The sequence below is a fragment of the Shimia sp. R10_1 genome (assembly GCF_017744095.1).
In the GTDB taxonomy this organism is placed as follows: Bacteria; Pseudomonadota; Alphaproteobacteria; order Rhodobacterales; family Rhodobacteraceae; genus Shimia.
On the sequence record NZ_JAGHQX010000014.1, the window covers coordinates 1 to 56,394 of the forward strand.

Annotated in this window: 57 protein-coding genes; 33 read left to right on the plus strand and 24 right to left on the minus strand. The window is 55.7% G+C overall.

Annotated features, from left to right (window positions below; translation table 11 throughout):
• Positions 1-203 (plus strand): 4Fe-4S dicluster domain-containing protein (locus J7413_RS18770; protein WP_209100810.1); only part of this gene is annotated, 203 nt, incomplete at its 5' end.
• Between the two features lie 206 nt (positions 204-409).
• The gene (locus J7413_RS18775) at positions 410-2,116 is read left to right on the plus strand and encodes a tetratricopeptide repeat protein (protein ID WP_348538781.1); all 1,707 of its coding nucleotides are present in this window, start codon (positions 410-412) and stop codon (positions 2,114-2,116) included.
• Between the two features lie 65 nt (positions 2,117-2,181).
• Here J7413_RS18775 and J7413_RS18780 read toward each other — a convergent pair whose 3' ends face one another.
• Positions 2,182-3,183, minus strand: a complete 1,002-nt coding sequence (locus J7413_RS18780) for a polyprenyl synthetase family protein (RefSeq protein WP_209101049.1) — start codon at positions 3,181-3,183, stop codon at positions 2,182-2,184.
• Between the two features lie 59 nt (positions 3,184-3,242).
• Here J7413_RS18780 and J7413_RS18785 point away from each other — a divergent pair, with 59 nt between their 5' ends.
• From J7413_RS18785 to J7413_RS18795, 3 genes are all read left to right on the plus strand, one after another.
• Complete coding sequence (locus tag J7413_RS18785; RefSeq protein WP_209101051.1) at positions 3,243-3,461, plus strand: DUF2007 domain-containing protein; 219 nt, start codon at positions 3,243-3,245, stop codon at positions 3,459-3,461.
• Entirely contained in the window at positions 3,461-4,213 is a 753-nt protein-coding gene (locus tag J7413_RS18790; RefSeq protein WP_209101160.1) for a methyltransferase, read from the plus strand. Before J7413_RS18785 ends, J7413_RS18790 begins: the two co-directional genes overlap by 1 nt.
• A gap of 197 nt (positions 4,214-4,410) precedes the next feature.
• Positions 4,411-4,575, plus strand: a complete 165-nt coding sequence (locus J7413_RS18795; RefSeq protein ID WP_209101053.1) for a DUF465 domain-containing protein — start codon at positions 4,411-4,413, stop codon at positions 4,573-4,575.
• Here the strand turns inward: J7413_RS18795 and J7413_RS18800 are convergent.
• From J7413_RS18800 to J7413_RS18830, 7 genes are all read right to left on the minus strand, one after another.
• The gene (locus tag J7413_RS18800) at positions 4,572-5,444 is read right to left on the minus strand and encodes an EamA family transporter (RefSeq protein ID WP_209101055.1); all 873 of its coding nucleotides are present in this window, start codon (positions 5,442-5,444) and stop codon (positions 4,572-4,574) included. The two genes, J7413_RS18795 and J7413_RS18800, sit on opposite strands and share 4 nt — an antisense overlap.
• Positions 5,431-6,390 carry a transcriptional regulator GcvA gene (gene gcvA / locus J7413_RS18805; RefSeq protein ID WP_209101056.1) on the minus strand — a complete coding sequence of 320 codons (960 nt, stop codon included), beginning with the start codon at positions 6,388-6,390 and terminating at the stop codon, positions 5,431-5,433. The genes J7413_RS18800 and gcvA overlap by 14 nt, the downstream gene beginning before the upstream one ends.
• 358 nt (positions 6,391-6,748) lie before the next feature.
• The gene (gene phbB / locus J7413_RS18810; protein ID WP_209101057.1) at positions 6,749-7,471 is read right to left on the minus strand and encodes an acetoacetyl-CoA reductase; all 723 of its coding nucleotides are present in this window, start codon (positions 7,469-7,471) and stop codon (positions 6,749-6,751) included.
• Positions 7,472-7,666: 195 nt separating this feature from the next.
• Positions 7,667-8,842: an acetyl-CoA C-acetyltransferase gene (locus J7413_RS18815; protein WP_209101058.1), complete on the minus strand. Its 1,176-nt coding sequence runs from the start codon at positions 8,840-8,842 to the stop codon at positions 7,667-7,669.
• A gap of 195 nt (positions 8,843-9,037) precedes the next feature.
• Positions 9,038-9,880: an EAL domain-containing protein gene (locus tag J7413_RS18820; protein WP_209101059.1), complete on the minus strand. Its 843-nt coding sequence runs from the start codon at positions 9,878-9,880 to the stop codon at positions 9,038-9,040.
• Between the two features lie 197 nt (positions 9,881-10,077).
• Positions 10,078-10,704: a hypothetical protein gene (locus tag J7413_RS18825; RefSeq protein ID WP_209101060.1), complete on the minus strand. Its 627-nt coding sequence runs from the start codon at positions 10,702-10,704 to the stop codon at positions 10,078-10,080.
• 55 nt (positions 10,705-10,759) lie between these two features.
• Entirely contained in the window at positions 10,760-11,359 is a 600-nt protein-coding gene (locus J7413_RS18830; protein WP_209101061.1) for a TlpA family protein disulfide reductase, read from the minus strand.
• 22 nt (positions 11,360-11,381) lie between these two features.
• On the opposite strand from J7413_RS18830, the gene argH reads away from it, so the two are divergent.
• The 4 genes from argH to J7413_RS18850 all read left to right on the plus strand — a co-directional run bounded on the left by argH (position 11,382) and on the right by J7413_RS18850 (position 17,508).
• Entirely contained in the window at positions 11,382-12,773 is a 1,392-nt protein-coding gene (gene argH / locus J7413_RS18835) for an argininosuccinate lyase (RefSeq protein ID WP_209101063.1), read from the plus strand.
• 447 nt (positions 12,774-13,220) lie between these two features.
• Complete coding sequence (locus J7413_RS18840) at positions 13,221-13,538, plus strand: DUF2834 domain-containing protein (protein ID WP_209101065.1); 318 nt, start codon at positions 13,221-13,223, stop codon at positions 13,536-13,538.
• Between the two features lie 100 nt (positions 13,539-13,638).
• Complete coding sequence (gene lysA, locus J7413_RS18845; protein WP_209101067.1) at positions 13,639-14,904, plus strand: diaminopimelate decarboxylase; 1,266 nt, start codon at positions 13,639-13,641, stop codon at positions 14,902-14,904.
• A gap of 84 nt (positions 14,905-14,988) precedes the next feature.
• Positions 14,989-17,508 (plus strand): TIGR02302 family protein, encoded by a 2,520-nt coding sequence (locus J7413_RS18850; RefSeq protein WP_348538782.1) that lies wholly within the window; start codon positions 14,989-14,991, stop codon positions 17,506-17,508.
• A 41-nt stretch (positions 17,509-17,549) separates the two neighbouring features.
• Here J7413_RS18850 and J7413_RS20605 read toward each other — a convergent pair whose 3' ends face one another.
• Positions 17,550-18,614, minus strand: a complete 1,065-nt coding sequence (locus J7413_RS20605; RefSeq protein ID WP_247743632.1) for a zinc-ribbon domain-containing protein — start codon at positions 18,612-18,614, stop codon at positions 17,550-17,552.
• A 144-nt stretch (positions 18,615-18,758) separates the two neighbouring features.
• Here J7413_RS20605 and J7413_RS18860 point away from each other — a divergent pair, with 144 nt between their 5' ends.
• Genes J7413_RS18860 through J7413_RS18870 form a run of 3 tightly spaced genes read left to right on the plus strand, consistent with a single transcriptional unit; the run spans position 18,759 to position 21,078 of the window.
• The gene (locus tag J7413_RS18860) at positions 18,759-19,436 is read left to right on the plus strand and encodes an ATP-binding cassette domain-containing protein (protein WP_209101069.1); all 678 of its coding nucleotides are present in this window, start codon (positions 18,759-18,761) and stop codon (positions 19,434-19,436) included.
• Positions 19,433-20,335: an FtsX-like permease family protein gene (locus tag J7413_RS18865; RefSeq protein ID WP_209101071.1), complete on the plus strand. Its 903-nt coding sequence runs from the start codon at positions 19,433-19,435 to the stop codon at positions 20,333-20,335. The genes J7413_RS18860 and J7413_RS18865 overlap by 4 nt, the downstream gene beginning before the upstream one ends.
• The gene (locus J7413_RS18870) at positions 20,335-21,078 is read left to right on the plus strand and encodes a lysophospholipid acyltransferase family protein (RefSeq protein ID WP_209101073.1); all 744 of its coding nucleotides are present in this window, start codon (positions 20,335-20,337) and stop codon (positions 21,076-21,078) included. The genes J7413_RS18865 and J7413_RS18870 overlap by 1 nt, the downstream gene beginning before the upstream one ends.
• A 165-nt stretch (positions 21,079-21,243) precedes the next feature.
• Here J7413_RS18870 and lpdA read toward each other — a convergent pair whose 3' ends face one another.
• The 8 genes from lpdA to mdh all read right to left on the minus strand — a co-directional run bounded on the left by lpdA (position 21,244) and on the right by mdh (position 32,047).
• Entirely contained in the window at positions 21,244-22,641 is a 1,398-nt protein-coding gene (lpdA, locus tag J7413_RS18875; protein ID WP_209101076.1) for a dihydrolipoyl dehydrogenase, read from the minus strand.
• 78 nt (positions 22,642-22,719) lie between these two features.
• A complete protein-coding gene (locus tag J7413_RS18880) occupies positions 22,720-23,109 on the minus strand; it encodes an MAPEG family protein (protein ID WP_209101078.1) in 390 nt (129 codons plus the stop codon).
• Positions 23,110-23,441: 332 nt separating this feature from the next.
• Positions 23,442-24,932 carry a 2-oxoglutarate dehydrogenase complex dihydrolipoyllysine-residue succinyltransferase gene (odhB, locus tag J7413_RS18885; protein WP_209101079.1) on the minus strand — a complete coding sequence of 497 codons (1,491 nt, stop codon included), beginning with the start codon at positions 24,930-24,932 and terminating at the stop codon, positions 23,442-23,444.
• A 3-nt stretch (positions 24,933-24,935) separates the two neighbouring features.
• A complete protein-coding gene (locus tag J7413_RS18890) occupies positions 24,936-27,896 on the minus strand; it encodes a 2-oxoglutarate dehydrogenase E1 component (RefSeq protein ID WP_209101080.1) in 2,961 nt (986 codons plus the stop codon).
• 227 nt (positions 27,897-28,123) lie between these two features.
• Complete coding sequence (gene sucD / locus J7413_RS18895; protein ID WP_209061484.1) at positions 28,124-29,011, minus strand: succinate--CoA ligase subunit alpha; 888 nt, start codon at positions 29,009-29,011, stop codon at positions 28,124-28,126.
• Positions 29,012-29,016: 5 nt separating this feature from the next.
• Positions 29,017-30,210: an ADP-forming succinate--CoA ligase subunit beta gene (gene sucC, locus J7413_RS18900; RefSeq protein WP_209061479.1), complete on the minus strand. Its 1,194-nt coding sequence runs from the start codon at positions 30,208-30,210 to the stop codon at positions 29,017-29,019.
• Positions 30,211-30,489: 279 nt separating this feature from the next.
• Entirely contained in the window at positions 30,490-30,918 is a 429-nt protein-coding gene (locus tag J7413_RS18905; protein WP_209101081.1) for a hypothetical protein, read from the minus strand.
• 166 nt (positions 30,919-31,084) lie between these two features.
• Positions 31,085-32,047, minus strand: a complete 963-nt coding sequence (gene mdh, locus J7413_RS18910) for a malate dehydrogenase (RefSeq protein ID WP_209101082.1) — start codon at positions 32,045-32,047, stop codon at positions 31,085-31,087.
• A 234-nt stretch (positions 32,048-32,281) separates the two neighbouring features.
• On the opposite strand from mdh, the gene J7413_RS18915 reads away from it, so the two are divergent.
• On the plus strand, positions 32,282-32,488 hold the full coding sequence (locus J7413_RS18915) for an SHOCT domain-containing protein (protein ID WP_209101083.1): 207 nt from the start codon (positions 32,282-32,284) through the stop codon (positions 32,486-32,488).
• 117 nt (positions 32,489-32,605) lie between these two features.
• The gene (locus tag J7413_RS18920) at positions 32,606-33,301 is read left to right on the plus strand and encodes a sulfite exporter TauE/SafE family protein (RefSeq protein ID WP_209101166.1); all 696 of its coding nucleotides are present in this window, start codon (positions 32,606-32,608) and stop codon (positions 33,299-33,301) included.
• A 10-nt stretch (positions 33,302-33,311) separates the two neighbouring features.
• Here the strand turns inward: J7413_RS18920 and J7413_RS18925 are convergent, their stop codons facing one another.
• Positions 33,312-33,629 (minus strand): hypothetical protein, encoded by a 318-nt coding sequence (locus tag J7413_RS18925; protein WP_209101084.1) that lies wholly within the window; start codon positions 33,627-33,629, stop codon positions 33,312-33,314.
• Between the two features lie 323 nt (positions 33,630-33,952).
• On the opposite strand from J7413_RS18925, the gene J7413_RS18930 reads away from it, so the two are divergent.
• The 19 genes from J7413_RS18930 (at position 33,953) to sigJ (ending at position 48,928) form a co-directional block, all read left to right on the plus strand.
• On the plus strand, positions 33,953-34,807 hold the full coding sequence (locus J7413_RS18930) for a CoA ester lyase (protein ID WP_209101085.1): 855 nt from the start codon (positions 33,953-33,955) through the stop codon (positions 34,805-34,807).
• Between the two features lie 38 nt (positions 34,808-34,845).
• Positions 34,846-35,397, plus strand: a complete 552-nt coding sequence (locus tag J7413_RS18935; RefSeq protein ID WP_209101087.1) for an NnrU family protein — start codon at positions 34,846-34,848, stop codon at positions 35,395-35,397.
• A gap of 4 nt (positions 35,398-35,401) precedes the next feature.
• Entirely contained in the window at positions 35,402-35,605 is a 204-nt protein-coding gene (locus J7413_RS18940) for a DUF1737 domain-containing protein (RefSeq protein WP_209061465.1), read from the plus strand.
• The gene (locus tag J7413_RS18945) at positions 35,606-36,637 is read left to right on the plus strand and encodes a MaoC family dehydratase (RefSeq protein ID WP_209101089.1); all 1,032 of its coding nucleotides are present in this window, start codon (positions 35,606-35,608) and stop codon (positions 36,635-36,637) included. It abuts the gene before it with no gap.
• 9 nt (positions 36,638-36,646) lie between these two features.
• Complete coding sequence (locus J7413_RS18950) at positions 36,647-37,228, plus strand: histidine phosphatase family protein (RefSeq protein ID WP_209101091.1); 582 nt, start codon at positions 36,647-36,649, stop codon at positions 37,226-37,228.
• Between the two features lie 26 nt (positions 37,229-37,254).
• Complete coding sequence (locus J7413_RS18955) at positions 37,255-38,007, plus strand: DUF4344 domain-containing metallopeptidase (protein ID WP_209101093.1); 753 nt, start codon at positions 37,255-37,257, stop codon at positions 38,005-38,007.
• A 52-nt stretch (positions 38,008-38,059) separates the two neighbouring features.
• Positions 38,060-38,755 carry a DUF1194 domain-containing protein gene (locus J7413_RS18960; RefSeq protein WP_209101095.1) on the plus strand — a complete coding sequence of 232 codons (696 nt, stop codon included), beginning with the start codon at positions 38,060-38,062 and terminating at the stop codon, positions 38,753-38,755.
• A gap of 232 nt (positions 38,756-38,987) precedes the next feature.
• The gene (gene sdhC, locus J7413_RS18965; RefSeq protein WP_209101097.1) at positions 38,988-39,371 is read left to right on the plus strand and encodes a succinate dehydrogenase, cytochrome b556 subunit; all 384 of its coding nucleotides are present in this window, start codon (positions 38,988-38,990) and stop codon (positions 39,369-39,371) included.
• A gap of 12 nt (positions 39,372-39,383) precedes the next feature.
• Entirely contained in the window at positions 39,384-39,755 is a 372-nt protein-coding gene (gene sdhD / locus J7413_RS18970) for a succinate dehydrogenase, hydrophobic membrane anchor protein (RefSeq protein ID WP_209101099.1), read from the plus strand.
• Positions 39,756-39,839: 84 nt separating this feature from the next.
• The gene (gene sdhA / locus J7413_RS18975; RefSeq protein WP_209101102.1) at positions 39,840-41,654 is read left to right on the plus strand and encodes a succinate dehydrogenase flavoprotein subunit; all 1,815 of its coding nucleotides are present in this window, start codon (positions 39,840-39,842) and stop codon (positions 41,652-41,654) included.
• Positions 41,654-42,211: a hypothetical protein gene (locus J7413_RS18980; protein ID WP_209101104.1), complete on the plus strand. Its 558-nt coding sequence runs from the start codon at positions 41,654-41,656 to the stop codon at positions 42,209-42,211. Before sdhA ends, J7413_RS18980 begins: the two co-directional genes overlap by 1 nt.
• A gap of 141 nt (positions 42,212-42,352) precedes the next feature.
• Positions 42,353-43,132, plus strand: coding sequence for a succinate dehydrogenase iron-sulfur subunit (locus J7413_RS18985; protein ID WP_209101106.1), 780 nt, complete (start codon positions 42,353-42,355; stop codon positions 43,130-43,132).
• A gap of 166 nt (positions 43,133-43,298) precedes the next feature.
• The gene (locus J7413_RS18990; protein ID WP_209101121.1) at positions 43,299-43,457 is read left to right on the plus strand and encodes a hypothetical protein; all 159 of its coding nucleotides are present in this window, start codon (positions 43,299-43,301) and stop codon (positions 43,455-43,457) included.
• A gap of 147 nt (positions 43,458-43,604) precedes the next feature.
• Positions 43,605-45,245: an FAD-binding dehydrogenase gene (locus J7413_RS18995; RefSeq protein ID WP_209101122.1), complete on the plus strand. Its 1,641-nt coding sequence runs from the start codon at positions 43,605-43,607 to the stop codon at positions 45,243-45,245.
• Positions 45,246-45,311: 66 nt separating this feature from the next.
• Positions 45,312-45,746, plus strand: coding sequence for a DUF4399 domain-containing protein (locus tag J7413_RS19000; protein ID WP_209101123.1), 435 nt, complete (start codon positions 45,312-45,314; stop codon positions 45,744-45,746).
• Between the two features lie 61 nt (positions 45,747-45,807).
• Positions 45,808-46,668 (plus strand): DUF1989 domain-containing protein, encoded by an 861-nt coding sequence (locus J7413_RS19005; RefSeq protein ID WP_209101124.1) that lies wholly within the window; start codon positions 45,808-45,810, stop codon positions 46,666-46,668.
• A gap of 462 nt (positions 46,669-47,130) precedes the next feature.
• On the plus strand, positions 47,131-47,517 hold the full coding sequence (locus J7413_RS19010) for a hypothetical protein (RefSeq protein WP_209101125.1): 387 nt from the start codon (positions 47,131-47,133) through the stop codon (positions 47,515-47,517).
• On the plus strand, positions 47,514-48,056 hold the full coding sequence (locus tag J7413_RS19015; protein ID WP_247743634.1) for a hypothetical protein: 543 nt from the start codon (positions 47,514-47,516) through the stop codon (positions 48,054-48,056). The genes J7413_RS19010 and J7413_RS19015 overlap by 4 nt, the downstream gene beginning before the upstream one ends.
• On the plus strand, positions 48,053-48,928 hold the full coding sequence (sigJ, locus tag J7413_RS19020) for an RNA polymerase sigma factor SigJ (protein WP_209101126.1): 876 nt from the start codon (positions 48,053-48,055) through the stop codon (positions 48,926-48,928). Before J7413_RS19015 ends, sigJ begins: the two co-directional genes overlap by 4 nt.
• 352 nt (positions 48,929-49,280) lie before the next feature.
• Here the strand turns inward: sigJ and J7413_RS19025 are convergent, their stop codons facing one another.
• The 6 genes from J7413_RS19025 to J7413_RS19050 form a co-directional block, all read right to left on the minus strand.
• A complete protein-coding gene (locus J7413_RS19025; RefSeq protein WP_209101127.1) occupies positions 49,281-49,865 on the minus strand; it encodes an HNH endonuclease in 585 nt (194 codons plus the stop codon).
• A gap of 241 nt (positions 49,866-50,106) precedes the next feature.
• The gene (locus J7413_RS19030; protein WP_209101129.1) at positions 50,107-51,762 is read right to left on the minus strand and encodes a DUF1302 family protein; all 1,656 of its coding nucleotides are present in this window, start codon (positions 51,760-51,762) and stop codon (positions 50,107-50,109) included.
• Positions 51,763-52,080: 318 nt separating this feature from the next.
• The gene (locus J7413_RS19035; RefSeq protein ID WP_209101131.1) at positions 52,081-52,746 is read right to left on the minus strand and encodes an alpha/beta fold hydrolase; all 666 of its coding nucleotides are present in this window, start codon (positions 52,744-52,746) and stop codon (positions 52,081-52,083) included.
• A 105-nt stretch (positions 52,747-52,851) separates the two neighbouring features.
• Entirely contained in the window at positions 52,852-53,559 is a 708-nt protein-coding gene (gene deoD / locus J7413_RS19040) for a purine-nucleoside phosphorylase (RefSeq protein WP_209101134.1), read from the minus strand.
• A gap of 231 nt (positions 53,560-53,790) precedes the next feature.
• Positions 53,791-54,105: an H-NS histone family protein gene (locus J7413_RS19045; protein WP_209101137.1), complete on the minus strand. Its 315-nt coding sequence runs from the start codon at positions 54,103-54,105 to the stop codon at positions 53,791-53,793.
• Positions 54,106-54,280: 175 nt separating this feature from the next.
• On the minus strand, positions 54,281-56,257 hold the full coding sequence (locus J7413_RS19050) for a protein meaA (protein ID WP_209101139.1): 1,977 nt from the start codon (positions 56,255-56,257) through the stop codon (positions 54,281-54,283).
• Positions 56,258-56,394 lie beyond the last annotated feature (137 nt).

Consider the following 56,394-nt stretch of genomic DNA (forward strand, 5'->3'; position numbering starts at 1 on the left):
TGCCGAAGTTCGCAGAACCCGCACAGCGCTACTGCCCGGCCGGGGTTTATGAGGTGGTGGAAGAAGAGGGCAAAGACGCCCGCTTTGTGGTCAACTTCCAGAACTGTGTGCACTGCAAAACCTGCGACATCAAAGACCCAAGCCAGAACATCACATGGGTCACCCCGCAAGGCGGCGACGGACCAAACTACCCGAACATGTGATTTTCCTTTTGGTGCAACATGGCATCAGCCAATCCCCGGTCTGCGCAAACAGGCCGGGGTTTTGCGTTTGGCTGGCTGATTTTTCCGGAACACGGGGCTTCCCTCCAAAACTTGAACGGAATTGGGCGCATTATTGCCTGCCCGCCATTGCGTGTCCCAATGGGCACGACTACGTTCAAGGGACAGCCTATGCATGGGAGTTTCACGTGGCCAAAAAGCTTTTCAGATCAGTTGCCTTGTCAGCGGTTTTGGCCGCGCTGTCGATTCCAGCGTATGCAGACGGTCTTGCAGGGTCATACCTCGCTGCACGCCAAGCCACTTATGAAGCGGACTACAGTGAAGCTGCGCGTTACTTCACGCAGGCGCTCACACGGGACCCTGGCAATCCACTGCTGCAAGAAAATGCGGTTCTCGCCTTTCTCGCCCTTGGTCAAATTGATCGTGCCATGCCGATTGCCCGTCAAATGGTCGCGGATGGCAATGGCAGTCAACTTGCCGAGATGGCCCTGACGACTGGACTGGTTGAAGACGGGAATTTTACGGAACTTCTTGAACGTTTGGCTGACGGCGGTGTCGGGCCTCTCGTTGATGGCCTGCTGAAGGCTTGGGCTGAAATTGGTCGCGGAGAAATGTCTAAGGGTTTAGAGGCATTCAACGAGGTTTCCAAAGAACCTGGGCTTGGTGGGTTTGCCGCATACCACAAAGCGATGGCTTTGGCGTCCGTGGGCGATTTTGAGGGCGCGCTGAGCGTCTATGAGGCCGATGCGATGGATGGGCTACAGCTGACGCGCCGAGGCGTGATGAGTGAAGTTGAGGTTCTGTCGCAGCTTGAGCGCAATGAAGACGCTATCGCACGCATTGATTCTGCGTTCGGCAGTGATTTGGATCCCGCTCTGCGCGAGGTGCGCGATCGCTTGGTGGCTGGGGAAACTTTGCCCTTCACGCATGTAACCAGTGCCGCAGATGGCATTGCTGAGGTGTATCATTCGATCGCAAGCGCGTTGCGCAATGAAGCAAATGCCGACTACACGCTATTGTATGCGCGTGTGGCAGAATACCTGCGCCCAACCCACACAGAAGCGTTGTTGATGACAGCTGAGTTGCTCGAAACGCTTGGTCGGTATGAATTGGCCTCTCAGACATACCAAAAGGTCCCAGCTGAGGACCCCTCGTTTCATGCTGCTGAGCTCGGGAGAGCGGAGGCCTTGCGCGAGACTGGCAAAACGGAGGCCGCGCTTGAAGTTCTTGAGCAGCTGACACGCAGCCATGGTGATGTGCCTTACGTCTTTACAGCGTTGGGCGATCTGCGCCGCCAGGAGCGTGATTTTGCAGGTGCGATAGAGGCTTACGATGCGGCGATAGGGCTGTATGACACGCTTGAGCGCCGTCAGTGGTTCCTCTTGTATGCGCGTGGAATCAGCCACGAAAGGCTTGGTCAGTGGGAACAGGCTGAAGCAGATTTTCGCAAAGCACTGGAGCTTAATCCCGAGCAGCCACAAGTGCTGAACTATCTTGGCTATTCACTTGTTGAAAAGCAGATCAAGCTTGATGAAGCGCTTGATATGATTGAGCGCGCTGTCGCGGTGCGCCCTGACAGCGGCTATATCGTGGACAGTCTTGGCTGGGTTCTTTTCCGTCTTGGACGGTATGAGGAAGCTGTTGAGCACATGGAGCGGGCCGTTGAATTGATGCCGGTTGACCCGGTTGTGACCGACCACTTGGGTGACGTTTACTGGGCCGTAGGGCGCAAGCTTGAAGCACAGTTTCAATGGCGTCGCGCATTGAGTTTTGTGGACGGTGACACGGTCGAGGAAGCCAACCCTGATCGTATTCGCCGCAAATTGGAAGATGGCCTCGATGTGGTCTTGGAAGAAGAGGGCGCTGCGCCGTTGACCGCAGAGAATCAGAACTGAGTTTTAAGCAGTTTTCGCTGTCTTAAGGCGCGCTTTGGTACGATCCGAGCGCACCTTTTGTCTGTTCAGTTCAGGCGTTCAACCACGTAATCCGCGATGCCAGTGAGCAAGTCTCGGATTTCATGCTCTGGCAGTTTCGCCATCGCGGCCTTGGCTTTTGCTGTCCAGGCATAGGCATCATCACGTGTGGCTGAGAGTGTGCCGTATTTGTCCATCAATTCAAGCGCATGCTCAAGATCACCGTCCTCTTGGCGCCCTTTTTCTATGGTGCGTACCCAAAATTGGCGCTCTTCTTGTGTCGCCTGCGCAATGGCTTTGATGACCGGAAGTGTGAGTTTGCGTTCGCGGAAGTCGTCCCCGATGTTTTTGCCAGTTTGCGATGTTTCGCCCTGATAGTCCAAAAGATCGTCGGCAATTTGGAAGGCGATGCCAAGTGCATCTCCATAGTCAAAAAGAGCCTTCACGATTTCTGGATCTGCATCAGCAATCACACCGCCAACCTCGGTGGCGGCAGAAAAGAGCGCTGCGGTTTTGCCACGCACAACCTGCAGATAGATGTTCTCATCGGTACGCAGGTCGGTCGCCGCTGTGAGTTGGAGAACCTCGCCTTCGGCGATGGTGGCGGATGCGTTTGAGAGGATCCGTAGCACATCGAGTGACCCCGTTTCCGTCATCAGCTGAAAACTGCGAGAAAAGAGGTAGTCGCCAACCAGAACCGAGCTTTTGTTGTCCCACAGCAGGTTTGCAGTGGGGCGCCCGCGGCGCTGCGCGCTTTCGTCAACGACATCATCATGCAAAAGAGTGGCAGTGTGAATGAATTCGACGGTCGCAGCGAGGTGCACATGGTGTGGGCCATTGTATCCACACAGGCGCGCGGCAGCGAGTGTTAGCATGGGGCGCAAGCGTTTGCCCCCGGCGCCAACCAAATGGGCAGTGACTTCTGGTATGCGCGGCGCATGTTCTGATGCCATGCGCGCTTCGATAAGGCTGTTTACCGCCTCCATGTCGTCGCGCAACAGAGTGGCGAGGGCTTCATGTGGTTTGCTGGCAGCGTGATCGAGGCTCATCTTAGACTTCCTGACGTGAGGGCTCGACAATCGTCGATCCCTGACTTTACATCCCCATTATGAAAGAGCTTTTGCGTAGCACCGATCCAACCATCATCGCCTTTGCCACAGCCCTGCTTCAAGGGGAGGGTATAGACTGCTTTGAAATGGACGTAAATATGAGCATCTTAGAAGGAGGCATCGGAATTTTTCCACGTCGCCTTATGGTGCGGAGTGAAGACTTGCAGCGCGCTGAGCGCGTTATGCGTGACAATGAGATTGCGATGGGGCGTCCGTGATGGAGCTTGAGGCGTCTCTAAACGAATTTTTGAACGGTCGTGTGCAACTTTGGCAGCCCACCAAAGGCTATCGTGCGGGGGTCGATCCAGTCATTCTGGCGGCGTCTGTTCCAGCCAAGACAGGCGATCAGGTGTTGGAGTTGGGGTGCGGCGTTGGTGCGGCCTTTCTGTGCTTGCACGCAAGAGTCGCAGGCGTGTGTTTTGACGCTGTGGAGATCCAGGCGGATTATGCAGCTTTGGCGCGAAAGAACGTCACAGAAAACGAGGCTGACGCTCGTATTTGGGACGCTGATTTAACAGCGCTTCCTAAGGCGCTGAAGCAGCGACAGTTTGATCACGTTTTGGCCAATCCCCCCTATTTTGATCGGTCTGCCAGCACGCGCGCAGAGGACATCGGGCGTGATGTTGCGATGGGAGAGATCTCTCCGCTTGCTGAGTGGGTGGCAGTGGCTGCAAAGCGGCTGAAGCCAAAGGGGACAGCGACGTTCATTCACCGCGCTGAAAAACTGCCTGAATTGCTGGAGGAGATGTCCGGAGTTTTGGGTGCGCTACAAGTGTTGCCTTTACAGGCCCGTGTCGGGCGAGATGCTGGTTTGGTTTTGGTGCGTGCCCAGAAAGGCGCGCGTGCGGCCTTTCGTTTGCATGCGCCAGTGGTGATGCACGAAGGCGCTGTGCATACACACGATGGTGAAAGTTATACGCAGCGAATGCGCGATGTTTTGCGCAACGGCGCTGCGCTGACATTCCCGTAGGCGTCGTATCAGTCGGGTAGTCAGTGGAGGGCTGATTCGCCGCCCGTTTCAATGGTCACATGTCGCGCATATGACAGCGGAGCGTGGATGTGGCGGAAATTCTCTTGTGTTTCGAATGTGACACAGTCGGTGCGTGACAGACGCTGGATTATGTGCTGCACTGTATGGGCTAAAGATCGTTTGGATAGGAGACCAAGATGAGCGTAAGCGCACACCTGCAAGAGCTGAAACGCAAACATGAAGCCCTCTCTGATCAAGTCGAACAGGAACAACGTTCGCCAGGCAGCAGTGACCTCGCCATCGCCGACTTAAAGAAACAAAAGCTCCGACTTAAAGAAGAGATCAATAGGCTCTCGATTTAGACCTGAGCTGTTTTAAGGCTGGCGCGCGCAGCCAAAATTGCGCCGCCAGTGACAAGGAGTGTTGCAGCGCCCAAGTGTAGGCTGGGCTCCGCAAATCCGAATACGACCAGCGTCAATGTTGATAGAAGTGGCGCTGCGTATGAAGCGGTTCCAAGCAGTTGAATGTCACCGCGTTTGACACCGATATCCCAAACATAAAATGCCAGCCCGACAGGCCCCACTCCGAGCGCGAGAATGGCGCCCCATGCCACCGTCGTGTTTGGCCAGATGCTTTCTTCTAGCAGCAAGTGAAACCCTGCTGACAAAACGGCCGTTGCCAGGCAAAACACCACAACTGAAACGGTAGGCACATCTCCCATGCGACGGGAGAGCACCGAATAGCTTGACCAGGTAAAGGCGCAGGCCAGCGCCAGTGCATAGCCCGGCAAATGTGCAGGATTAAATCCAACGTCACCACCGCCAATGATAAGTGCAGCCCCAGCAAAGCCCAGGAGCGCGCCAAGCAGGTGGCCGCCTTGCAGTCTTTCGCCGGGCAGAAGCCCTGAGAGCAATACGATCAGCAGAGGCCAAAGATAGGCGATCAAGCCAGCCTCTGCTGCGGGTGCGAGCCTAAGGGCGCTGAAATAAAGCGCGTGGTAGCCAAACAAACCAAGTGTTCCGAACAGATATACCTTAAACGGCACTTTGGAGAGCGCACGCCACTCGCCCGTCATGAGAGCCCAAATCACACCGATCATGCCCCCAACTGTAAAACACAGAGCGTTCAGCAGCAGCGGTGGAGTAGGGGCGCTGCCCACGGTGAAAAGCGCCAGCAGGGCCCAGAGCAAAACAGCTATGAACCCGACGGCTGTGGACTTAGTGCGCGTCATGTGGGGGAATCTCCTCGACCGGGGTGAGAGACAACGCTTGGGTCACAGCGGCAGTTTTTTCAATCTCTTTCATCATCCAGCTGTGCAAGGCGGCAATGTGGGGGCGGGTTTGCGTGCCCTCGCGGCATAAGAACCTGAAGCGTGCTTTGAGAGTGATGGCGTGCCCATAGGGCGCAACGAGGCGTCCTTCATAGATGTCTTTCACCACCAGCGCTCGCCGACCCAAAGCGATCCCTGCGCCGGCGAGCGCCGCGTCGATGCTGTGGTCTGCGCCTGAAAACCGCGGGCCGTGATTTGTATCCACGTCAAGTTTCATCAACCGACACCAGGCCGCCCAGTCAGCGCGTGGACGCAGGAAATCAATTGACTCGTCGTGTATCAATGTTGCTTTTGACAGGCTCTCTGGCGTTGGGAAACGTTCTGCCATTTCCGGTACCATAACAGGGGTGACCCACTCTTGAGCCATGGGAAAAGACCACAAACCCGGCTCTTTGTGGTCTTCACCAAACCGAATTGCGACATCCACTTCATCCCGATTGAAATCCAAATTTCGCAAAGTTGCAGAAAATCGAAGATCGATGTCCGGGTGGGCGCGTGCAAATTCATAAAACCGGGGCGCCAGCCATTTCGCGGTGAATGCTGGACCGGCCGTGACCATCAGTGTTGCGTCATCCGTCTGGCGCTGCGCTGATCGCCACGCAGCGGTTAGTGTCTGAAATCCCTCCTGAACGCCGGGTGCCAGACTGTTTCCAATCTCAGTTAAAGCAACGGCGCGATTGAGGCGGTGAAACAGCGGTGCGCCCAAATGCTCTTCGAGAGATTTTATCTGATACGACAAAGCCGCCGGTGTCACAAAAAGTTCCTCGGCCGCTTTTGCGAAAGACATGTGTCTTGCAGCAGCTTCAAAGGCGCGCAGAGCAGTTAGTGGAGGCAGGCGGTCAGGCATATTCACTTAAGTACAGCTTAACTGAAAGTATGAAAAGTCTCGTTTGTCAGGGGATATAGTTAAATCCATATTGGGTGCAGTTATTCAATACATTCAACTGCGAGTGAGAGAGCCATGATTGAGACCGCGCACAACGCCCGTACCCGCCAAGCCTTTGAAGCAGCGCACGCAGAGCGTAGTCGAGTCTTTGTTGGCATCTTTCGAGCTTTGCTTGGCATTAAAAAGGTTCCGCTGCGCCAAATGGCACTTACGGAACCGTCCCGCTGCGCGTGAAAGCAGAACTTTCAAAGCACTTACGGGACAAACAGAGAGGGCCGGTTCATAATGACCGGCCCTCTACAGTTGGTGTTCTTACAGATTAGACGAAGAATTGGCCGCCATTCGCGGAGATTGTCGAACCATTGATAAAACCTGCATCTTCCGAGGCGAGGAAAGTCACGCAGCGTGCAATTTCTTCCGGTTCGCCCAGGCGTCCCGTTGGGATTTGGCCAATAATGGACTCACGCACTTTTTCAGGCACTGCCATGACCATTTCAGTCGCGATATACCCCGGGCAAATGGCGTTTGCTGTGATGCCAGCCCGTGCGCCTTCCTGCGCGAGGGATTTCACGATGCCCAGGTCGCCTGCCTTTGTGGCAGCGTAGTTGACCTGTGCAAATTGGCCTTTCTGGCCATTAATTGAGCTGATTACGATGATGCGGCCAAATTTACGCTCACGCATTCCTGGCCAGACTGGGTGAACGGTGTTGAACACACCTGTGAGGTTTGTATCAACAACCTCGTTCCACTGTTCAGGGGTCATTTTGTGGAAGGGCGCGTCGCGGGTGATGCCCGCGTTTGCCACGACGATGTCAATCGGGCCAAGATCTGCTTCAACCTGTGCGATACCCGCGGCGGAGGCTTCGTAGTCTGCCACATTCCACTTATAGGTCTTGATGCCGGTGGCTTCGGTGAAGGCTGCTGCCTTTTCATCGTTGCCAGCATATGTGGCGGCGACGTCATACCCTTCCGCCTTAAGTGCTTTAGAAATGGCTTCACCGATGCCTCTGCTACCGCCGGTGACGAGTGCTACTTTTGCCATGTTGGTCCTCCAGTTCCAAATTCCCTTAGTAACTCTGTTACTTTTATTAAATTATTTGCGCAAGAAAATTGCGCAATGAAATGCCGCGATGCAGATATTTTTTCTGCTTGTGCGAAGATTGTCCTCCCTTGGGTGCAGAAAAAGAGGCGCCACATGGGCGCCCCTTTGCTTTCTCAAACGAATTGGGGCGCAGATTTAGGGACGCTCAAGGCACATAGCCACGCCCATGCCGCCGCCGATGCACAGCGTGGCGAGACCTTTTTTGGCGTCGCGACGTTTCATTTCAAACAGCAGTGTGTTGAGAATGCGTGCGCCAGATGCGCCAATCGGGTGCCCAATGGCGATGGCCCCGCCGTTCACGTTTACAATATCTGGGTTCCAGCCCATGTCTTTGTTCACGGCGCATGCTTGTGCTGCGAAGGCTTCGTTGGCTTCTACAAGATCAAGATCTTCCGCAGACCAGCCAGCTTTGTCCAATGCTTTGCGAGACGCATAGATCGGCCCAACACCCATGATGGATGGGTCAAGGCCAGCCGTGGCGTATGAGGCGATACGCGCGAGAGGCTCAATTCCGCGTTTTTCCGCTTCGTCTGCGCTCATCACGAGGGCGCCAGCAGCGCCGTCGTTCAGGCCAGAGGCGTTGGCGGCTGTGACTGTGCCATCTTTGGTGAACGCAGGGCGCATTTTGGCCATGGCTTCGAGTGTGGCCCCGTGACGGATGTACTCGTCCTTGTCCACAACGATGTCGCCCTTGCGGGTCTTTACGGTAAAGGGAACGATCTCATCGTCAAACTTACCGGCCTTCTGAGCGGCCTCAGCTTTGTTTTGCGACGCCAGTGCGAAGGCATCCTGCGCATCACGGCTGATTTGCCATTTTTCCGCGACGTTTTCAGCAGTTTGCCCCATATGATAGCCGTTGAAGGCATCCCACAGTCCATCGCGGATCATGCTGTCAATGTACTTCACGTCGCCCATTTTCGTTCCGGCACGCAAATGTGCAACATGCGGGCTGAGCGTCATGTTTTCCTGTCCACCTGCGGCAACAATGTTCGCGTCGCCCAGTTGAATGTGTTGTGCCGCAAGCGCCACCGCGCGCAAGCCAGACCCACAAACTTGGTTGATGCCCCAAGCGGCGCTTTCAATAGGAAGGCCCGCATTGACATGGGCTTGACGCGCAGGGTTTTGACCTTGTCCACCTGTCAGGACTTGACCCAGAATGGTTTCCGAAACGTCTGCTTTATCGATCCCCGCTCGGGCTACCAGCGCCTCAAGGACGGCTGCGCCAAGATCGTGTGCTGGGGTATTGGCGAATGATCCGCTGAAGCTTCCAACTGCGGTCCGGGCCGCGGAGGCGATCACTACGTTTGTCATGAAAAATTTCCTCTACCAAATTCCGGGTGGAACTTGGTTTTGGTCCTCCTCGACCACGCCTCCAAGCTCCCTCTCTGAGATGGATAGCGCATTTGCCGCAGTGCGGCAACGGGCAGGGTGTCACACGGATCTGGATGTTGCTTCGCGCGCGGATCGGCGCCGATTTGATAGGCGCGTCAGCGTGTCTGTTTGCTTTTAGGCTGCGCTGGATCGCGCCTTGCGCGATTTCCATGGGGGCGAAATCGTCGGCGCGCCAAACGCAAAGCCCTGCAAGCAATCAAATCCAAGGTCTGTCATCATCTGCGCGTCGGCTGGGCTTTCAATCCGGCTTGCGACTGAATGCATATCAAACCGCTCGCAGATTGCGGCTACGGCGCTTGCGAGCACCTGATTGGCGGCATCGTTTGCAATGTTTCTGCTGAATGAGCCGTCGAGTTTGATAATGTCGAAGTCGAAGTCGCGAAACACTGTCAGAGTGGTCAGTCCACTGGCATAGTCATCTAGGGCGAAAGACATGCCCTTAAGCTGCAGTTCTTCCATGAAACCCTTCACGATTTCAGGAACTTGGACAACAGACTTCTCCGAAATCTCGAAAATGAGCCGTTCTGGAATGGTTGCAGTACGTGACAAGCCGCGCTGCAAGCACTCCATCCATGGGGCATAGCCGATCGAACGTGCCGACATGTTCACAGAAAGGCGCAGGTTGGGTTGTTCCGCTAACGCCTGAAGGCCCAATTCGAGCGAAAGGACATCTAACTGGCGACCCAGCTCGCTGTCCTCGACCGATGACATAAAGTCTTTCGCCGGGATGATACGGCCAGTTTCATCAAGAACACGCACCAATGCCTCATAAAAGGCAGGTCGCTTGGTGTTTGCGGCTTGCACAACGGGTTGGTACGCAAGCAAAACTTGCTTGTGAGCAATGGCGTCTCGCACCATATCCAAGACGGAAGAGTCACGCGTTTCAACAGCGTAGGCAAGCGGGCTGCGGTGCTCGCGTGATGGTTTGGCGGATTTTATTTTGGGCGTGCGACCCATAGCTGCCTCTCGACTTTCTAACGATGCGCTATGCATTTTAGGTGCAGACAAGTGAAACAACACTTAAACAGCCTATCGCGGGAGCGTTTGCCAGACGGTAAATCTGCTTATTTTTAGATAACTTGGAAGCTTGAGATGGGCCGCGTATTCCAAAGCTGGAACGCAAAGCCAATGCGCAACCGCGGGTATGTGTCTGATTAGTCAGACTTGTGCACAAGTCTGCATCCGTGATTGGAAGGGGTCGCGACGATTGGACGTAGAAGTTTTGGCGTTTTGCGCATGAGTTTGCGCGCCGATTTTGAACAACGCTTTAGCGCCTCTTGTTCGGCCTCTTTCCATGACGCCTCAGCCCAAGAGAAGCCAAATGCACCGTTGTTTGAGGCGGCAAAAGCCCCGAACCGCTTGCGATCTTGCAGGCGGAGATATTCTTTGAATTCGATATTCGCTTCGCGTGAAAGCGTTTGCGTGTTTTTCGTGGGTTTGTACTTCCTAGGTTTGACACGAGCATAGAGCACACAATTCCGCGGTCTCTTGGACTTCGCTTGGCAAGCCGCGCGCGCATAGTAGTCTGCGAGCTCAACGGAATTGGTGTTTTGAAAGCTTCCCGCCACGCGCTCTGGGCGATTTACATAGATGCTGCCGAAGTACTCTGACTTACGGCGAAACTCTTTGAATTCAGATCTGGCTTCACCCTTCAAAGAAAAGTCTTTGATCTGCTCCAGTTTGCTTCGATTGCTTTGAATTGCAACAGACTGCGCTGCCAGCATTTCTGCTGACAGCAAGACGCCCAAAGGCAGCATTATGAGGCACAACAGACGGGTCATTACAGCGGCACCTTATCGTTTTGGTGTTAATAAAGCTCCGCTAAATTCGATACTATTATTGTGTAATTTCAATCACACTCGACAGAACTGCGCGCGCGGTTTCACTCGACCAATCCGCATCACCATGCAGACGCGCAATTTCCCGACCTTCTCGATCCAGCAGGACTGTCGCAGGCAGCCCGAGTACAGACATCTCGCGCGCGACCGTGCTTTTGGGGTCACGGTGTAGAGGTAGATTGGATACGTTTATTTCTTCAAAGAACTTTTCCATCGCCGGGACCATGTTGCGTCCCGTCGCAAGTGTCACCACTTCGAAATCGTCACCAGAGAGCTGTGTTTGCAACTCTGAAAGCATGGGCATTTCATGGCGACACGGTGCGCACCAAGTTGCCCAAAAGTTCAGTAGCACCACTTTGCCTTTGTAGTCCTGCAGCGTCGCTTCACCGCCATCGCCCTTGATGAACGGGCTTTCCGAGATTTGTTTTGCTGCTGGGTGGAAAATCAGCTTTCGCATGTCACCATCACGCAGCTCTTTGGCTGCTGTGTAGTCGACATCTGCAGCCTGCGCAGGCGCGCTGACTGTGACAAAGGAGAAGGCAGCAATTGCGCAAGCTGCCAAGCCTGTATAAACCATCGCGGACCAATTTCGTTTCATTTTCGCTCCAAAAGGGCTGCTCATGACCAAAGATACCTCGAACCAGATGTGGGGCGGCCGTTTTGCCGCTGGACCAGACGCCATAATGGAAGCGATTAACGCCTCCATCGGGTTCGATCAGCGAATGGCAGCACAGGACATTGCTGGTTCTCGGGCCCATGCGGCGATGCTCGCCAAGACAGGCATCCTGACAGATACCGATGCGGAAGCTATTCGGGAAGGGCTGCTCACGGTCTTGTCAGAGATTGAAAGCGGAAGCTTTGAATTCTCGACCGCGCTCGAAGACATTCACATGAATGTAGAGGCGCGTCTTAAGGATCTTATTGGAGAGCCTGCAGGGCGTTTGCACACTGGACGGAGCCGGAATGACCAAGTGGCGACCGATTTTAAGCTTTGGGTACGCGATCAAATTGATGCGGCGATTTCTGGTATCGAAGCTCTCATTCGCGCCTTTGTGGCGCAGGCAGAGGTCGGTGCGGACTGGGTGATGCCGGGCTTTACCCACCTGCAAACAGCGCAGCCTGTGACGTGGGGACATCACATGATGGCCTATGTCGAAATGTTCGGTCGTGACCTCAGCCGTTTCAAAGATGCGCGTGTGCGGATGAACGAATCGCCTTTGGGTGCAGCCGCATTGGCCGGGACCTCTTTTCCAATTGATCGGGAGATGACGGCGGCGGCATTGGGTTTTGACCGTCCGGCAGCAAATTCCCTCGATGCGGTTGCGGATCGTGACTTTGCGCTGGAATTCCTGTCTGCAGCGAGCATCTGCGCGATGCACCTGAGCCGTTTTGCCGAAGAGCTGGTGATCTGGTCATCCGCGCAGTTCCGGTTCGTGACGCTGTCAGATCGGTTCTCTACCGGCAGTTCCATCATGCCGCAGAAGAAAAACCCGGATGCAGCTGAATTGATCCGTGCGAAGATTGGTCGGATTTTTGGTGCCAACACCGCTTTGCTGATGGTGATGAAGGGGCTACCGTTGACCTATTCCAAAGATATGCAGGAAGACAAAGAGCAGGTCTTTGATGCAGCGGACAACCTGATGCTGGCGCTGGCGGCGATGGAGGGCATGGTCAAAGACATGACCGCCAACCGTGAAAGTCTGGAGGCGGCAGCGGGAAGCGGGTTCTCAACTGCGACTGATCTGGCTGATTGGTTGGTGCGTGCGCTTAATATGCCCTTCCGCGATGCGCACCACGTGACGGGCTCTTTGGTCGCAATGGCGGAGAGCAAGAACTGCGATCTTCCAGACCTGACACTGGAAGACATGCAAAGCGTTCACGCCGAAATCACGGATGATGTATTCGGCGTGCTGGGCGTGCATAATTCTGTGTCTTCGCGCATGTCCTATGGTGGTACGGCACCGCAGAGAGTGCGCGAACAGATCACCGCGTGGCGTGAAAAACTGAGCTAAATTCAACAGATGTGTATTGGGTGTGCCCCGACTTTTTCGGGGCACTTTGCTTTTGGTCGAGTGGCCAATAGTTTTGCCTCTGGGGGCGCAATGCGTTAAGTCTGCAAGTGTATTTTGGGGAGAATGATCCGATGCTGCGAGTCGTTTTTGTTGTGTTGAGCCTTCTGGCGGTTGCCGCCTGCGGTGCGGATGGAGAACCCTTTAAGCCACGGGCCAATGCAAACATAGGCATTGGATCTGATGGCGTTCACACCTCGGGTAGCGTTGGTCTGAGCAATGGGACTGTCAGTGTCTCAATCGGCGGTGGATGCCGCTGGTATGGTTGCTGAGTGACGCATCCAGTTTGGCTGCTTCAGAACGGTTTGATATCCCTATCATTTTGATCTGAGCGCAGTCGATTTGCGTAACATCTGCAAACACATTTCCGCGTGTGAGCAAGGGGGTGCTATGACCATAATTCGTTGGATTTACCTTGGCTTGGCCATCTGGGGTGCCATTATGCCGATGCGCTATTTTGGTCCATGGATCGTTGAAAATGGCTTCGATCTTCCGGCATTGGTCGCCTTATGGAAGGCCAACCCAGCGGTGACTGGGATCTACTGGGATCTGGTGATTTCAGCGATCGTGCTGACCGTTTGGGTGATTTACGAGACTGTGACCCGACGCAACTGGATGGGGCTGTTGGCGATCCCCGCAACTTGGATGGTTGGTGTGAGTTTCGGCCTACCTCTGTTCCTCTTTTTGCGCTCAGCGCCAAGGAATTGATGTCTTTCTGCTGAAAGAATGGCTGGCAGGATTGAACGGATCATGTCTGCCGCGTAAGAGGGATTGAAAGCGGCGCACGGGACTTCAGGAGAGCACGGCCATGGATCATTTTCTTTATCGCGATGGTGTTTTGCATGCTGAAGACGTGCCTGTCTCAGAGATAGCTGCCGAAGTTGGTACGCCTTTTTATTGCTACTCTACTGCGACCTTGGAACGGCACTTTCGCCTTTTTGACGAAGCGTTAGAAGGCACTGACCACCTTGTGTGCTATGCCATGAAGGCGGCGTCGAACCAGGCCATCCTAAAAACGCTTGCCGCGCTTGGGGCTGGCATGGATGTGGTGTCGGGCGGCGAATATGCGCGTGCCAGAGCAGCAGGTGTCCCTGGTGACAAAATCGTGTTTTCCGGAGTTGGCAAAACGGAAGAAGAGATTGAGGCTGCTCTGACGGGTGGCATTCGTCAGTTCAACGTCGAAAGTGAGCCTGAAATGGCTGTGATCAGCGCTGTTGCCACGCGACTGCGTGTCGAGGCGCCTATCACCATCCGTGTGAACCCGGATGTGGATGCAAAAACTCATGCCAAGATCGCAACCGGGAAGTCAGAGAACAAATTTGGGATTCCAATCAGCCGTGCACGGGAAGTTTATGCGCTCGCTGCATCTTTGCCCGGACTGAAGGTTGTTGGCATAGATGTACACATCGGCAGCCAGCTCACGCAATTAGAGCCTTTTGCGGCGGCGTATCGTAAGGTGGCGGAGCTGACTGAAACACTTCGCGCAGATGGCCACGACATCAAACGATTGGATCTGGGCGGTGGTCTTGGAATTCCCTATGAGCGCTCAAATACAGCGCCGCCACTGCCCGTTGAATACGGTGAAATGGTCAAGCGGGAGCTCGGCCATTTGGGGTGTGAAATCGAGATTGAGCCAGGCCGGCTTATCGCTGGAAACGCCGGAATTATGGTCAGCAAGGTGATTTATGTGAAATCCGGTGAGGATCGCGAGTTTCTGATCGTTGATGGCGCGATGAATGATCTGATCCGTCCCGCGATGTATGAAGCACACCATGATATCGTGCCAGTGCAAGAAGCCGCCGCAGGCCAAGAGCCTGCACAATATGATATTGTTGGCCCTGTCTGTGAAACCGGCGATACTTTTGCGAAAGAGCGTGAAATGGCGCCAATGGCGGCAGGTGATCTGGTCGCATTTCGAAGCGCGGGCGCATACGGGGCCGTGATGTCGAGCGAATACAACACGCGTCCTCTGATACCAGAGGTGTTGGTGCACGGCGATCAATTTGCGGTTATCCGCCGACGCCCAAGCTATGAAGAGATGATAAATCGCGATAGCATTCCAGAATGGTTGTAGGGCCTGGCGGCCCATTGCGATGCGGATGGGAGTGAAGTGGTCAATAAAAACGGGTCTCAAGTTGCGCTAAAACGACTTGGCAGAGTGATTGCTCTGACTCGTTTGGGCCTTTTTGCAGAATCGCTTACCCGTGCGTTCTGGCCCGTCTGGACCATTCTTATCGTTGTGCTTGCGGCGCTCATGACCGGACTGCACGAGGTTTTGCCGTTAGAAGTCACTTGGGTTGGTGGCGTTTTGGCGGTTGTGAGCCTAACCTGCACAGCGGTTATCGGCGCGCGGCGTTTTGTTTTCCCGACTCAGGAGATCGCAGAGGCACGGCTGGATGCGACTCTTCCTGGCCGTCCAATTCAAGCGCTGCGCGATACTCCCGCTGTTGGAAGGGGCGACGCCGCTTCCGAGGCGCTTTGGCAGGCACATCAGGGGCGCATGGCGACGCGCACCGAAGGCGCCAAGGTCGTTCAGCCGAACCTGCAGATTTCCTATCTTGATCCATTTGGTTTGCGCCATATTGCGATGCTGTTTTTCATGGTCGCGCTGGTTTTTGGTTCGGCCGCAAATCTCACGACCATCCAAGATCTCGGCACGCCACGGGGGAGTGCGCTGGCGAGTGGTCCGACATGGGAAGGCTGGATTGAGCCTCCGTCCTACACCGGAAAGCCGGCACTCTATTTGAACGACTTGCCGGAAGGGGCGTTGGAGCTCCCCGAGGGCAGTCATGTGCTTTTGAGGCTTTATGGGGAAGTCGGCGCTTTAACGGTTGCAGAAACAATTTCTGGACGCACTGGGCCTGTCGAAAGCGCTGCGGATGCCGAACAGAGCTTTGAGGTTACGCAATCTGGAATGCTTGATATTGCGGGGCCGGGCGGCGCGCGCTGGGACATCGCTTTGCTGCCAGATGGCGCCCCAACAGTGATGGCGCTTGCGCAACCCGAGACATCTGGCCGCGGTGAAATGACTTTGCCGTTTGAAGCGACTGATGACTATAGCGTTGTTGGTGGCAGTGCCACTGTGCGCTTGGATCTCGACGCAATCGAACGCAAATATGGCCTGCGCGTTCCACCAGAGGCAAGACCTGACGTGGACGTCCCGCTGCCACTCCCGATCTCAGGGGATCGCGCGTATTTCCAAGAAGTTCTCATTGAAGATTTCTCAAAGCATCCCTGGGCGCATTTGCCGGTCGAGGTGACACTTACGGTGAAAGACGACGCAGGGCTTACGGGTACGACAGGGCCTATGCGGTTTGATCTGCCGGCCCGACGGTTTTTTGATCCTCTGGCGGCAGCGATCATAGAATTGCGGCGCGATCTTCTTTGGTCAAAGGACAATGGCACGCGTGTTGCGCAGCTGATGCGCGCGATTTCGCACCGGCCGGAGGAAGGAGTCTTCAAGCAGGAAACCGATTACCTTCGGTTTCGCACAATACTGACGCGGCTTGAAACAAACCTAACGCATGGTTTGAGCAGCGAGAAGCGTGATGAATTCGCAGAAGCGCTGTGGGCGCTGGCTCTGGATCTGGAAGAAGGTGCGCTTGGCGACGCGGCTGAACGGCTTCGGCAAGCGCAAGAGCGACTCTCCGAGGCGATGAAGAACGGCGCAAGTGAGTCCGAGATCGCACGTTTGATGCAGGAGCTTCGAGAGGCCACCGATGATTACCTGCGAGAGTTGGCCCGTCGTGAGCCGCAGCAGGGGGACGGTCAGGAAAATCAAGAGACTGCACAGAACCGTATGCAGCTCAATCAAAATGACCTTCAGCGTATGATGGATCGCATTCAAGAGCTGATGGAACAAGGCCGGATGGCGGAAGCGCAGCAAGCGTTGGAAGAGCTTCAGCGCATGATGGAGAATATGCGTGTCACCCAAGGTCAGGGCCAACAGGGCGAGGGGGAGCAGGCTATGGAGGGGCTCGCTGATACTTTGCGAGAACAACAAGGTCTGTCTGACGAAGCGTTCCGAGAGTTGCAGGAGCAATTTAACCCGGGTGCACAAAGTGGCCAATCAAGCGAAAATCAGGGTTTTAATGGCGGCGAAGGACGTGGTCAGTCTCATGATGGCACCGGCGGTGAAGGACGGGGTGAGGGCGAAGGTCAGCAGGGTCAGTCTGATGGGGCGCAGCCGGGGCAATCCGAGGCACTCGAAGATCGCCAGCGCGCTTTACGTCAAGAATTGAACAGGCAGCTTGGTAATCTGCCGGGACAGGGGACGCCCGAAGGCGACGCTGCCCGTGAGGCGCTTGATCAGGCCGAAGGCGCTATGCAGGGCGCCGAAGACGCGTTGCGCCAAGATGATTTAGCGACCGCAATAGACCGGCAGGCCGAAGCCATGGATGCCCTGCGCGAAGGGCTGCGCAACCTGGGTGAGGCAATGGCTCAGCAGCAGCAAGACGGCCAGCAAGGCACTGCAGAGGCGCAAGGCAACGCGCAGGATCCGCTTGGGCGCAGCCAAGGCAATCGCGGCGCTGCAGGAACGCAGGAAGGATTGCTGCAAGGCGAAGATGTGTATCGCCAAGCGCGCCGCTTGCTTGATGAGATTCGACGCCGTGCTGGAGAGGCCGAGCGCCCTGAAATTGAACGCAATTATCTGGAGCGTTTGCTCGATCGGTTCTAGGCCTATCGCGTTGGGGTCAAACGGAACAGTCAGGCTGTATACTAGCCGGTCATTTCGTCTAATTTCAAAAACAACAGCGTCATTTTTTCATCTAGCCAGATACGTGCCTGGTTCGAGGACGTCATGAAACTCTCTATGTAGGGTGCAGCTACGGGATATTGTGCACTCAGCCGATCATGCGAGCTATACACAAAAATCGCAGTGGCGGCGATCAGCAGAACAGCAACAAATCCAAGGCGGAAACCTCGGCTGCGCCGTGCGCCTGCCTCTTCTGCTTTGCGCGGATCTGCTTTGCGTTTTGGTTTGTCCGAAGCGCTTCGCAAAGTCGAATTAATCTCTTCAATGTCTGGCAACAGATCACGACGTGTCGAGCGAATATCCGTAAGGGATGCCGCGTTGGCGCGTTTTTCATCTTGTCCCCGGAGACGGTCCAAGCGCTCTTCTACCGGATCATAGGCTGAGGTCTCTACCTCAGGCAGAGCAAATTCTGCTTGTGTTTCCAGACCTTGAGACTCTTCGGCGGCACGGGCCTGAGATTCAAACGCCGCCTCTTCGCGCAATATATCCGCGACAGAGTCATCAAGCCCTCGGCGCCGAGGGCCATTGGTGTGATCAGAGGACACCGTGTCGTCGCTACCACCAGTGGTCTGCGCAATGGTACCCGGCGCAGCTGCAGGTGTGTCGCTCAGCTCTTCTTCTTCATAAATTTCATTTGTCGCAGCAGTGTCGCGATGCGCAGGCATCCATGGGTCTTCTGTTTCAAGATCCCAGTCGGTACCACCTAGATCTACGTCATCCGAATCTTGCTCTGATGCGTCTTCGCGATCTGCCGTGTCTTCCGCGATGGTCAGTTCCGGAGGCTCGACTTCTATGAAATCGTCTGTCGCGGCCACTTCTTCAGGCTGTGGCTCGGCCGCGCGCTCCTCTTGCAGGGCAGGGCTTTCGTTTGTTGGTTCTTCAGGCTCGTGCAGTTCAGATGAAAGATCGGCTGGCAACTGAAACCATGTGTTGCCACAGTTTGAGCATTGCACATCACGACCATCTGTAGGGATGACATCGTCAGGCACTTCATATTGCGCCCCGCAATTTGGGCAAGTCAGCCGCATAGTCTTCCCCTGCGCTCTAGCTTCTTATCTTTGTCTCTGGACCATATTCTGTAACGAAGTATAGCGAAAGTGCAAAGCAGGCGTAGAACGGATTGCAACCGAGCCGATGCTCGTGCACAACAGCCCGGATACATGAGGCCCGCAGTGATTGAACTTGAAAAAATAGCCTATAGCTACGGCGGCGGTGAGCTGTTGAATGATGTTTCCCTCAAATTGGCCCCGGGATCCTTTCATTTTCTGACTGGTCCGTCCGGGTCTGGGAAAACGACTTTTCTGAAGCTCTGCTATGGTGCGTTGATCCCGACGGCGGGGCAGGTGCAGCTTTTCGGTAAAGATGTACGGACCATGACTCGTGATGATCATGCGATGACTCGTCGCCAAATTGGTGTGGTGCATCAGGATTGCCAGTTCTTGGATCACTTGCCATTGCGAGAAAACGTGGCATTGCCGTTAACCGTTTCGGGGCGGGACTCGTTAGAGCAGCATTCAAACTTAAAGGAACTATTGAGTTGGGTCGGTCTCGGTCATCGTGCGGATGCGTTGCCACCGGAACTCTCCGGCGGTGAGCGGCAGAGGGCGGCACTGGCGCGTGCGGTCATTATGTCGCCTGATGTTGTCCTTGCTGACGAGCCAACTGGAAATGTGGATTGGGAAATGTCCCAAAGGTTGCTGCAGCTTTTGGTGGAGCTCAACAAGATGGGCAAAACCATTCTGATTGCCACGCATGATCTTAATCTGATCCGCTCCGCAAAGCATCATGTGCAAGCGCGTGTCTTGCGCATATCCGGTCGAAAATTGCAGCTGGCGGGGGCGGATCTGTGAGTAAAGCACGTCGTCTCTCGTCTTTGGTTGTTGGTGATGTGCAAGCTGATCGTGTGGTGCCGCCCACCGGCTTTACTGCGCAGCTCACGCTTTTTGCTGCCGGTGCGATGGCATTCCTTGCGGTTTTTGCACTTGCGCTTTCTCTTGCGAGCGGGCGGCTGGCTGCGCGCTGGGGGGCAGAGCTTGCCCAAAGCGCAACGCTACGTATCTCTGCACCCACTGAACAAGTGGATGCGCAGACGGCTGTTGCGCTGTCATTGCTTGAAAGCACTCCGGGGGTCGCATCGGCAAGGGCGTTGAGTGCGGCTGAGCAGCGTGAACTGCTTGCGCCCTGGTTTGGGCCCGATCTGCCAATAGACACGCTGCCAATCCCACAATTGATCGAGATTGTGGAAACAGACGAAGGCTATGACGCCGCGGGTCTGCGCTTGCGTTTGCAAGCAGAAGTTCCCGGCGCTGTGCTTGATGATCATACACGGTGGCGGCGCCCCTTGGAAAAGGCTGCAACGCGCTTACGATTGCTTGGTTGGGTCTCGATTGTCCTGATTGGTGCTGCGATGGCCGCGATGATTACTCTTGCGGCGAATGCGGCCTTGGCCGCCAATGCACAGGTTATTTCCGTGCTTCGCCTCATTGGTGCGCAAGATGACTACATCGCTTCCGCTTTTGTGCGAAGATTTGCGTTGCGGGCGCTCAGCGGGTCTGTGGTTGGAACGCTTGTGGGGGCTTTGGCAATCCTCTTATTGCCTTCCTCACAAGAAGAGGCCGGGTTTTTGACTGGTCTTGGCTTTGAGGGCGTGGGTTGGTTTTTCTTAGCGCTGATACCCTTTGTCGCCGTTGGGGTGGCCTATTTAGCAACGGGTGCTGCGGCGCGCAAAACACTGTCGGAGTTGAGCTGATGCGGCTGGCAATACAATGGGTCTTGTCGATCATCTATGTCATCCAGAATGCGGTTATGATGCTGTTGATGGGGATCTTGTTTTTCCCTTGGGCACTGTTTTCGCCAAAGGGCGCAACAGCTGCATGTCGCACCTACGCGACTTGGGCAATTTGGACGGCGCGCTGGCTTGTTGGTATTCGATCTGAAGTGCGTGGACAGGTGCCCAGCGGGGCTGTTCTGGTACCCGCAAAACACCAGTCATTTCTTGATATCATGATGATTTTCAAGGTGTTGCCTCAACCCAGATTCATCATGAAATACGAACTGCTGTTTACACCAATCATTGGGGTATATGCATGGCGTCTCGGCTGTGTACCCGTTAGGCGCGGAAAACGCGGCGCGGCGATCAAGGCGATGCTGGCGGATGTCGAAAGTGGTCGGGTGCCTCCCGGTCAGCTGGCAATATACCCTCAGGGAACCCGTGTGCCTGTCGGGGAGTATGTGCCTTATAAAGTTGGCCCTTACGCTCTTTATAAAGAAACAGGACAGACCGCTGTGCCAGTGGCGACAAACTGTGGCATGTTCTGGCCCAAGGGCACCATGCTGCGCAAACCGGGCCTTGCTGTGGTAGAATTTTTAGCGCCCATTGAGCCGGGTTTGAGCCAAAAAGAATTCATGACGCAGCTGGAAGCGGTCATTGAGGATCGCTCCAACGCGTTGATGCAAGAAGCTGGGTTTGATCTAGATACAGTACGTCGCTGATATCTCAGAGTTTGAGGCGCTTTAGGGCGCGCGGTGTTTTGAATATTTGAACAAAGTCGCGCGTCATAGGACGAGGCTTGGGCACCACGCGCCGCAAAAGCTATGAAGTAAAGCGCTAAAAGAAAAGGCGCCCTAAGGCGCCTTTTTTGTCTCTCTAACAAGATCTTAGCTGTGGATTGCACCGTCGCCGCAAGCCAGCGCGGCTTCGCGTACGGCTTCGGAGTAAGTCGGGTGCGCGTGGCAGGTCAGGGCGATGTCCTGTGCGGATGCACCGAATTCCATCGCGACACAGATCTCATGGATCATGTCACCCGCTGCAGGGCCGATAATCGCAGCGCCAAGCACGCGGTCGGTTTCGGCATCTGCAATGAGTTTCACAAAGCCATCGGCCTGATGCACGGCTTTGGCGCGGCCATTGCCCATGAAGTTGAACTTGCCAACTTTGATCTTACGGCCTTCGGCTTTCAACGCGGCTTCGGTGGCACCGACGGTGGCAACCTCAGGGGTGGTGTAAACCACGCCGGGGATCACGCCGTAGTTCACATGCCCATGTTTGCCTGCAATCACCTCGGCGACCGCCATGCCTTCGTCTTCTGCTTTGTGCGCCAGCATCGGGCCTTCGATCACGTCACCAATTGCGTAGACGCCGGGCACGTTTGTCGCCCAGTGGGCGTTGGTGGCGATTTGGCCGCGTTCGGTCAGTTTGACGCCGATTTTGTCCAGTCCTAGGCCTTCAGAGTAAGGCTTACGGCCAGTGGCAACCAGAACCACATCTGCGTCTAGTGTTTCTTCTGTATCTGGAGATTTCTTCAGCGCGTATTTGACCTTAGCTTTGGACTTGGCTGCATCCACGCCGGACACGGCTGCGCCCATGATGAACTTGAGGCCCTGCTTTTCCAAGATGCGTTTGAAGGTGCGCTGCACGTCGGCGTCCATGCCGGGGCAGACGGCATCCATGTATTCAACCACAGTGACTTCCGAGCCAAGGCGCGCGTAAACGGAGCCGAGTTCCAGACCAATCACACCTGCGCCGATCACCGTCATTTTCTTTGGGATCTTTGGCAAATCCAGTGCGCCGGTGCTGTCCACGACGACGCCTTTGTCGTTGTCGACTTCAACACCTGGCAGGGAAGATGGAACTGAGCCGGAGGCGATCACGATGTTTTTGGTTTCGTGAACGTCATCACCAACTTTGACTTTGCCGGCCTCAGGGATCGAGGCCCAGCCTTTGAGCCAGTCGATCTTGTTCTTCTTCATGAGGAACTCGACACCACCGGTGTTCTGGCCAACCACTTCAGATTTATAGGTTTTCATCTGATCCCAGTCGACCTTCACGGCGCCGGTTTTCAGACCCATGCCAGCGAAGTTGTGTTCTGCCTCGTGCAGTTCATGCGTTGCGTGTAGCAGGGCTTTGGAAGGGATACAGCCAACGTTCAGGCAGGTGCCGCCGAGGGTTTCGCGACCTTCTACGATGGCGGTTTTCAGGCCCAGCTGTGCGCAGCGGATCGCAGAAACATAGCCGCCGGGGCCAGCGCCGATGATGATGACGTCATAGTTTGCCATGTACGGGGTCCTTTTTAGGTTTGAGGGAACCGAGGGGGCTTTTTTGTCCAAGGTTCAAAGATTTTTGTTTCGTATCAGTTAGATAAGTGCCGCTATGAGCAGTGCCATGGTGGCAAAAAAGCCAGCCATCCAGATGACCGTGCGCCAAGGTTGCCAGCCAAGCGCATAGGCGGGAACATAAAGCAGGCGCGCGGCCAGGTATATGGTGGCACAAGTGGCCGTAACGTTGGTGGATTGTTCGGAGATCGTGACAACGAGCGCGGCGATTGCGAAAAGCACAAGGCCCTCGGTGTGGTTGCTCAAGGCGCGGTGCATCCGACCGGACGCGCCGGGGCGTTTGCCTTCTTCATCGCGTGGTCCCATGGCCCAGTCGAGATCCATTTTTCCGTGGCTCACCGCAAGGTAAGCAAAGAACTGTAGGCCCCAGAGCAGTGCTGCATAGGTCAGAATGGTCAGTTCATAGGTCATGGAATAGCGTCTTGTGAGGGAAAGGGGGTAGCGTGGTTTTGGGGCAAAACACACGTCGGTATTGCATCGGTATCGCGTCTGTATCGCATCGGTAATGCGGGGGTGCTATATCGGTGCATTGCAACGGCCCTGATTTGGGCACAGCGCTGGCTTGGCTGCATCTGGGATGCGCTTGTCTGGAAGTCTTCAGAGCTAGAAAAAGAGGCGCGCTCTTTCTCGAAGATCATCGGTTTTACCTCCTGCAAGACTTAAAGCGTTTGAATGCGCGTTTTAGCTTTGTACCAGTGGTCGAAGCTTGCGAGGCTGGAGTTTTCTCCAGCCTCGCATGTGTTTTACAGATCCATCAGCAAACGGCGTGGATCTTCCAGTGCTTCTTTGACGCGCACGAGGAAGGTCACGGCGCCTTTGCCGTCGACGATGCGGTGGTCATAGCTGAGCGCCAGATACATCATCGGGCGGATCACCACTTGGCCGTTGATTGCCATTGGACGGTCCTGAATTTTGTGCATGCCGAGGATACCGGACTGCGGTGGGTTCAGGATCGGGGAAGACATCAGGGAGCCGTATACACCACCGTTGGAGATGGTGAAGGTGCCGCCCTGCATTTCCGCCATCGACAGTTTGCCGTCACGCGCACGCTTGCCTTTTTCGGAAATCGCTTTTTCGATTTCAGCAAAGGACATGCTGTCCGCATCGCGGATCACAGGCACAACCAGACCTGTTGGAGTACCCGCTGCAACGCCCATGTGTACGAAGTTCTTGTACACGATGTCGGTGCCGTCGATTTCCGCATTCACTTCTGGCACTTCTTTCAGAGCGTGGCAGCACGCTTTGGTAAAGAAGGACATGAAGCCAAGACGCACGCCATGCTTCTTTTCGAACTGGTCTTTGTACTGGCTGCGCAGTGCCATCACCTCGGTCATGTCCACCTCGTTGTAGGTGGTCAGCATGGCGGCGGTGTTCTGGCTGTCTTTCAGACGCTTTGCGATGGTCTGACGCAGACGTGTCATTTTCACGCGCTCTTCGCGAGAGGCATCTTCTGCCGCAACAGGTGCGCGCGGTGCAGCAGCCGCGGCGGGAGCCGGAGCGGCAGCAGGGGCAAGCGCAGCTTTCATGACATCTTCTTTCATGATGCGGCCATCGCGGCCAGTGCCGGTGACAGCGGCTGGGTCAATGCCTTTTTCCGCCATCAGTTTGTTGGCAGAGGGGGCGTTCTCCACGTCAGAAGAGGCGGCAGGCGCCGCAGCTGGAGCGGCCGCAGGTGCGGCTGCCGCTGCGCCAGATGCGCCACCGATGACGGCGAGCTTGGCGGTGGCATCAACGGTGGTGCCTTCAGGCGCGAGGATTTCGCTCAGCACGCCTGCGGCTGGGGCTGGCACTTCGACAGAAACCTTGTCGGTTTCCAGCTCACAAAGCATTTCGTCTTGAGCAACGGTGTCACCCACGGCTTTGAACCATGTGGACACGGTGGCTTCGGTGACGGACTCGCCAAGGGTTGGAACCATGACATCCACGGCTTCCGCGCCAGATGCTGCAGGAGCGGTCGCTGCAGGTGCCGCTGCTGCGGCAGGCGCTGGAGCAGCGCCTTCGCCAGCATTGATTGTGGCCAGCAGTGCGTCAACGCCAACGGTTTCGCCTTCGCCAGCAACGATTTCGCCCAGCACACCAGCGGCTGGCGCTGGAACTTCGACGGTGACTTTGTCGGTTTCCAGCTCACACAGCATCTCATCCACCGCGACTGCATCACCCGGCTTTTTGAACCAGGTCGCGACAGTTGCCTCGGTGACGCTCTCGCCTAGGGTGGGGACTCGGACTTCGGTCATGGATTAGTTTCCTTCCATGGTAAGCGCGGCATCGACCAGCGCTGCTTGTTGTGACTTGTGTTGGCTTGCCAGACCGGTGGCGGGCGACGCGGAAGCTGCGCGGCCTGCGTAAGTCGGGCGGGTGTGTTTTGCTTTGATGCGGGTCAGTACCCATTCGATGTTGGGCTCAATGAAGCTCCAAGCACCTTGGTTCTTTGGCTCTTCCTGACACCAGACCATTTCAGCGTCTTTGAAACGCTCAAGCTCCTTGGTCAGCGAATGCGCCGGGAATGGGTAATATTGTTCGATCCGCATCAGATAGACATCATCAATGCCGCGTGCATCACGCTCTTCCAGAAGATCGTAGTAGACCTTACCGGAGCACATCACGACGCGTTTGATGTCTTTGTCTTTCTTCAGCTGGGTGTCGGAGTTGCCCTTTTCGGCGTCATCCCACAGCACGCGGTGGAAAGAGGAGCCGTTGGTGAACTCTTCCGCTTCGGAAATGCAGAGCTTGTGACGCAGCAGCGATTTTGGCGTCATCAGGATCAGCGGCTTGCGGAAAGTCCGGTGCAGCTGGCGACGCAGAATGTGGAAGTAGTTCGCTGGGGTCGAGCAGTTGGCCACGATCCAGTTGTCCCCGCCACACATCTGCAGGAAGCGTTCCAGACGCGCGGAGCTGTGCTCTGGGCCTTGGCCTTCAAAACCGTGGGGCAGAAGGACTGTCAGGCCGGACATGCGCAGCCATTTGCTTTCGCCGGAGCTGATGAACTGGTCGAACATGATCTGTGCGCCGTTGGCGAAATCACCGAACTGTGCTTCCCAAAGGGTCAGCGCATTTGGTTCTGCCAGCGAGTAGCCATATTCAAAGCCAAGCACCGCATATTCAGAAAGCGCGGAATCGATCACTTCGTATTGGCTTTGGCCGGCACGGATGTTGTTGAGCGGGTAGTAACGCTCTTCCGTTTCCTGGTTCACAATGCCGGAATGGCGCTGAGAGAAGGTGCCGCGGGTGGCGTCCTGACCGGCCAGACGAACCGGGTAGCCTTCTGTCATCAGAGAGCCGAAGGCCAGCGCTTCTGCGGTTGCCCAGTCAAAGCCTTTGCCGCTTTCAAACATTTTGCCGCGTGTGTCGAGCAGTCGGCCCACGGTTTTGTGCAGGGGGAAGCCTTCTGGCACGGAAGTCAACGCTTTGCCGATTTCCGCAAGGGTTTCTTCCTTGATCGAGGTTTGGCCCCGCTCGTAGTTTTCACCGCGTTTGTCGAGGTGGGACCAGCGGCCGTCCAGCCAGTCTGCTTTGTTGGGTTTGTAGTCTTTGCCGACTTCAAACTCTTCGTTCAGATGGGCCTGGAAGGCGGCCTTCATGTCTTCGATCTCGCCCTCTGGGATGAGGCCGTCTTTCACCAGACGTTCGGTGTAGAGCGTGAGCGTGGTTTTCTGCTTCTTAATGCGCTTGTACATCACCGGGTTGGTGAACATGGGCTCGTCGCCCTCGTTGTGACCAAAGCGGCGGTAGCAGAAGATGTCGAGCACGACGTCTTTCTGGAACTTCTGACGGAACTCGGTGGCCACTTTCGCCGCGTGGACCACAGCTTCTGGATCGTCGCCGTTCACGTGGAAGATTGGCGCCTCAACCACCAGCGCGTTGTCTGTTGGGTAAGGCGAAGACCGAGAGAAGTGCGGTGCGGTGGTGAAGCCGATCTGGTTGTTCACCACGATGTGCATGGTGCCACCGGTTTTGTGGCCGCGCAGGCCGGAGAGGGCGAAACACTCGGCCACAACACCCTGACCTGCAAAGGCCGCATCGCCGTGCAGCAATACAGGCATCACAGCGGTACGTTGCGTATCGTTCAGCTGATCCTGTTTTGCGCGGACCTTGCCAAGCACAACGGGGTTCACCGCCTCAAGGTGAGAGGGGTTTGCCGTCAGGGACAGGTGGACGGTGTTGCCGTCAAATTCACGGTCAGAGGAGGCGCCGAGGTGGTATTTCACGTCGCCGGAGCCATCCACATCATCAGGTTTGAAGCTGCCGCCCTGGAATTCGTTGAAAATGGCGCGGTAAGGCTTGCGCATCACGTTGGCCAGAACAGACAGGCGGCCGCGGTGGGGCATGCCGATCACGATTTCTTTCAGGCCGAGGTTGCCGCCGCGTTTGATCACCTGCTCCATGGCGGGAATGAGGCTTTCGCCGCCGTCCAGACCAAAGCGCTTGGTGCCCATGTATTTCACGTGCAGGAATTTCTCAAAACCTTCCGCTTCCACCATTTTGTTCAGGATGGCTTTGCGGCCTTCACGGGTGAAGGTGATTTCTTTGTCGTAGCCTTCAATACGCTCTTTCAGCCAGCCCGCTTCTTCGGGGTTGGAGATGTGCATGTATTGCAGCGCGAAGGTGCCACAGTAGGTGCGCTTCACGATTGCCATGATCTGGCGCATGGTGGCGATGTCGAGCCCCAGCACCTTGTCGATGAAGATAGGGCGATCCAGATCTGCGTCTGTGAAGCCGTAGGATTTGGGATCAAGTTCTGGATGCGGCGTCTGATCCCGCATGCCCAGTGGGTCGATGTCAGCGATCAGGTGGCCGCGAATACGGTAGGCGCGGATCAGCATGAGGGCGCGGATCGAATCCAGCACCGCGCGTTTGACCGCCTCGTCTGAGACCTCAACGCCTTTTTCGGCTGCCTTGGCCTTGATTTTGTCGCCTGCCGCTTTCGCTTCGGCGGGTTCTGCCCATTCGCCGGTCAGCGAAGATGTCAGATCATCACTGGGTTGTTGTGGCCAATCGGTGCGCTGCCAGCTTGGGCCCTGGGCCTCAGCTTTGACGTCAAGCTCCGCATCGCCGAGCTGGCGGAAGAATTCCTGCCAGGTCGCATCGACCGCATTGGGGTCGGCGGCGTAGCGGGCATACATCTGTTCGAGGTATTCCGCATTGTGCCCCTGCATAAAGGAAGAGGCATGGAAGATATCGTTAGGCGACTGTTCGGTCATGATGGCACCTCATGGAGACTGGGACCGGTTTTGATTTTGGCCCCAAATAGGGCATGTCGGGGTAGATGAACGCGGGAACGTTTCAAAACACTTAGCGCGGTTCGCTTTGAAACACAGAAATTCGCGTTCAACTCTCAGTTATCTGCGCGACGCTTATGCGGGACAGCGCCCGAACCTATGAGGCTCGGACGCTGAACATTTGCATATGTGCCGTGCGAGCGGACAATTTAGCCCAGCTCGATTGCTTTGAGCACAGCTTCGCCGAGGCCGGCTGGGCTGTCGGCAACGATGATGCCTGCTTCTTGCATTGCGGCGATCTTGTCTTCTGCGCCACCTTTGCCACCAGCAACAATCGCACCGGCGTGGCCCATGCGGCGGCCGGGAGGCGCTGTGCGGCCAGCGATGAAGCCTGCGGTTGGCTTCCAGCGGCCTTTTTTGCGCTCGTTTGCGAGGAAGTCAGCGGCTTCTTCTTCTGCAGAACCACCGATTTCACCGATCATGATGATGGACTGGGTCTCGTCGTCAGACAGGAACATGTCCAGCACGTCGATGTGCTCGGTGCCTTTGATCGGGTCGCCGCCGATGCCCACAGCGGTGGACTGGCCCAGACCGATGTCTGCGGTCTGTTTCACCGCTTCATAAGTCAGAGTGCCGGAACGGGACACAACGCCCACGGAGCCACGCTTGTGGATGTGGCCAGGCATGATGCCGATTTTGCAGGCGTCAGGTGTGATAACACCTGGGCAGTTTGGGCCGATCAGGCGGGAGGAAGAGTTTTCCAGCGCGCGCTGCACTTTCATCATGTCCAGCACAGGAATGCCTTCGGTGATGCAGATGATCAGTTCCATTTCCGCGTCAATCGCTTCGAGGATCGAGTCTGCCGCGAAGGGGGGCGGCACATAGATCACGGAAGCATTGGCTTCGGTTTTTGCTTTCGCATCATGTACGGAGTCAAAGACCGGCAGGCCCAGATGCTCCATGCCACCTTTGCCCGGGGTCACGCCGCCGACCATTTTGGTGCCATATGCGATGGCTTGTTCAGAGTGGAAGGTGCCCTGAGAGCCGGTGAAGCCCTGACAGATGACCTTGGTGTTTTCGTCTACGAGGATTGCCATGGGTGTTATCCTTTCACCGCTTTGACGATTTTCTCTGCGCCGTCAGACAGGTTGTCCGCGGCGATCACGTTCAGGCCGGAGGTGTTGATGATCTCCTTGCCCTGCTCCACGTTGGTGCCTTCCAGGCGCACAACCAGCGGAACTTCGAGGCCAACCTCTTTCACTGCGGCCACAACGCCCTCTGCGATCACGTCGCAGCGCATGATGCCGCCGAAGATGTTCACCAGGATGCCTTTGACGTTTTTGTCAGAGGTGATGATCTTGAACGCTTCGGTCACTTTCTCTTTGGTCGCACCGCCGCCTACGTCGAGGAAGTTGGCTGGCTCTGCGCCGTAGAGTTTGATGATGTCCATGGTGGCCATTGCGAGGCCCGCGCCGTTCACCATGCAGCCGATTTCACCGTCCAGAGCGATGTAGTTCAGATCGTACTTGGACGCCTCAAGCTCTTTGGGGTCTTCTTCGGTTTCGTCGCGCAGCTCGGCCACGTCTGGGTGGCGGTACACGGCGTTGCCGTCAAAGCCAACTTTGGCGTCGAGCACTTTGAGTTTGCCGCCTGGCATGACGATCAGCGGGTTGATCTCCAGCTGCTCCATGTCTTTTTCCATGAAGGCTTTGTAGAGAATGCCCATCAGCTTCACGCATTCTTTGACCTGTGCGCCTTCGAGGCCCAGAGCAAAGGCAACGCGGCGGCCGTGGTAAGCTTGGTAGCCGGTGGCTGGGTCAACGGAGAAGGAGAGGATTTTCTCAGGAGTTGCGGCTGCAACTTCTTCGATGTCCATGCCACCCTCGGTGGAGCAAACGAAAGACACGCGGGATGTCTGGCGATCCACGAGCAGGGCGAGATAGAGTTCGCGCTCGATGTCGGAGCCGTCTTCGATGTAGATGCGGTTGACCTGTTTGCCTGCTGGGCCGGTCTGGTGGGTCACAAGGGTGCGGCCCAGCATCTTTTTGGCTTCTTCGGCGGCTTCTTCCACCGATTTGGCAAGGCGCACACCGCCTTTTTCGCCTGCATCAGCTTCTTCAAAGGTGCCTTTGCCGCGACCACCTGCGTGGATCTGTGCTTTGACAACCCAGAGTGGGCCGTCAAGTTCACCAGCGGCGGTTTTGGCGTCTTCTGCTTTCAGAACAACGCGGCCTTCGGACACCGGAGCGCCGTAGGAGCGAAGCAGGGCTTTCGCCTGATATTCATGGATGTTCATAGAACTGGTCCCATCTTGCTGCGATTGGCGGCGTTTTGACACACTCCAAAGCAGTCGATAAGCAAATTCGAACAAGAAGGTGGATTTTTCGTTATTTGTGATCACAGTTAGAAAAGCTGTGATCACAAATGTGGTTTGGCCAATTCTACCGAAAACAATTTTGTTAAATTGTCAGTGAAATAAGGGGTTGGAGCAACGACTCGTATTGCAGTGCAGCGTTAACGATAACGGGGCGAAGTCTTTAGATCATGTTTTATACAAAGCGATCGGACGCGAAACTCACTGGCCAGACGAAGGTGCCGGGCTCACAGTGATTGTCAGGTCACCGTCGGTATATGCGACAGGCTGGCCGGTCTGCGCCGCTTGCGCTTGCAAGGTTTCAAACAAAGCGGGGTCGAGGGCTGGCGTGTCCCCAACGATAAAATTTGTTGCGTTCGTTCGTGTGCAAGACGTCGCACCCGAGGATGTGCGGATCAGAGTTTCGCCAGATCGGCAGCCCTTAGAAACGTTTGCGCCGGTTAAAGGCGCAGATCTCTGACGAGATGTGTTGTCGTTTGGTCCAGGGGTGGTTGGCGCTTGTGTCTGTGGCCCGCTGCGGATGTTGTGGTCAGCGGTGTCACCTGGCTGGTTGCGCAGGGCGGCGGACGTGCAGCCTGCAAGGGTGATCAGTGCGCCCAGTGTTAAGCTTTTTGCGAGCGAGGTTGTCATCGTGCCTCCATGTATATGAATTCGATAGGAATATGGCACGTTTGTCAGGCGCCGTTGGAGGCGAGTTAACCCGTGTTTGAGCAAGAAGATCAATGATCTGTTGTGTACAGGCATAGAAAATGGGCCTGCGAAACATGTCACAGGCCCTTTAAGTTTATCGTCCGGCTTATGCCAGGGAGCTGTCGATGCCTTTGCAGGCGTCCACGAGGCCTTTCACAGCGTTTACGGAGGTGTCAAACATCTCTTGCTCTTCTTTGTTGAGCTTGATGTTCACAACTTTCTCAACACCGCCAGCGCCGATCACGGTTGGCACGCCAACGTACATGTCTTTCACGCCGAGGTCGCCGTCACAGTAGGCGGCACATGGCAGAACGCGCTTTTGGTCTTTCAGGTAGGCTTCGGCCATTTCGATGGCAGAGGCGGCGGGTGCGTAGAACGCGGAGCCAGTTTTCAGCAGGCCAACGATTTCTGCGCCACCATCGCGGGTGCGCTGAACCATTGCATCCAGTTTTTCCTGTGTGGTCCAGCCCATGTCGATCAGGTCTGGCAGAGGGATACCGGCAACGGTGGAATAGCGCACGGAAGGCACCATGGTGTCGCCGTGGCCGCCCAGAACGAAAGCGGTGACGTCGCGCATAGACACGTTGAATTCTTCGGCCAGGAAGTGGCGGAAGCGTGCGCTGTCCAGAACACCTGCCATGCCGCAGACTTTGTGGGTTGGCAGGCCGGAGAATTTCTGCAGAGCCCAAACCATCGCGTCGAGAGGGTTGGTGATGCAGATCACGAATGCAGCTGGCGCGTTGTCGCGGATGCCTTCGCCTACGGACTTCATAACTTTCAGGTTGATGCCCAGAAGGTCGTCGCGGCTCATGCCTGGCTTACGGGCCACACCGGCGGTCACGATGCAGACGTCTGCACCAGCGATCGCGGAGTAGTCGGAAGTGCCGGACATCGCGGCGTCGATTTTCTCAACAGGGCCGGATTCCGCGATGTCGAGCGCCTTGCCCTGGGGCAGGCCGTCTGCGATGTCGAAAAGAACAACGTCGCCAAGTTCTTTGATTGCAGCGAGGTGGGCGAGGGTACCGCCGATGTTGCCTGCGCCGATGAGGGCGATCTTAGGTCTTGCCATTGGATCTGTCTCCGGTCCGGTTAAATATCGCGGGTGGCTTAAGTCGAAAACGGCTTTGACGCAAGTGTTTGCACGTAAGGTGTGTTGTTGGTTGCGCGCAGATTTGCCGTGCGGGGCGTCATCATCACAGATAAAATCAAGTCGAAAAACTATCTCATTGGGGCGCTTGCTTTGCGGGTAGCGCTGTGGGTAGATGCGCGACAAGACAACTCTATTGAATGAGGAACGAACGCCATGACTTCGATTGCAAAAACCCTGATCTCGCTGGCTTTGGTTGGTATGACGGTCGCTGCGTGCGGTGGCGGTGGCAACAGCACGACCACTGTGAATGCGGTGACAATTGGCGATCAACTGGCTTCTTTGGAGAAGGCCTATGCTGAGGGGCTGGTCTCAGACAAAGAATACAAACAGCAGCGCGAGAAAATTCTCGACGGAAAGTGATCTTTTGTATGCAAAAGTATGCTGTCAGCGTCACGTTTTGATTTTTTGGCGCTGACAGAGTGAGCGATTCCCTTGATTGATTCTCTCTTATTTGTGGTGGTTGCTCCGATAGCCGTGATGTTTGCGGGTATCTCCAAAGCCGGATTTGGATCGGGTGCTGCTTTTGCAAGCGCGGTGTTGCTTGCGTTGATTCTGCCGCCCGCGCAGGCCTTGGGCCTGATGTTACCGCTCTTGATGTTGGTGGATTTGATGACGCTGCGGCCTTACTGGGGGCGGTGGAGTTGGCTGGATGCAAAGGTACTGATTTTGGGGGCACTGCCTGGAGTGGTCTCAGGCGTTGCGCTGTTCCGCGTTGCAAACGATGACGTGCTGCGCCTGCTGATCGGTGCCGTTTCACTTGCATTCGTTGCTTGGCAGCTTTGGCCGCGCAAAGCCATCGCTGCGCAATTGCCGGTGGGGGCTGGCGTGATTGCAGGGGGCGTAGCCGGTTTTACAAGTTTTGTGAGCCATGCAGGTGGACCACCGGCCGCTGTCTACTTGTTGTCGCGTGGTTTGAATAAAACCAGCTATCAGGCAACCACTGTGCTGGTGTTTTGGGCGATCAATATCGCTAAGTTTGTACCCTATGCGTTTCTCGGTGTGTTCACATTGGAAACAGTCAAAGCGGGCATTTTGCTTGCACCATTTGCGTGCCTTGGTGCCTACATAGGTGTGAAAGCGCATCACGCCGTTTCAGAGCGGGTCTTCTTTATGGTGACATATGTTTTGCTGTCAGTGACCGGCGTGAAGCTGATATATGATGCGCTTGTGTGAGACGCCTGATTTAGGCGTCGTCACCTTTCGTTGGGAGAACTTCCGCCAGCTTTTCAAAGGCTTGGCCCGTTGCCATCAAGCAGGTTGCGCCATTTGGCATGGTGACCGTTATGGTCCAGCTGCCAGAGTCCTCTGAGGCAAAGATTTCCACCATGGCACCTTGGGCTCCGAGGCCAAGCGCTTGGCGGGACTCTCCGTATTTGTCGGCCAGACGTTCGACCACCTTGTCGCGTTCTGCGCAATTGCGAGAGGCTTGCGCCTCGGTCAGCGTTGCAGAGAGCGCCAATAAAGAAAGACCAGAAGTTAGGGTCAGAAGCATGGATTTCATGTGGTTTCCTTTCAGGAAATTCTTGTCACGCAGTGGGCTTTTCCCGTTGTGCGCGCCATATGTGTCTAGTTGCTTCGCCTCTTATTGTTTGTGTTGCAGCCCGTTCTGTCTGCATTCGCTCCTCCCCAGGAAGCGATGGAAACAATGTGCATCTAAACTGGTAAGCAATAAGTTAACGCCTAGGGTGAAAAGTCTTAACGGATGGGGCGGCGCCAGGTGACGGGGCGTTTTTTCTGCGCTGCGGCAAGATTGCTCTTGAAGTTTTCTGAGAAAAATGCACCTGATTGCGCAACAAAATTACTGTTCCAATTTGGAGTCTGGCTATGGATCAGCGCGCGCGCCCTTATCGTTCGGTTTTGTATATTCCCGGATCTAAAGATCGGGCTTTGGACAAGGCGCGTGGCTTGCCAGTCGATGCGATCATCTTTGATCTTGAAGATGCGGTTGCCCCTAACGAGAAAGAAAACGCCCGTGCCACGCTTTCTGCTGCGCTTGATCAAGGCGGGTATGGCAACCGGATGCGCATTGTGAGGATCAATGGGCTTGACACGCAATGGGGCGAGGTAGACGCGAAAGCAGCGGCGACAATGGACTGTGACGCGGTGCTGTTGCCGAAGGTTGAAAGCCCTGCGCAATTGGATGCACTGGCTTCCTTGATTGGGGATAAGCCGATTTGGGCGATGATGGAAACGCCACGGGGCATGCTGAATGCCGCCGCTCTTGCTGCGCATCCGCAGCTGAGCGGTTTTGTGATGGGCACCAATGACTTGGCGAAAGAGTTGCAGACCCGTTTCCGCCCTGACCGTCTGCCGATGATGGCGGGGCTTGGCCTCTGCCTTTTGGCGGCAAAGGCAGAGGGTATCGTGATTGTTGATGGGGTTTACAACGCTTTCAAAGACGCCGAAGGGCTAAAGGCCGAGTGTGATCAGGGACGTGATATGGGGTTTGACGGAAAGACCCTAATCCACCCTGCACAGATTGACGTTGCCAATGCGGCTTTCGCACCTTCGGAGGCTGAGATCGATCTGGCAAAGCGGCAGATCGCAGCCTTTGAGGACACAGAAGCCAGCGGGCAGGGCGTGGCCGTTGTAGATGGCAAAATCGTGGAAAATTTGCACGTGGTGACGGCGCGAGAAATCCTCGCGAAGGCGGATGCAATCGCTGAGCTGGAAGGGTAACCTTTCTCCTGACAACCAACAATCCAGCGGAGAGCGAGATGACATTATTGGTTCTTGGGGTTTTGCTTTGGGCAGCAGCCCATTTTTTCAAGCGGGCGCTGCCTAGCGTAAGGGGGCCGATGGGCGACAAAGGGAAGGGCTTGGTTGCACTGACGCTTGTTGTGTCGATTGTGCTTATGGTGCTCGGTTACCGCGCAGCAGAGATTGAAGATGTGCTGTGGATTGCGCCAAGCTTTGTTTTTCATATCAACAATTTGTTGGTGCTGATTGCGATTTTCCTGATGAGCCCAGCACCGCGTAAGGGCAAGCTGTTCAACAATATGCGTCATCCGATGTTGATCGGGTTTTCGCTCTGGGCTGTGGCGCATATCTTGGTGAACGGCGACGCGCCGTCGATTGTTTTGTTTGGCGGTTTGCTGGCCTGGGCGCTTGCGGAGATTGTTGTGCTCAACCGCGTTGAAGGCCCCTGGCAACCAACCGAACGTGGAACCATCGCAAAGGATGGCATGTTCTTTGTTGCTTCTGTAATCCTCATGGGTGTGATCGGCGCTATACACGGCCTGATCGGACCATCCCCATTTGGAGGCTAAGAGCATGAAACTTTATCGTTTTCTATCTGAAGAAGACACATCCGCGTTTTGTCACAAAGTGACGGATGCGCTTAACAAGGGGTGGGAGCTTCATGGCTCTCCGACACAGACTTTCTGTCAGGCCACAGGTGTTATGCGCTGTGGTCAGGCCGTCGTGAAAGAGGTTGAAGGCACCTACACCCCGGAGACAAAACTGGGAGAACACTAAATGGCCAAGACCAATCCGGGCCGGTTTTTTGAAGACTACACGCTGGGGCAGGTGATTGAACACGCTGTCCCGCGCACTGTGGGATCAGGCGAGCGTGCACTGTATCACGCGCTTTATCCTGCGCGTCATGCGCTTTACTCCAGTGACGAATTTGCGCGCGCTTCTGGCCTGCCGCACTCTCCGCTGGACGATCTGGCGGCGTTTCACGTGGTCTTTGGAAAGACGGTTCCGGATGTGTCGCTGAATGCCGTGGCAAACCTTGGCTATGCCGAGGGACGCTGGCTGAAACAGGTCTATGCAGGTGATACGCTGCGCTCCACATCCGAAGTGATTGGCCTGAAGCAGAACTCCAACGGAAAAACCGGGGTGGTTTACGTGCGCACGCGCGGCATGAACCAGCGCGATGAGGTTGTCATGGAATATGTGCGCTGGGTGATGGTGCGCAAGCGTGATGCAGAGACACCCGCACCTGAGACCGTGGTTCCCCAGTTGTCGAAGGTGATTGACCCAGCGGATTTGGTGATCCCGGAGGGGCTGGACTTTAGCGGCTATGATTTTACGCAAGCTGGCGAAAGCCACCGCTGGGGTGACTATGCGGTTGGCGAAACCATTGACCATGTCGATGGCGTGACGCTGGAAGAGGCGGAGCATATGATGGCGACGCGTCTGTGGCAGAACACCGCCAAGGTGCATTTTGATGCGACGTTTCGGCCAGATGGGCAGCGTCTGATCTATGGTGGGCATATCATCTCCTTGGCGCGGGCGCTGAGCTTCAATGGGCTCGCCAATGCGCAGATGATTGTGGGCCTGAATGGGGGCGCACATGCCAATCCTGCGTTCTCGGGTCTGACGGTGAAGGCCTGGTCGGAAGTGCTTGATAAAGCGGAGACATCTGCCCCCGGTGTCGGCGCTATCCGTTTGCGCCTTGTGGCAACCAAAGGCGGCACCCCTTTTGCTCTGAAAGGGGAAGATGGTAAGTATCTGCCGGATGTGCTTTTGGATCTCGATTATTGGGCGCTTATGCCAACTTAGGGAGACATGATGCCCCGCGCGATTTATCTGACACATCCGGAAGTGAATGTTGATCTGAATGTCGCTGTGCCTGACTGGGGATTGAATGACATTGGCCAGGCGCGCGTGGCTGCCTTGGTTGCGCGTGTTTCTGGTGGAGGTTGGCAGGTTGCCTCTAGCACGGAGCGCAAAGCGCTGGAGATGGCCTGGCCGTTGGCCGCCTGTTTAGGACAGGCGCCGGTTTCCATCCGTCACGACCTCGGCGAAAATGATCGCTCCAGCACAGGGTTTTTGAAAGAGAGCGCCTTTCAGACGGCGGCAAACGCATTCTTCGGCGCCCCTGACGTGTCTTACAAAGGCTGGGAGCGCGCGGTGGATGCACAGGCCCGAATTGTTGGGGCCGTGCAAGACCTTACTTCGGATTGCCCAAACGACAACCTTGTGGTCTGCGGACATGGAGGTGTCGGAACGCTGCTGTATTGTGCTTTGGTTGGTGTGCCGATGGACCGCCAGTGGGATCAGAAAGGTGGCGGGCACTGGTTTGCATTTGATACCCGAACGCTTACGCCGGAAAACCATTGGCAGCCAATGGAAACTTTGGTCTTGAATTAGGTGGTGTGTTGTCTTTTTCTGCGGAAATGAAACACCTACTCCTACCCTTTACTTTATGTGCAGCTGCGAGCGTTTCTGAGGCCGAAGTGGATTTGAGCCACACCTCAGAGGAGACGCTTGCCTTTGTTGAAAGCAATCTGCTCGGCATCTTTTATCACGAGCTGGGGCATGCGTTGATCGACGTTCTGGAGCTGCCGATCTTTGGCCAAGAAGAAGACGCCGCGGATGTTCTTTCGATTTTCCTGATTGATGCGTTTTATGAAGAAGAAGCTGCTGTACAGCTGGCGTATGATGCGGCTTTTGGTTTTTTGGGCGAAGCCGAGGCCAATGAAGAGATTGCGTTCTGGGATGTGCATGGCCCTGATCTGCAAAGATACTATAACACGGTCTGTCTATTCTACGGTGCGAACCCGGACGAACGCGCCGATTTGGCGGAAGACTTGGGGCTTCCTGAGGACCGTGCAGACTATTGTCCTGATGAGTACTCTCAGGCAGCGGGCAGTTGGGGCGGCGCATTGGATGAGATCTCTCATGAGGGCGGTGGCAACACGCTTATCATTGGTGGTGTCGATGCCGAGACAGATGGAGGGATTCTGACCGAAAGGGTTCTTCGGGCGGAGGTCGAAGCCCTTAATGGTGACTTCCGATTGCCGGAGACACTCACGATTTCGATCCAGTCATGTGGTGAAGCGAACGCGTTTTATGATCCTGAGTATGTCGAGATCACGATGTGCACCGAATTTGCTGATGCCCTCGTAGAAATGGCGCCTGATCTCTGAAACACACGCGGAGTTGATGGCGCGTGTTTTGGCAACCGGTTAGGCTTTTGTCATGCGGTTTCTCAATGTCATAGCGGCAGGGCTTTTGTGTTTTCCGGCGTCAGCAAAGGCCTGCGAGCTGGCGCTTTTGCTGACAGTGGATGTCTCTGGCAGCATTGATGCAGAAGAGTATCGCGTTCAGATGGATGGGCTGGCTGCGGCGCTGCGTGACGGGATTGTGGTCGAGGCGCTGGTCGCGCAAGAGGCTGCGGTTGCCTTGATGCAGTGGACCGGTGAAGGGCGCCAGCATGTGAGTGTCCCTTGGAGCAGGATCACGTCGGCGCAAGATGCGGAAGATCTGGCGGTTAGAGTGGGGCAAATGCGCCGTCAGTGGAGCCGATATTCGACAGCGATTGGTGATGCGCTTTTGGCATCCGCTGCGCTGATGGAAGCCGCGCCTTCCTGTGAGCGCAAGGTTGTAGATGTGTCCGGGGACGGACCGTCAAACGAAGGCCCGCTGGTTGAATACGGCCGGAAGCGGTTGGCGGAACTTGGGGTAACGATCAATGCGGTGGTGATTGAAACCGATGCATCTGACCTGACAGCCTACTTCTGGGAAAATGTGATCACGGGGCCCGGTGCGTTTGTCGTCACCGCGCAAGGTTTTGAGGACTATCCAAGACGGATCAGGCAAAAGTTGATCCGCGAAGTCGCAAAGCAGGTTTCAAATACGTCTGTTTCTTTCGTAGAAACGACCGGAAAAATGTGAGCGCCAACATCGGTTGGCCGTTCGGATGCAGAGGCGGAGCGAGATTCCTTCGCTCACTATCCTGACAAAAATACTATAAATATGAATTGTGATCACGAATAAAAACGTGTGATCACAAAAGTGAAAAAATCGATATGATTGGCGAAAAAAACAGCGAGAATTAAGTCTTCGCCAAGGTGACAGCGTGCAAAAATGCGCTAGAAGATCCGCAGAGACCTTGAAAGGATTCATTATGGCTGATGTGAAAAGGATTGAGCGCCCGCTCTCCCCCCACTTGCAGATCTACCGACCTCAGATGACCTCTGTGTCTTCTATTTTTGTGCGGATCACCGGCATTGCGTTGATCCCGATTGCTGCGGTCGTTGTTTGGTGGCTCCTCGCTGCGGCAACATCAGAAAGCGCGTTTGCGTTCATTGATGGATTGCTGCGCAGCTTCCTTGGCGACGTGTTCCTTTTCCTGTCCGCGTGGGCGGTGTTCTATCACATGCTGGGGCGTCTTCGTCACGTGATCTGGGACTTCGGCTACTGCCTGGATATCGAAACTGCGGTTAAGCTCGGCAAAGGCATGTTTGTAGGGGCAACCGTGCTTTCCATTGCGACCGCGCTGATTGTGTAAGGAGTAGATGAGATGAATTTTCTAACCGACCGCAAACGCGCGCAAGGCACCGGGGCATCTGGTAAAGGCACCGAGCACCACTGGCACATGATGATCAACTCGTCGCTCCTGGTGGTCTTGGTCCCGCTGTTTGTGATTACCTTTGGTATGGGCATTGGCGGCACTTACGAAGAGGTTCTGGCCTATTTTGGTAAGCCGTTCCCTGCGATCATCACCGCGCTCACGCTGATCGTTGGTGTGAACCACATCAAAAGCGAAGCTCAGGACGCAATCGAAGACTATATGCACGGCGTTGCGGAAAAGCTGACTTATATTGCCGCAGGTGCAATCTGTTACACGATTATCATCGTAGGATTGTTTGCGCTGATTAAACTCGCCCTCTGACGCCGGAGCGCCCGACCGAGGTTGTGGCGCACGCGTAACACTGTGAACTGAACGCCCTGTATAGCGGCGGCAAGGATTAGACCGATGACAGCAGCATACGAATACGAAACACATGAATATGACGTGGTCGTGGTAGGCGCCGGTGGCGCTGGTTTGCGCGCCACTCTAGGTATGGCCGAGCAGGGCTTGCGCACTGCCTGTGTGACCAAAGTTTTCCCGACCCGCTCGCACACAGTTGCGGCACAGGGCGGTATTGCCGCCTCACTTTCCAACATGGGCCCCGACAACTGGCAGTGGCACATGTATGACACCGTGAAGGGGTCTGATTGGCTTGGCGATACTGACGCGATGGAGTATCTCGCACGCGAAGCGCCCAAGGCTGTTTATGAGCTGGATCACTATGGTGTGCCGTTCTCGCGCACCGAGGAAGGCAAGATTTATCAGCGTCCGTTTGGGGGGCACACCACAGAGTTTGGCGAAGGGCCTGCCGTGCAGCGGACCTGTGCGGCCGCAGACCGGACGGGCCACGCCATCCTGCACACGCTGTATGGCCAATCGGTCAAGAACAACGCGGAATTCTACATTGAGTATTTCGCAATCGACCTGCTGATGTCCGAAGACGGCCAATGTCAGGGTGTGGTTTGCTGGAAGCTTGACGACGGCACGTTCCACGTGTTCCACGCCAAAATGGTTGTGCTGGCAACTGGCGGTTATGGCCGTGCGTATTTCTCTGCAACCTCTGCACACACCTGTACGGGCGATGGTGGCGGCATGGTGATGCGCGCTGGCCTGCCGATGCAGGACTTGGAGTTCGTTCAGTTCCACCCAACCGGGATCTACGGCTCCGGCTGTCTGATCACCGAGGGCGCCCGCGGCGAAGGCGGCTATCTGACCAACTCCGAAGGTGAGCGCTTTATGGAGCGCTATGCGCCACAGTACAAAGACCTTGCACCACGCGACTACGTCTCGCGCTCCATGACTATGGAGATCCGTGAAGGTCGTGGCGTCGGTGCAGAAGGTGACCACATTCACCTGAACCTGAGCCACCTGCCGGCGGAAGCGCTTGCAGAGCGCCTGCCAGGGATTTCTGAGAGCGCGAAGATCTTTGCAGGTGTGGACGTAACCAAAGAGCCAATCCCAGTATTGCCGACTGTGCACTACAACATGGGCGGTATTCCCACCAACTACTGGGGTGAAGTGCTGAACCCAACCGAAGAAGATCCCACAGCTGTTGTGCCGGGCCTGATGGCGGTTGGTGAAGCGGGCTGTGCTTCGGTGCATGGAGCAAACCGTCTGGGGTCCAACTCTTTGATCGACCTTGTTGTGTTTGGCCGCGCGGCAGCGATCCGTGCAGGCAAAGTCGTGGATCGTGACGCGCCCGTGCCAACCCCACCTCAGGTCGAGATCGACAAGTGCTTCGCGCGCTTTGATAGCTTGCGCCACGCCAAAGGTGCCATTCCGACGGCAGAGCTGCGTCTGGATATGCAAAAAACCATGCAGCGTGACGCGGCCGTGTTCCGGACAGCCAAAACCATGAAAGAGGGTGTCGAGGCCATGACCGAGATTGCAGGGCGCATGAATGACCTGCACGTGACCGACACATCTCTTGTCTGGAATTCCGACCTGATGGAGACGCTTGAGCTCACCAACCTGATGCCGTCTGCAATCTCCACCATCGTGTCCGCAGAGGCGCGTCAGGAAAGCCGCGGCGCGCACGCGCATGAGGACTTCCCGACACGTGATGACGAAAACTGGCGTGTGCATACGGTGAGCCGTGTGAACGAAGATGGCACGAAAGTTGATCTATCTTATCGCCCAGTGATTGTTGACCCGCTGACCAAAGAAGAGGAGGGTGGGATCGAACTTAAAAAGATTGCACCTAAAGCGAGAACCTTCTGATGAAATTTGGATTTGCTGGATTATTGATTGGAATGACTTTGGCGACACAAGCTGTTGCTGAGGAAAAAGCTACTCCAATAGTTATTCAGCAAATTCAGCAGTGTATCTCTGATACGCGGGCGCCTGGAAAATATAAGGTGACGGCATACGAAAATGTACCAGTTGTGGTTTCTGATGCGGGCGGAACAGATATCGGTGCAAGTAATGTGAATGATTGCCTACAGGATACCTACGGTGTCCAGTATGAAACCAACGCGTTTGCGAGTGTGTCAGACAAGACAAGCTTTGAACTTGCTGAGCAGCAGTGCCGCAACACGATGGTTGGCGGCGCAATTCTTGGCGTTGTCGCTGGAGCTGCGGTTTGGCACTGGGCTGGTTACTCTGCGGCGGAGGGTGCTGCGATTGCAATTCTCGGCACCCCGATTTCCTTGTCGGGCTTCATGGATCGCTGTCTCAGAGACAAAGGGTTCTCCAAGTCTCAAGGCCTGGAATTCGCTTCTGGCTGCTCGCGCAAGTCGGATGTGCTCCATGGTGGCTCTCAGTATTGCCGCCGATAGAATATGTATTGCGTGGAAGACTCCCGGGTCCTGCGCATTGTGAATAGAAAGCGCTTGTCGTTCGGAAGAATGCTGAGGCAGCGCAGGAACAGGAACGAAGGTAAGCGCAGGTTGCGCGCCCACGTGTAGGAAGGAAAGACGATGGTCGAATTTGCCCTCCCCAAGAACTCCCGGATTATGACCGGCAAAACCTGGCCCAAGCCGGCTGGCGCGACCAATGTGCGCAAGTTCCAGATCTATCGCTGGAACCCGGACGACGGCAAAAACCCACAGGTGGATACCTATTTTCTGGACATGGACAAATGCGGTCCAATGGTTCTGGATGCGCTGATCAAGATCAAGAATGAGGTCGACCCTACGCTGACCTTCCGCCGCTCGTGTCGTGAAGGCATCTGTGGGTCCTGTGCGATGAACATCGACGGGATCAACACGCTCGCCTGTATCTACGGTCTCGATGAGATCAAAGGTGATGTGAAGATTTATCCGCTGCCGCATATGCCAGTGGTGAAAGACCTGATCCCAGATCTGACTCACTTCTACGCGCAGCACGCATCCATCATGCCGTGGCTGGAAACCAAGACCAATCGCCCCGCGAAAGAGTGGCGTCAGTCCATTGAGGACCGTAAGAAGCTTGACGGTCTTTATGAATGTGTGATGTGCGCATCCTGCTCTACGTCTTGCCCAAGCTACTGGTGGAACGGCGATAAATACCTGGGTCCAGCGGCACTCTTGCACGCTTACCGTTGGATCATCGACAGCCGTGATGAGGCGACAGGCGAGCGTCTGGACGAGTTGGAAGATCCGTTCAAGCTCTACCGCTGCCACACCATCATGAACTGTGCAAAGACCTGCCCGAAGGGTTTGAACCCGGCAAAGGCGATTGCAGAGATCAAGAAGATGCTGGTCGAACGCCACGTCTGATTGTGGATGAAAAGATTTTCGACAAGGGCCCTTGCGGGCCCTTTTTCGTTTCTTTCTGTGCATAGATTGCATGGCGCCTTTGCCAACTGAGCAGTTCTTTGGCTGTGCTGCGTTGGCTATATACTCAAGCAGGGAAGGAGATCAGTTGTGAATACGGAGACTGCCGATGTCCGCCCTAGAGACAAACACACCAGAAGACTTCGCCGCGCGTGCCTTGGAAGTGCTTGAGCAAGCCTACGCCTACTACTCAGAGCCACCACGCGTTTCGGTTTTGTCGCAGGACAGCGATCAAGAAACATATTTTGAGTATGTAAAAGCAGCCTGAACTTGCTGGTATTGCTGATATGAAGCGCTCCTTGCTGGGGCGCTTTTTGCGTTTCTCGGTTTGAGAGTGACGCGCTTTCCTGACGTAAGGTTGGTCTTGGTCCACAGGCGACTGCCCGTTAGCCTCTAGAAAACGGGAGGAGGCAACATGGTCGATGTGATCATCGTAGGCGGCGGCCTGGCTGGGTTGGTGGCTGCACGTGAAGCTGCGCTTCGGGGGCGTCAGGTTGTCGTGTTGGATCAGGAAGGCACGCAGAGCCTTGGCGGCCAAGCTTTTTGGAGCCTTGGCGGTTTGTTTATGGTGGATACGCCTGAACAGCGGCGTATGGGGGTGAAGGACAGCGCAGAACTTGCTTATGCGGATTGGATGGGATCTGCGCAGTTCGATAGGCCCGAGGATGAAAACCCGCGCCGCGTGGCCGAAGCCTATCTAGAATTTGCCAGCGGTGAGATGCGCAGTTGGCTGCGAGAGATCGGTATGCGGTGGTTCCCGGTGGTGGGGTGGGCCGAGCGTGGCGGCGCGTTGGCGCATGGTCACGGAAATTCTGTCCCACGTTTTCACATCACTTGGGGAACAGGCCCCGGAGTGGTCGCACCGTTTGAGCGGGACGTCCGACAACTGACAGGCGACGGTAAAATCGACTTGCAGTTTCGCCGAAAAGTCACTGAGTTGATTGTCGAAAACAGCGTTGTCAAAGGAGTGCGCGGGGCAATCTTAGCGGACGATGGCGCTGAGAGGGGGCGCTCTACATCGCGTGACATTGTCGGCGATTTTGAACTGAGGGCAGAGTCCGTGGTTTTGACCACTGGCGGCATTGGCGGCGACCATGAGATGGTGAGGCGGTATTGGCCCCAAGATCGGCTGGGTGCCGCACCCAAACGCATGGTGGCCGGGGTCCCAGACTACGTTGATGGGCAGATGCAGCGGCAAGCTGAAGCGGCAGGGGCGGCGGTCATCAATGGCGATCGCATGTGGCACTATACCGAAGGGTTGGCCAACTGGGATCCGATCTGGCCAAACCATGGTATTCGTGTCCTCCCTGGGCCAAGCTCCATGTGGTTTGACGCTTTGGGAGATCGGATGGAGGCGCCCTATCTGCCGGGATTTGACAGTTTAGGCACCTTAAAGCGGATCCTGTCTACAGGGCATGCTCACAGCTGGTTCATTTTGACGCAAAAGATCATTGAAAAAGAATTCGCCCTATCCGGATCTGAGCAGAACCCTGACTTGTCTTCAGGCAAGTTCATTGAGGTGCTCAAGGGGCGTTTGCTCTCCAAAGGCGCACCGGCACCGGTGGAGGCATTCAAGCGTCATGGGGAAGATTTTGTTGTTGCAGATGAGCTGGACACTCTTGTGGCTGGCATGAATGCAGTCACGCCAGAAGTGCCTGTCTCGCTTGACAAAATCCGCTCTCAGATCGTCGCACGCGATGCACAGATCGACAACCCATTTAGCAAGGATGCGCAAGTTACCGCGATCAGAGGCGCGCGTGCATTTCTGGGGGATCGCCTGATCCGTACAGCCAAGCCACATCGCATTCTGGATCCAGTCAACGGCCCGTTGATTGCCGTGCGCCTTAACATTCTGACGCGGAAATCGCTGGGTGGGTTGCATACTGATATCGCTGGACAGGTTCTCAAGCCGGATGGCAATGCATTTGAGGGTCTGTTTGCGGCTGGAGAAGTCGCAGGCTTTGGTGGTGGTGGCTATCACGGCTACAATGCGTTGGAGGGGACTTTCCTTGGCGGCTGCATCTTCTCAGGGCGGGCCGTGGGGCGTGCAGTATAAGATTTAGATTTGTGGTCTGAGCCGTGCTAACCTCCCCATATTTTAAAGAGTATTGGGAGGACTACCATGAAACATCTGTTTGCGGCAGCTCTGATTGCTATTGCTTCTCAAGGGGTTGCAGGTGGTGCGCCCTCGCCTGAGGGGGCGGAGGTGTACTTTGTCAATCTGTCTGATGGAGACACTGTGCAGTCCCCGGTTTTGGTGCAGTTTGGACTTTCTGGGATGGGGGTTGCGCCTGCTGGGACGGAGGTTGAGAACACGGGACATCACCATATTTTCATCAACCGGCCACCGCTTGGAGAAGGGGCTGAGGATGCTGATCTGCTTGAAAATGGAGTGCCAACGGATGACAACCATCGTCATTTTGGCGGCGGTCAGACGGAAGTGACGCTGGAGCTGCCAGCGGGGACCCATACATTGCAGCTGGTGCTGGGGGATGAATTCCATGTGCCACACACCCCACCGGTTGTCTCTGAGGTGATTACGATCACTGTCAATTAAGTGATGGCTGCGGTGCGGATAGCCATTGCAACCCGTTAACACTTGGGGGCAGGATCGCGCCATGACTGAGACCATCCTGCCCCCCGCTGACGCCGAAGACCGCCGTGCCATCCAGCCGGTGATTTGCTATCCGAACACCACTCTGCCGACCCCACCACTGGCGCTTTATCAAGCGGCGAGAAAAGACGCGACCAAGGTGGACGAGGTGCTGATCCCCGCGCGGGATGCGCGCTGTTTTGAAGTGCCTGCGGGACATTTCTTTCGCATCACATCGGTGGAAGGCCCGCAGGTGGGGGATCTCAATCTGTGGAATGCGCATGATCTGAATGAGCGGTTTTTCTCTGGAAAAACAAGAGCTTTGCACGGCATGCACATCACGACCGGAGAACGAATGTGGTCGAGCCTGCCCAATCTGCGGCCGATGGCGACCATCGTGACAGATACGTTGGGCTGGTACGGGATCGATGCCTACGGTGGCTCCGTGCATGATGTGATTGGCACGCGCTGTGACCCCTATACGGGCAACCTGTTGAGTGGCGATCAGTATCATTATTGCTGCCATTCCAATCTGACCCGTGCTTTGGCGGCGCATAGGGGAATGCGTTTGGAAGACGCGGAGCCGCATGTGCATGATGTTCTTAACGTTTTCATGTGCACAGGCTTCACGCGAGACACGGGGCAATACTTTATGAAAGCCAGTCCAGTGCGCCCCGGCGACTATCTGGAAGCCTTTGCGGAGATCGATTTGCTGGGCGCATTGAGCGCTTGTCCGGGGGGCGATTGCTCGGCTGAACACAGCAGTGATGCAGCCGCGTGTTACCCGCTTCTGGTGGAGGTCTTGGCGCCGAAAGAGGGCGCGCTGGAAGGGTGGGAAAGCCCCGCGATCAATGGGTATGATCGCAGCCATGGCGTGACGCGTTAACCATAAAATTTGATGTCGGTATTGCGTCTGTATCGCGGCTGTAATGCGGAGGTGCAAATTTACGGCTGCCTCAAAAGGTAAACGCCGCGCGCGGGTGGTGCGGTTTTAATGGATCGTATTGCCAGCGTGCGGTGGTGCTTGTGGGAAGGTAGGTTTGGCATCGCAAGCGAATTTCCAGGGTGTCGAGCGAGCAGGGGCTTGCGGCTAGAGGTGCAATGTTGGATCGGCTATCCGGACACCGTGCAGCGAAGGTAGGCAGTGAGCCCGATTTGACCGATGCAGCGCTCCGCACCAATGACAGCAATGCGCAGAAAGCGAGCTTTGCAAAGTTCAGTTTTCATTGGCAGCTGTGCGGACAAAGCACCGTTTCGCTGCGGCTGCTCCGATGGCCGCTTTTTGAGGTTCGTCACAAACTCTCGTTCTGGATCGTCTTATCTCTGAAACCTCAATTTTGGAGATATGATGCGAAATTTAGTTTTAATCGGGGTCGGAGGGATTTCAGTTCTGACTGCGGTCTATATGTGGACGGCCACGCAGCATTGGTATCACACGGTACCGGGGGTCGCACTCACGGGGCCAATGAACTTTCACTTTGCCAAGGATGTCGCCCTTGCCTATCTGTCAAGCGGGGCGGCCCTGATCTGGGCTGGAGTCAAACATGACAAAACAGCCGGAATCTTCGGTGCGTCCTGGCTCGTCCTGCATGCGCTTTTTCATATTTGGATCTGGCTTCATCGCGGCACGCCGGCCGATCTGATTGCCCTCACCAACCTGATAGGTATCCAGATTCCCGCTTTTGCAGGGTTCATTTCCGCGGCCCGTTTGAAGTCAGAAGGGAGGACATCATGATCCGTGCGCTTCTTAAAACTGGTTTTCAGCGGTTCGGGTCGCGATACAATTACGATACAAGCTATATGAGCCATGTTGCTGATACCTCGGCAAAGGCAGCGCTGCGGATGTCAATCCTGCCATTTTACAGCCAATTTCGCGGTCCCAAGGACGCTCAGAACGTCTGGGCAGGTGCAATGCTTGGATCAACGCTGGACGGTGACTGCGGACCATGTGTGCAACTGATCGTTGACATGGCGCTTGAGGCTGGGGTTCCGGCAGACCAGCTCGTGCTTTGCCTTCAAGGCGATGTAAAGGCAGCGGGTGATGTTGGCCTTGGGTTTCGGTTCTCCCAGGCGGCAATTGCGAACGCTCCCGAACTCGACAGCCGACGGCAAGAAATTGAAGCGCGTTTTGGTGCGGCGGCAGTCACTGCGGCCTCTTTTGCAGCCTCAAGCGGGCGAATATACCCTGTCCTGAAACGCGGCCTTGGCTTCGGGCAAACCTGTAGCCGTGTGACAATCGCGGACGAAACCACAAAAGTACGGTATCCATCATGAACATGGTCGCGGACATATTTGAGGCAGAACGCCCAAAACTGATATCACTGTGCTATCGCATGTTGGGTGAACGTGCAGGTGCGGAAGACGCTGTACAAGACACATGGCTGAAATGGTCAGCAGTCGACGCGGCCCAGATTGACAACCCGGCGGCTTGGCTGCGCCGGGTTGCCACGAATGTTGCCATCGACACGTTGCGTACCGCCCATCGACAGCGCGAAGTCTATGTCGGCCCCTGGCTGCCCGAGCCCCTTATTCAGGGTGAAACACAAGAACCTGTGCATCAGTTTGAGCTTGCGCAGGAATGCGAGCTGGCATTGCTGTGGGCGATGGAGCGGCTCACGGAACGAGAGCGCGCGGCGTTCATTCTGCGAGAGGCCTTCGACGCCAGCTATTCGGACATTGCAAAAACGCTTGGCGCAACCGAAGCCGCTTGTCGCCAACTTGTCAGCCGTTCGCAAAAGAAATTGCAGGACTCTGGTCCCCGTTTCGACGCCACTCCGGAAGAAGTCGCAGACTTGAGCCAGCGCTTTTTCATGGCGATCATGGCGGAAGACTTCGATGCGGCTCTGTCGTTACTGACACCCAAGTCCGTTGCACTGTCTGATGGCGGGGCGAAAAGGCGTGCCGCGCGGCGTCCATTGATCGGTGGCAGCGAGATTCTACAAGTGTTCCGAGCTTTGTATGAAAAAACACGCCATGAACCCGGCTGGACAACCCGGATTGCATTGGTGAATACCAAACCCGCCTTTTTGCGATATCAATTCGAGCAATTGGACTCCGTCACGACGCTTGCTCCCGATCAAAGTGGAAAAATCGCGTGGCTGTATACCATGAGAAATCCAGACAAACTTGGGGTGATCGAACAGTAGTGAAATCGGCAAAGCAGTCACTTGCTGCGCCGCAGAAGCCGGTCAATATGGGCTCAAAGTGAAGTTTCACGGCGGTCTGCACCAAAGGCCGCTTCGGGCTGACAGCGGTCATTGAAAGCTTAAACACGTACTTAAAATCTGAAACGCACGGTCCCCACCAACGCGCAGGCGACGCAGCCGACCAGCCTCACCCCATCTCTACGGGCCCTCCCCCAAGGGAGGGGGCTTAACCCCCACCCAGGGTCGGGGGCTGGTCTATGTGATCTGTGACGATCATTGCAGATATTTTGGGGGATGATCTGGCAGCCAAATAGAATGCCGCGACCACCTTTGCGCGGGCTACTCCTCCCAATCACGCCTGCAGTTCGGCGTCCCAATACAGATAGTCCATCCAGCTGTCGTGCAGGAAGTTGGGGGGGAATTTGCGGCCGACATTGCGGAGTTCTTCAGAGCCGGGTTGGCGCGGCGGTTTGCGCAGGCTCATGCGGGCCTGGCGCAGGCTTTTGGAGCCTTTTCTGAGATTGCAGGGCGAGCAGGCGGCGACGACGTTTTCCCAGCTGGTCACACCTCCGGCGGCGCGGGGGATGACGTGATCGAAGGTCAGATCTCCTCGGGCGCCGCAGTATTGGCACTGAAATTCATCGCGCAGAAATAAATTAAAGCGCGTGAAGGCCACGCGCTTTTGCAATTGAACATAATCTTTGAGGACAACAACCGAAGGGATGCGTATTTCGGTGGAGGGGCTGCGGACCACATGGTCGTATTCAGCCACGATGTCGACGCGATCCATATAGGCGGCTTTGATGGCGTCTTGCCAAGGCCATAAAGAGAGCGGGTAGTAGGAGAGGGGGCGGTAGTCGGCGTTCAATACGAGGGCAGGGTGGTGTTTCAACCCGCCGGGACTTCGTGTGAATTCTGTCCTAAAATCTCCGTCCATCTTCGATCTCCCTTTGCGCCCATCTTGCGACGTTTGGCTGTCTGGGCTGCCCGCTTGTAACTACTATATCTCGTGTCTTTGATCTGACAAGCCTCACGATATGCGAAAGTGTCGCAGGGGATGAGGCAGGTGCAGAGTGTCAGCAGTGCGTGACGCTTTCATGACGGGCCTGTGGATAAAATGAAAGCGCCGCGCTCAAATATCAAGCGCGGCGTTAACAGAATTGACCTGTTGGCCGGTGTCAGTAGAACTTCAAGCCGTTGAGATCGAAGGTTTTAGACAGAGTGAGGGCAAAGCGTGTGTCGTCTTGCGCAACCATGCTGCCGATGCCCTGACGCCCGATGGCGTTGGTGGCTTGGGCGTCTATGCTAAAGCCGGATTGGCCCAAGTGGTAGCGTGCGCCGGCGGCCCAGGTTGTTTCGTCCCCATCGCGCCCCACAGGGGTGACCTCCGCGATCAGTTCCAAACCGTTGCCAAAGCCATAGTTCACGCCCATGCCAAAGCCGACCAACTCATTGTTGCCAAAGGCGCCGATTTTTGGGCTGGCGGTCAGAGAGAAGCCGTTTCTGGTTTTATAGTTGGCGATCAGATCGGTGTAGAAGACGCCAACTTTGGTGGGATCAGAGTTGATTTGGCGCCCATAGAGCATGCGCCCGGTCAAAGAGAACAGATTGCCGTTGTTCTGATCCATAAAGCGCAGTTTGGGGCCAATCATGTAGCGCACGCTGGTGGTGGGCACGAGATCGGGGTCTGCGGTTGGGTTGTCGGAGTACTGTTCGAAAATCACCTGAATCTCGCCGTCGCGATCGGGGCTGAAACTCAGGGCAACGCCTTTGTTGTTGTCGCTGCCGCCCCAGATATCTGTGCGCAGCATGCCGGGTTCAAGCGTATCGGCGGCACCGAGGGTGAAGCCGTCTTGTTGCAAATGGACCTGACGGGTGGTGGGCGGCAAGGAGAGATCTCGGTAGCTGAGCGGGCGGTTTGCACCGGGTGTGTAGATCAGACGTGCGCCCGCGAGCACATCGTCGCCGTCGGGCCAGAAGGTCATGACACTGGTTGCAGGCGAGTTGCCCCAGCCATTCGTGAGATATCCCTCAAGACCAAGTCGCGGGGTGACATTGTAGCGTCCGCCCACCGTCCAGACAGGCACAGCTTCAAAATTCCCATCGCTGTTGATTGTGTTTTCGCCAGACAGGGCTGTTTCCACGGTGCCAAACATCAACACTCGGTTGGAAGCGCGGTAGCTGACGCCAGCGCCGAGGCTGACGATCGTGCCATAAAACTCATCTCCGGCCACATCATCGGGTGCCAGTGTCACGCCTGGGGTCAGGTGAAACTGGAGTTTTGGCGACACTGTGTAGGTGATCGGCGCTTTGATTGCCCCGATGAACACACCATCTTGATTGGTGTCAAAACCGCCCCAAAAATCAGACTTCAGGGACGCGAAATTCTCAACTGAACCTAGAGCTGCGATGCTGACGCGGCCATTGTTGTAGAGTTGGTATTTGCCCCAGAGCGCGACTTGCGTGGTTTCGATCTGTGGGATCGTTGGGAAGCCAGCGACGGGGCCACCGATTGGGTCAACATAGTTCTGTACGTCGATGCCCATGGTGAAGCGGTCTGTGAACGCATAAGAGCCGCCGCCATTGTAGACTTGGTTGCCTGTGCCGGTCGGTGTGCTTGGCGAGTTTTGACGCGCACCGATGTTGAGTTCCACAGTACCCGCATGGTTCATGTTGGCGGTTTCAAAGCCCACAATCCGTGTGGGTGGGCCTTCAACAACGGATGGGCTGGTTGCCTGTGCTGTTGCCAAGCTCGGGATTGCGGTTGCAGTGGCCAAACTCACGGTCAGCACCAGAGGAGAAAAAGCACGCGCCTCAGAATTGTGATGGCTCACGGTGGGCTCCAGTAAAATAAAGATGTAGCGATTTACGCTGTTTCCGAGGCGTTTGGGCATCTCTCACAAAAAGAGAGCGCGAAATTGCCCGCCGTATGCTTCATGAAAACGCAAAGAGCTTTAGTACGAGTGGATAGTATATTGGGCGGAGATTGGACCCAAGGGATTTTGCTGTGATAATGAGTTTTTTGTTAGAGTTTTTTTAAGGCGTGGCTCTGGCGCATCGCAGATTGATTTAGGGTGTCGCCCAAAAGGTATTTTGCGAGCGGCATGAACCGCCCGCAAAGATCAAAAAGAGTCCGAAGGGCGCTGTTGAAATTACAGCCCAAGCTTATCGCGCATGAAGGCCAATGCGACGCCAAGACCATCTGGTGCAATGCCGTGTGCCGTGCCTTTCATGATATGGGCATAGACATCTGTAAAGCCGGCTTCTTGTAGTGCTTCGGCGGCTTCAGGCAGTGACTGAGGGGGAACCACATCGTCCTGATCACCGTGAATCAGCAGGATTGGTGGCTTGCTGACCGCTTCGTCTTTCAGCAGGTCCGGCTGCAGCAGGCGACCAGAGAAGGCCACAACACCTGCGACGGGATCTTCGCGTCGTGGGGCGACGTGCAGGCTCATCATTGTGCCTTGCGAAAAGCCCAACAGCACAACCTGTTCAGGCAGCAGATCTTCGTCGACCATGACCGCATCCAAAAACGCGTTCAGATCATCCACCGCCGCCATCATGCCGCGTTCGCTTTCTTCCTCTGAGGATCCATCAATCCACGGAATAGGGAACCATTGGCGCCCCATGGGCATGCCGGGAATTTCTTCAGGGGCGTCAGGGGACAAGAAAAGCGTGTCTGGCAAATGTTCTGCCAGCGGGTCTGCGAGGCCCATGAGATCTGCGCCATTGGCGCCATAGCCATGCAGGAAGATGACCGCGGAACGGGTTTCGCCCGAAGCGGGTTCTTTGCGGAGGGTTTGCAATACGCGCGTCATGTCACGGCCCTATGTGATCTCAGTTCAGAGACGTGTGTGGCATGACAGCGCGCGGGTCGCAAGACAGTAGCGGGGGCAGGTGCCCGCCGCCGTAAAGTCTGACGCTTACGATTTGAAAGCAGCCTCAAGCGCGATTTCGACCATATCGCCGAAGCTTTTTTCGCGATCTTCGGAGGGAAGCGCTTCGCCTGTGAGCAGATGATCGGAAACCGTGAGCACCGCCAATGCACGGCGGCCATGGCGCGCGGCAAGATTGTAGAGTTCTGCCGCTTCCATCTCTACACCCAAGATGCCATGGCGTGTCATTTGCTCGTTTAAGTCCGGTCGTTCGTCATAAAATACATCGGAACTGTAGATGCCGCCCACGTGGGTTGGCGTACCTTTTGCCGCTGCGGCGTCTGCGGCGGCGCGCAGCAGGCCGTAGTCTGCACATGGGGCAAAGTTGATTTCTTTGAAGATTCCGCGTGAGGGCGTGGACAGTGATGTTGCCGTCATGGCGATGATTACGTCGCGAACATTGACGCTTTCTTGCATGCCGCCGCAAGATCCAATGCGGATCAGAGTTTGCGCGCCATAGTCTTTCATCAACTCGTTTGCGTAAATTGAAAGCGATGGCATGCCCATTCCTGAGCCATGTATTGTGACGCGATTGCCTTTCCACATGCCGGTAAAGCCAAGCATTCCGCGCACTTCATTGACGAGTTTCACGTCTGTCAGAAAACTCTCCGCCGCCCATTTTGCGCGATAAGGGTCACCGGGCAGCAATACTGTTTCAGCAATATCGCCGGGCTGAGCGCCGATATGAACGGTCATGGAAGTATCCTTTCAAGCATCAATTAGACGCGTGGCATGTCGCCAGGCTAGACCAGCTTAAATGCGCAAATAGGTGCAAAACATCAAGCCAGATTTCGGTGATAGTGATAGCTCAAAAACAATAAAGCCGGGCGACCTTTCAGATCAACCGGCGTGCATTCTATCATCAGCTCTGTGGCTGGTGGGAGCCTGTTCCAGTAAGATCAGGCCCCATATTCGGGTCTCGTCTTGTTAGACTTCCATTTCTTCGGGAGAAATGCCTGCGGCAAGTGCATTATCAAACCATTTCGGTTTGCGGCCTTTGCCAGTCCAGGTTTGGGTTTTGTCTTCTGGGTGAGCGTATTTTGGCACGCCTTTCATGAAGCCATTCTTTTTCTTGCCCGTTGCGTTGGCCAGCTCTTCCAGGGAGAAGCCATATTTTTCGGCAGCCTCTTCAACAGCTTTAAGCGCGTCTGTCTTGCGTTTGGCTTCGCGCTTTTCCAGCTGGATATCGATTTGCGCGCGCAAATCGACAAGAGCCTCGCGGGACATTTCTTCCAAGTTCATTTAGTAGTCTCTATTTATTTGGTGGTGGCGGTATTTCGCCGATGCGAGGGGGATTGCGCAAGAGATATCTGTGTATTGCTCACAGATTTGTGTGTTTAAACATGGATGAATTGCGGGAAAAATATGATTTTCCCGCATTGGTAATGCATCCCTGTGCTGTTGTTTATATGCGTTTTCAGGCCGCTTCTGTCTCTGGAGCAGCGAGGGTCACAATGTCGCGCATGATGGTGTTCAATTCGAAGTCCTTGGGCGTGTAGACACGAGAGACCCCCATATCGCGCAGCCGCTCGGCGTCGTCATCGGGGATGATCCCCCCAACAATAACCGGTGTGTTTGCGAGGCCTGCAGCCTCCATGCGGGCCATAAGATCTTCAACGAGTGGAATGTGAGAGCCTGAGAGAATGGACAGCCCGACCACATGGGCTTTGTCTTCTAGCGCTTTGGTAACGATTTCTTCGGGTGTTAAACGAATGCCGTCATAGGTGATGTCCATGCCGCAGTCCCGCGCCCGGAAGGCGATTTGTTCGGCGCCATTTGAGTGACCGTCAAGTCCCGGTTTTCCAATCACAAATTTGAGGCGCCTGCCCAGTCGATCAGAGGCGGCGTTGACCTCTTCACGTATCTCATCAAGGCCCTCAGTCTTGTTGGACCGTGCGCCGGATACACCGGTGGGGCCGCGGTATTCGCCGTGAACGATGCGCATCTGTGCGGCCCATTCACCGGTTGTGACGCCAACTTTTGCGGCGGCGATGGAGGCGGGCATGACATTTGCCCCGCTGGCGGCGGCGTCACGCAGATCTTTGAGCGCTTTCTCGACCGCGGCGCTGTCACGTTCAGAACGCCAAGACTTCAGCCGGCCAATTTGATCCTGTTCCACAGCGGGGTCGACCACCATGATGCCGCCATCGCCGGTCATCAGAGGGCTGGGTTCTCCCTTTTGGAACTTGTTGACACCCACGACCACGGTCTCCCCCGCCTCGATGCGGTTGAGCCGCTCGGCGTTGCTGTCCACGAGGCGAGATTTCATATAATCAATTGCACCAATTGCGCCGCCCATACTTTCCAAATTGGCCAATTCAGAGCGCGCGCCTTCTTTTAAGAGTTCGACTTTCTTATCGACAGCTGGATTTCCGTCAAATAGATCGTCGTATTCCAATAGGTCCGTTTCAAAAGCCATGATCTGCTGCATGCGCATTGACCATTGCTGATCCCATGGGCGGGGCAGGCCGAGGGCTTCGTTCCAGGCGGGAAGCTGCACCGCGCGGGCACGGGCTTTTTTGGACAGTGTCACCGCGAGCATCTCGATTAGGATGCGATAGACGTTGTTTTCCGGTTGCTGTTCTGTGAGACCCAGTGAGTTTACTTGCACCCCGTAACGGAAGCGGCGGGATTTTGGGTCTTCTATACCGTAGCGCTCCACGAGGATTTCGTCCCACAGATCCACAAAGGCGCGCATTTTGCACATCTCGGTGACAAAGCGGATACCTGCATTCACAAAAAATGAAATGCGACCGCACAGGCGTGGGAAGTCTTCTGGGGCGACGCGAGGTTTGAGTGCGTCCAGCACAGCGATGGCGGTGGCAAGCGCGAAGGCGAGTTCTTGTTCTGGCGTCGCGCCGGCTTCTTGCAGGTGGTAGGAACACACGTTCATCGGGTTCCATTTAGGCACGTTGGTGTAGCAGTACTCTGCGACATCCGTGATCATTTTGAGGCTCGGCTCTGGGGGGCAGATGTAAGTGCCGCGTGAGAGATATTCCTTGATCAGGTCGTTTTGCACGGTGCCTTGCAGCTTGGTGACGTCAGCGCCCTGTTCTTCTGCTACGGCGATGTAGAGCGCCAACAGCCATGGGGCAGTGGCGTTGATCGTCATTGAGGTGTTCATCTGCTCAAGCGGGATCTGATCAAACAGGGTCCGCATGTCGCCCAAATGACATACCGGCACGCCCACTTTGCCCACTTCGCCGCGCGACAGGATGTGATCGCTGTCATAGCCGGTTTGTGTCGGCAGATCGAAGGCCACCGACAGTCCGGTTTGTCCCTTTTCCAGATTGGCACGGTAGAGCGCGTTTGAGGCTTTGGCAGTTGAATGGCCTGCGTAAGTTCGAATCAACCATGGGCGGTCTTTTGTCGGCTTTTGCTGCGTCTGCGACATTGGGGGTCCCTCTGTTCGATGGCCCAGCGAGGGCTTGGCAATAATGTTGCGTCAGAGCGTAATTTGGAGAAATATCATTTGCAAGAGAATTCGCTGCGCTGCGGCGAATACGTCCCGTCACGTTATCGGCGACGGAC

Bases quoted from the DNA above. Each gene is read 5' to 3' on its own strand.
- J7413_RS18780 (WP_209101049.1), bottom strand. From the start codon at position 3,183: ATGAGCCTCGATCACGCTGCCAGCAAACCACATGAAGCCCTCGCCACT.
- J7413_RS18785 (WP_209101051.1), top strand. From the start codon at position 3,243: ATGAAAGAGCTTTTGCGTAGCACCGATCCAACCATCATCGCCTTTGCC.
- J7413_RS18790 (WP_209101160.1), top strand. From the start codon at position 3,461: ATGGAGCTTGAGGCGTCTCTAAACGAATTTTTGAACGGTCGTGTGCAA.
- J7413_RS18795 (WP_209101053.1), top strand. From the start codon at position 4,411: ATGAGCGTAAGCGCACACCTGCAAGAGCTGAAACGCAAACATGAAGCC.
- J7413_RS18800 (WP_209101055.1), bottom strand. From the start codon at position 5,444: ATGACGCGCACTAAGTCCACAGCCGTCGGGTTCATAGCTGTTTTGCTC.
- gcvA (WP_209101056.1), bottom strand. From the start codon at position 6,390: ATGCCTGACCGCCTGCCTCCACTAACTGCTCTGCGCGCCTTTGAAGCT.
- phbB (WP_209101057.1), bottom strand. From the start codon at position 7,471: ATGGCAAAAGTAGCACTCGTCACCGGCGGTAGCAGAGGCATCGGTGAA.
- J7413_RS18815 (WP_209101058.1), bottom strand. From the start codon at position 8,842: ATGACAAACGTAGTGATCGCCTCCGCGGCCCGGACCGCAGTTGGAAGC.
- J7413_RS18820 (WP_209101059.1), bottom strand. From the start codon at position 9,880: ATGGGTCGCACGCCCAAAATAAAATCCGCCAAACCATCACGCGAGCAC.
- J7413_RS18825 (WP_209101060.1), bottom strand. From the start codon at position 10,704: ATGACCCGTCTGTTGTGCCTCATAATGCTGCCTTTGGGCGTCTTGCTG.
- J7413_RS18830 (WP_209101061.1), bottom strand. From the start codon at position 11,359: ATGAAACGAAATTGGTCCGCGATGGTTTATACAGGCTTGGCAGCTTGC.
- argH (WP_209101063.1), top strand. From the start codon at position 11,382: ATGACCAAAGATACCTCGAACCAGATGTGGGGCGGCCGTTTTGCCGCT.
- J7413_RS18840 (WP_209101065.1), top strand. From the start codon at position 13,221: ATGACCATAATTCGTTGGATTTACCTTGGCTTGGCCATCTGGGGTGCC.
- lysA (WP_209101067.1), top strand. From the start codon at position 13,639: ATGGATCATTTTCTTTATCGCGATGGTGTTTTGCATGCTGAAGACGTG.
- J7413_RS20605 (WP_247743632.1), bottom strand. From the start codon at position 18,614: ATGCGGCTGACTTGCCCAAATTGCGGGGCGCAATATGAAGTGCCTGAC.
- J7413_RS18870 (WP_209101073.1), top strand. From the start codon at position 20,335: ATGCGGCTGGCAATACAATGGGTCTTGTCGATCATCTATGTCATCCAG.
- lpdA (WP_209101076.1), bottom strand. From the start codon at position 22,641: ATGGCAAACTATGACGTCATCATCATCGGCGCTGGCCCCGGCGGCTAT.
- J7413_RS18880 (WP_209101078.1), bottom strand. From the start codon at position 23,109: ATGACCTATGAACTGACCATTCTGACCTATGCAGCACTGCTCTGGGGC.
- odhB (WP_209101079.1), bottom strand. From the start codon at position 24,932: ATGACCGAAGTCCGAGTCCCCACCCTAGGCGAGAGCGTCACCGAGGCA.
- J7413_RS18890 (WP_209101080.1), bottom strand. From the start codon at position 27,896: ATGACCGAACAGTCGCCTAACGATATCTTCCATGCCTCTTCCTTTATG.
- sucD (WP_209061484.1), bottom strand. From the start codon at position 29,011: ATGGCAATCCTCGTAGACGAAAACACCAAGGTCATCTGTCAGGGCTTC.
- sucC (WP_209061479.1), bottom strand. From the start codon at position 30,210: ATGAACATCCATGAATATCAGGCGAAAGCCCTGCTTCGCTCCTACGGC.
- J7413_RS18905 (WP_209101081.1), bottom strand. From the start codon at position 30,918: ATGACAACCTCGCTCGCAAAAAGCTTAACACTGGGCGCACTGATCACC.
- mdh (WP_209101082.1), bottom strand. From the start codon at position 32,047: ATGGCAAGACCTAAGATCGCCCTCATCGGCGCAGGCAACATCGGCGGT.
- J7413_RS18915 (WP_209101083.1), top strand. From the start codon at position 32,282: ATGACTTCGATTGCAAAAACCCTGATCTCGCTGGCTTTGGTTGGTATG.
- J7413_RS18920 (WP_209101166.1), top strand. From the start codon at position 32,606: ATGTTTGCGGGTATCTCCAAAGCCGGATTTGGATCGGGTGCTGCTTTT.
- J7413_RS18925 (WP_209101084.1), bottom strand. From the start codon at position 33,629: ATGAAATCCATGCTTCTGACCCTAACTTCTGGTCTTTCTTTATTGGCG.
- J7413_RS18930 (WP_209101085.1), top strand. From the start codon at position 33,953: ATGGATCAGCGCGCGCGCCCTTATCGTTCGGTTTTGTATATTCCCGGA.
- J7413_RS18935 (WP_209101087.1), top strand. From the start codon at position 34,846: ATGACATTATTGGTTCTTGGGGTTTTGCTTTGGGCAGCAGCCCATTTT.
- J7413_RS18940 (WP_209061465.1), top strand. From the start codon at position 35,402: ATGAAACTTTATCGTTTTCTATCTGAAGAAGACACATCCGCGTTTTGT.
- J7413_RS18945 (WP_209101089.1), top strand. From the start codon at position 35,606: ATGGCCAAGACCAATCCGGGCCGGTTTTTTGAAGACTACACGCTGGGG.
- J7413_RS18950 (WP_209101091.1), top strand. From the start codon at position 36,647: ATGCCCCGCGCGATTTATCTGACACATCCGGAAGTGAATGTTGATCTG.
- J7413_RS18955 (WP_209101093.1), top strand. From the start codon at position 37,255: ATGAAACACCTACTCCTACCCTTTACTTTATGTGCAGCTGCGAGCGTT.
- J7413_RS18960 (WP_209101095.1), top strand. From the start codon at position 38,060: ATGCGGTTTCTCAATGTCATAGCGGCAGGGCTTTTGTGTTTTCCGGCG.
- sdhC (WP_209101097.1), top strand. From the start codon at position 38,988: ATGGCTGATGTGAAAAGGATTGAGCGCCCGCTCTCCCCCCACTTGCAG.
- sdhD (WP_209101099.1), top strand. From the start codon at position 39,384: ATGAATTTTCTAACCGACCGCAAACGCGCGCAAGGCACCGGGGCATCT.
- sdhA (WP_209101102.1), top strand. From the start codon at position 39,840: ATGACAGCAGCATACGAATACGAAACACATGAATATGACGTGGTCGTG.
- J7413_RS18980 (WP_209101104.1), top strand. From the start codon at position 41,654: ATGAAATTTGGATTTGCTGGATTATTGATTGGAATGACTTTGGCGACA.
- J7413_RS18985 (WP_209101106.1), top strand. From the start codon at position 42,353: ATGGTCGAATTTGCCCTCCCCAAGAACTCCCGGATTATGACCGGCAAA.
- J7413_RS18990 (WP_209101121.1), top strand. From the start codon at position 43,299: ATGTCCGCCCTAGAGACAAACACACCAGAAGACTTCGCCGCGCGTGCC.
- J7413_RS18995 (WP_209101122.1), top strand. From the start codon at position 43,605: ATGGTCGATGTGATCATCGTAGGCGGCGGCCTGGCTGGGTTGGTGGCT.
- J7413_RS19000 (WP_209101123.1), top strand. From the start codon at position 45,312: ATGAAACATCTGTTTGCGGCAGCTCTGATTGCTATTGCTTCTCAAGGG.
- J7413_RS19005 (WP_209101124.1), top strand. From the start codon at position 45,808: ATGACTGAGACCATCCTGCCCCCCGCTGACGCCGAAGACCGCCGTGCC.
- J7413_RS19010 (WP_209101125.1), top strand. From the start codon at position 47,131: ATGCGAAATTTAGTTTTAATCGGGGTCGGAGGGATTTCAGTTCTGACT.
- J7413_RS19015 (WP_247743634.1), top strand. From the start codon at position 47,514: ATGATCCGTGCGCTTCTTAAAACTGGTTTTCAGCGGTTCGGGTCGCGA.
- sigJ (WP_209101126.1), top strand. From the start codon at position 48,053: ATGAACATGGTCGCGGACATATTTGAGGCAGAACGCCCAAAACTGATA.
- J7413_RS19025 (WP_209101127.1), bottom strand. From the start codon at position 49,865: ATGGACGGAGATTTTAGGACAGAATTCACACGAAGTCCCGGCGGGTTG.
- J7413_RS19035 (WP_209101131.1), bottom strand. From the start codon at position 52,746: ATGACGCGCGTATTGCAAACCCTCCGCAAAGAACCCGCTTCGGGCGAA.
- deoD (WP_209101134.1), bottom strand. From the start codon at position 53,559: ATGACCGTTCATATCGGCGCTCAGCCCGGCGATATTGCTGAAACAGTA.
- J7413_RS19045 (WP_209101137.1), bottom strand. From the start codon at position 54,105: ATGAACTTGGAAGAAATGTCCCGCGAGGCTCTTGTCGATTTGCGCGCG.
- J7413_RS19050 (WP_209101139.1), bottom strand. From the start codon at position 56,257: ATGTCGCAGACGCAGCAAAAGCCGACAAAAGACCGCCCATGGTTGATT.